The following is a 57,671-nucleotide window of genomic DNA, read 5'->3' on the forward strand; positions in this document are numbered from 1 at the left end:
TTTATTACAACCTCTCGCCAGTATTCACAAAACATAAATTTGTTCTGTGATGTGGGTACACAAAAACACCAATCCTTCCGATAAATTTATTAACTAACTGCATCTGCACGCTGTCGATGAGAGCAAAGAATGTCAACTTAAGTCCATTTTTGCTCCTAGCACGACGAAAGCGCAATACACCATTCGATTAAACTACACTATTATATGCATATAGTTGAATTTAAAATTCATGTTTTTCCAGTCTTTGTCAACACTCCATTAACAAACGTAAATAAATTTCGGCAGTTATTGAAAAAGAGATTCCAATCACATTTAGATTGGTTATAATTCGCGCCCATTGCGATTTATGTTGATAAACGCAAACTTAATTTGAATGTATTGACTATTAACCAAGCCTCATATCAGAGGATAACTGGGAACAAAAATGAGCAAGATTGATAAAGCGATGCGCATCCTTCTAGCAGGATTCTGTATCAACCTTTGTCTTGGCATCCTGTATGCTTGGAGCGTGTTTAACAAAGCACTAGTAACTGAATCTGGCTGGAGCGCAGCTGAAGCATCAGCACCTTACGCGACTGCAACTATCACATTCTCAATCTGTCTTCTTGTTGCAGGTATCCTACAAGACCGTATGGGTCCACGTATGATCCTAATTCTAGGCACTGTACTGACTGGCCTAGGCATGATCGCATCTGGCTTTGTTGATACTCCACTGATGCTAAATATCACGTTTGGTGTGATCACAGGTGCAGGTATCGGTTTTGGTTACGCTTGCCTTTCTCCATCAGCGATGAAATGGTTCCACCCTTCGAAGAAAGGTATGGTTAACGGTCTAATCGCTGCTGGCTTTGGTCTTGCCGCTATTTACCTAGCGCCAGTAACGTCTGCGCTTATCGATAGCATGGGTATCCAAACCAGCTTTATGGTTCTAGGTATTGGTATTCTTGCCATCGCGGTTCCTCTAGCAGCAACCATCAGCAACCCACCAGCGGGCTACACACCAGCAGAACCAAAAGTGAAAGCAGGTCAAGCGCCTAAAGCGGTTAAGACTTCTGAAGATCTAAGCTGGAAAGCGATGCTGAAAACGCCACAGTTTTACTCTCTATGGATCATGTACGCACTGGCGGCATCGGTTGGTCTAATGATCATCGGCAACATCACGACAATCGCAAGTGTACAAGCTAACCTACCAAACGCGGTATACCTAGCGTCTATCCTAGCGGTATTCAACTCTGGCGGTCGTGTTGCAGCGGGTATGCTAGCAGACAAGATCGGCGGCGTGCGCACTCTACTTCTTGCGTTTGTTCTACAAGGCGCAAACATGGTTCTTTTCGCAACGTTCGACACAGAGTTTACGCTAATCATCGGTACTGCAATCGCAGCGATTGGTTACGGTACCCTACTGGCGGTATTCCCGACTCTAACCGCAGAGTTCTACGGTCTTAAGAACTACGGCACAAACTACGGCGTGCTATACACAGCATGGGGTATTGGCGGTGCAATCGGGGCAGCAGTTGTTGGTTTCTCAATGACAAACGGCAGCGGCTACACACTCGCGTACACGGTATCTGCAGTAATGATGGCAGTATGTATCGCGCTCGCAATCATTACTAAGCCAGTGTCTGAAGCGAAAATCGCTCAGTTGAAAACGGCGTAATAGACGCTTCGATAAAAAAAGCACACACAGTTTGCACTGTGTGTGCTTTTTTAATGCCTGTACAAACTCTCTAAACCAAACGATTCAGCATTACTTTTGTTTGTCGACTAACTCTTTTATTGGCGTACCGTTTTCTGGCAACTCTGCAGAAAAATACGCGCAAACAGTCGCCCCCACATCCGACAACGTTTTTCTCTGGCCAATATTAAGTGAGTGTACCTCTGTGCTGTAAGCCAGAACTGGCACTTGTTCTCTAGTGTGCTTTGTATGTCCAATGAATGGATCATTGCCATGGTCTGCCATCACGATTAACACGTCTTCTTCGTTTAGCATTTCAATGATGCTCGCTAACCCTTTGTCAGCTTTTTCCAAAACACGCCAAAATTGCTTAGGGTCTTGTTGGTGTCCAGATAAGTCCGTTTCTTGCACGTTTGCACAGAAGAAACCGTGTTGGTGTTCATGCAGATCTTGGTTAAGCAATCGAAATACTTCATCAGTATCCACGACAGATAAATACGAGCGACCAAATGGGTTTTGTACAATATCAGCGACTTTACCATACAACCAAGTTGCCACTCCGCGCTGGTGTAGCAACCAAGGTACTTGGGTCTTTGCATCGACACCATAACCTAAATGCATCACCTGAAACCCGTTCTCGTAAGCACCACTATCCGGTGCATTGACGCCAATAAACTGAGGCGTTCCATCTGCACCATTCTTTATTTCGATGGCGTCAAAAATACGCTGCATACTCAGAGGGTCACTTTGCGATTCAATGTTCCCACCAAACGCAATATTACGGCTGACAGGATTTGCTTCTCGCACCACATCTGCAATGTCACGCAGCTTGTCGAAAGAAACCACATTGAAGTTACAAGTCAGGTTATACACTTGCCCAAGGTCCGCTTCTAGGTTGTCGCCAATAACCACGCCATCTTCAACCAACAAAAGAACTAGGCTTTGCTTATAGATACGTTCTACTTTGTAGCCCTTAGCTTGCAATACTCGCTCTATCTCAGCAAAAGCCTGTTGAAAAGGCTGGATAAGCGGAGGCTTGGGGCAAGTTCCCATGATTTCTTGGTGACCCATAAAGGTATCACCACCTTGGTGAGCGAGCTCTGCGATACCCACATTAGCGTCTGGATTACACTTCATTACCGTATCTGGGTTCTGAACCACATTTTGCAGACCTAATGCTTCTAGCATTGGCAATCGCTTTAACGGAAAGTGACTGAAGAGTTTACTGGCGGTATTGGCGCCACAATCTTGAGACCTCACTTCAGCGACATCAGGCATTTCACCGACACCAAACCCATCCAGTACCACAACGATAAATCTAGCCATAGTTCTCCCCTTCATAACCAAAAACTTGGTTCCCCAAGGAATCATAAACTTCGAGAACTTGTGGTTGTTTCGATTTCACGCCCGTAACTAACGCTACATCACTACGAGTGACAAACACTTGTGTTCGATACGCCATAATCACTGGCGCACCAATCGGGTGCAGACCTTCAACACGCAGGTGATAGTCAATACTATCGTGGTCATCGTTATAAACACGAACTCGATGGCTATCGCCATTGGAATGGACTAAGCCATGCTCAAGTGAGCCACGACGGTAATAGCCGCCAGCGAAACAGTAACTATTTTCCCCGAAGTGATGTGAAATCTCGCTTAAATAAAGCATCGAGATTTTTTCCGGTTGTGAGCCATTCACATTAGCAGGCATCGTTCCAGTCAATGAGTGACCAGGCTCACCGTGTGTACAACCGTAGCCTGCTAACAACGGAATGGTTTCGATACTCGTCGCCGACGGGGCGTTAATCTGCTCGCATTCTACGCCTTGTGCGTTTAGGCGTTCTTTGGCTTGAAGTAAGGTGGTGAGGTTTTCCGTCGCAAGTGTCTTTTGGGTTTGTTGATCAAACATAAAACATGGGAAATGGGTCACGCCAGCAATAAACACATTCGGCATGGCTTGTACTTCGGCAACCACTTGCTCAAGTTCATTGATAGCAAAACCCGACTCTTGATTGGTGTACAGTTGGTCACGAGGATGATAAAACTTGAGCAATACCCCTTGTTCTCGCCCAGCTTGTACCGCAGCATCCGAGATTTGCTTCACTTTGTCTAAGCTGTAAACCGTAACCACTTGAGGCTTAATCTCAGCGATCAACTGAGGAATCATATTTGTTGGCGGCTGTACTAAATGCCCTACATTAGCAATCGGTAAACCATGTGCAGCCATCAATCTGGCTTCTTTAAAATCAACACAGACAATTCCGTCAAAGCCACATCCTTCTATCAATATTTTGGCGAGCTTAGGGTTACGGCCAAATTGCTTGGTCATCGCAAATAACTTAATACCGTAGTCATTTGCCACCTGACGCATTAGCTGCGCATTTTCAATGAGTTGGTCGACATCAATTACCGTTGTATCCGGTAGTAAATACCCCTGTTTAAATAAGCTAAGCGCGGCTTTGATTAAGTCGGGATTTTGCTTTTCTAAGGCTTCTAAAAACATTTTCACCCCTTATTAGGCACGAGCTGATCCTGTACTGGCATTTCTGCAGCACACACTAAATAACAATCCACAATGTTGATTTATCTGAAAGGTATTTTGCTGACGATCAGCTCTGTTATTTTATCAATTAAGTAACCTGACTAATTAAATAGCGAATAATCCAAACACGTAGAGAATATTCAAAATTACGCCTGTTAAGATGGCAGCGACAGCAGGTGCGGCAATCTTAAGCACCGGGCGCCCCATAACTTCGTTGAGGTAGAACAGCATTGCGAAGATCGTGAAACCCGTGGTTGAACCCATCTTCATAACGGCCAATACACCACCGATAAGCAAAGCAAATTCCATCAGGGTATTCATTGAGTTGCGAATATTATCTGAAGCGTTACGAATAGATGGGAATTGTTCCAAAAATCGACCAATGCCACGTAGCAAATACACTTCCAGACAAATGGTGACTGCACCGAGTGCTGCGGCTACCGGAATATTCGGTGAAAGGTAACCGACGACAAACACAAATGTCATTCCCACGACACCATAAACACCTGTCGCCAAAGCTGTGGTCGCAATTAGCGGAATAAAACCAAGACCACGCATAAATTCAGATAGCGCAACTTGCTTCATCGCAGCATCTTGCGCTGCTGGGTCGGTCATTTTGAGTGCATCGGCAAGCGAGTAAATTGAGACTTCTGAACCTGCGAAAATGCCACCATTTGATACTGCCGCAATTAATGCTCCGGTTACCGCTAGAAAAGGTAAGTGTTTGACGATGCGTTTGGTTCTTTCATCGAAAATACTGTGCATACCAGACATATCTGGCGCCGCCACACCCGCTTTGCGGTCATTGAGGTCTTTGCGAACTGCAAAAGCGACCAGCATCAGCATGCCGACAAAAATCTGAATCGACTCTGGGTAAATCCCCGTAAATTTCATGATCATTAGACGTGATATCAAGATCACGCCAGCCGCAATCGCTCCGGCTTTCCAACCAAACTGATAGAACACCGCTAACAGTGGGAAGAGCGCGAACGCAGACATCACAGGCGTACCTAGCTCACCTAGAGCACCAAGCGCATCAATCGGTAAACCCGTTAGCACAGCATTCACAGCTGCCAGAGAAGTCACCACCAATACGCCCCATAGACCACCAGCAAGCGCTGCAAGAATACGGCTACCGATCATCACGCCAAGAATATCGGTTGGTAAGAAAAGTAGCCAAGGGTTCAACAACCCAGTAGATAATGTGAAAGAAATACCAACTGAAGCAACGAAACCAATCGACAGACCGAAAGCGACTGAGCCCGCATCTCGCCTTGTCATATTGCCTTCAAACAACTGCGGTAGTACCGGACGAATTCCGTCGTGGAAAACCGCCGCGCTCATATTGGCAATTAATGCTGTCATTGCGCAAAGCATCGCAACGAGTCCTATATGCATAATATCCATGTTTACTACTCCTTACTTCGCTGCAAGTAACTTAACAAGCATGGGGACCGCGTGTTCAACATGTTCAAGCGACAGGCCAAACGCGACACAGCCACTGTCTACAAACTGCTGAACTTCCTCTTGTTTCGCCTGTATAGAAGGCTTAGCAATGGTACAGCACTGACCAAAACCGATAATGGCGATCGCCATAGCAAGCGCGCCACCAGCTCCGGTGTTACAGCAACCAATAAAGAAGTCCATCTCTCCTGCTTTGACTTTCATCGCGGCATCCATGTCGGTGAGAATATGGCATTCAAAAGTACCCGGCAGCGTTGACTCAATCTGCTGTTGGATTTGTTCTCGCTGCAAACCAGCAATTGCAATTTTTTTCATGTTCTATCCTTAATTGTTTCGAGCGTACGCTCTTAACCAAACAAACGCGTTGGATTAACTCTTAACAATGTGTTTATTTGGTCGTGACTAATTCCGTGCTGCACCAGCAAAGGAACGAATTCATCCATTAGGTAACTAAAGCCAAGTCCACCATTGGCTTTCAAATGAGAGCGACGGGTTATATCCATCGACAGCATTAGCTGATTCTCATAGCCGCGTTGGCACAACAACGCCAAGGTCTCTGCTCGTTTTTGGTCTGGGTAGTAGCTGTTTTTACCTATTGTGTCGAACTGTACATAGCAACCTTGGTCGAGCATCCAAAGTATGTGGTCTAAATTGTCGCGTAAATCGCAATGACCAACGGTTACCTGATCCATCGCTACACCACTCTTTTGCAACAATTGCAGTTGACTGCACCCCATGGTGCTCATCGATTGATGTGTAGAAATAGGACGGCCCGTTTCCAGATGAGCGATGGCAGCCGCCTGAAAAACAGTTTTCTCAGTCTCGGAAAAACTATCTTTACTACTGCCTATCTCACCGATGACGCTTGCCTTTAAGCTTGAACCGTCAATACCGGTTTCAATCTCATCAATCATACCTTGCGCTATTTGCTTCACACTCATTTGATATAGGTGCTCAGGGAAGAAACCTTCAATGTAATAACCTGTCGAAAGAAGAACGTTAATTCCCGTATCGTTAATTAAATTTTCAATAAATTGAGGATTTCTTCCCATAAAAGAGTTGGTCACTTCTACGATGTTACGTACCCCACGCTTTTGCACTTCACGCATTTCATCACATAGCAACTCATACTGATCTAAACGACAGTCGAGCGTGTGCTTTTGCGCAGAGAGGTCAATGTGCAAATGTTCATGACAATAGGTGTAACCTGTCGGGTCTATCATTGCTGTTGTCCTTCTTCCGCCACGTGAAACAGAGCGTAGATGTTGGCTAATAAAAAGCTCTCTTCTTCTTTGGGAACAGAGCTGAGTTCCATCGCGTCAAGCACGCGTTGATGAAGCGCCAATACCGCTGAATAATTGGGATCGTCGAGAATCTCATCAAGAACATCTTGGTCTAATCCCTCTTCTACCGCTTCATTCTGTCTGACTCTATCGGCAGCACGAGCCAAGTGAGTCAGCGCCATTTGATATTGTTCACTGCTGTGATCAATCGACAACTGCTGGTCAATGATCGCGAGTGCTTTAACACACCCACTGTGTGCTTGCTGAGTGATGACGTTTGCTCTCAGCAGCAAATCGAGCCTTTCTTCCATGTTTCACCTTTAGTAACTTGGTGTTAATTCACCTCTCACCACCGCTTGTTGATGCTCGATAAGCGGTGACAACTTGAGTAATTTGCGCAGTAGAATCGTGATATGTTGCTCTTTGCCATTCACTAGCATCACCGCCTCTGAAGCTTCCTTACACGCTGGTAAATGAGACAACGATTGTTGCGCTAAACCGTACTTTTCCATATCGATCGCTTCTGGTAACCACACCACTGCATCGATATCATCATTCATCAGGTGGTTTAAACTCTCACCGTAATGAATCTCAACGATTTCAATGTCTTTATCTTCAAACGCTTGGCTGGTTAAGATCTTTTGATCGGGTGAATCCGGGTCAACACCAACACGTTTAATTTGTTCGAACATCCCTTGTTTAAATATCAAGCGGTGCTCATGTGAATACGAGCGAGGACCAAGTTCAATAGCGGTAACTAATCCTGTAGCCAGTTGCTTTGCTGCAAGCTTGGACATGATCGCCAAGTCATATGTGCCATTTCTTAAACATTCAGCGCGAACACTTGCGCCTCTCATATGAGCAAAATAGATAGGCAAACTTCCCAATTGCTCTTTTAGCCCACTCGCTAAGCCTTCGTAATGTCGGGTGTAAGGCAATGGCATCGCGCAAACTACGTTGCTAATGCCCGCACAAGACACCAACTCTCTGTAATCTAACTTGCTGATGAATGTGCCATTACGGCCTTGCTTAGATAGCGTCACCGCACCGCGTTGCTCGATAGTCGTCAACGCTTTTTGAATAAAACCTACCGATACGTTGAATTCCTCTGAAAGTGAATCAATAGTGCGCAAGCGATCCCCTTCAGTGGTAGTCATCAAATACTGTGCGACATTCATGATCGCCGCACCTTCTTTACTAATGTATTGAACTGACATAGCCATTAATCTTCATTATTTTGAAGAAATAATATACTAAATAACGTGTGATGCTATTTTAATCAGAGAAATTTGTGATGAATGGCACTAAAAGTGAACAAGATAGCACCAAAAACCGCCTGTAAGTTCTCGACCTTATGTACGCTGACTAAGCCACCAAGCTTCAAACAAACGGGCTTAGCGGTATTCCCAGCGAATCACTTCCATTACACTAACCCACATGACGTATTTTAGCGCCCAAGTTTATGGATAACCCGATTACACTCGCCCCAGATTACTATCTCGACAACTTCTTTAAGTTGATTGAGCACGCACAAACTTGGTACGCCGATTTACTCACTCCATCTGAGCATCAATGGCTAGCGGAGTTTGCTCAGTTGGATAAACAAAGCCAATGCTTGCTCGTTCGCTTTTATAGCCGCCGCGGTGAGTGGTTTCGTAGTGATAAGCTGAGTTATCGCGAAATTCCTAATATTGACCAATGCCTAAAAACGTTGGCGAAGTGTGGCTTTATCTCACTCAATCCGCCTTTATCTAGTCAGCAACTAGCGACTCACCTACTCACCAAACCTGAGATTTTGTCGCTTTACCCGAATTTGGCAAAAACGCTGAAAAAAGAGCAGTTAATTGCATCGATGCCCATCGAAGAGATCGCAGAGCCAACGTTGCTCGGCTTTGATGTGATTCAACTTGAATCCGCGCATATTATCGAGCTTTTGCTCACGCTGTTCTTCGCCAATACCCACCAAGATTTGAGTCAGTTTGTTTTAGATGACCTAGGCTTGCATCAATTTGAAAAGTATCAACTGAGCAAAGAGCGACGTTTTTTCGACTGCCGTGAGCAAATCGAACAACTGCTTCAACTGAGCCAGATTACGCAGTTGTACAGTGACGCCGACCGAAAACAACTGGCGGTGTTAGAGCAGTGCTATCAGCTGATCCCATCTGCCATCGAACACAGCTATATCGAGCGTAAGCGCCAGCACCTAATTAATGATATAGCCCGTGACTTAGAACGGATTGGCGAGTACGCCCGCGCACTGGAACTGTTTAGAACCACGCATTTGCCTCCAACGCGTGAACGTCAAGCGCGCATCTTAGACAAGTTAGATAATGACGATGCGTTTTGTGACATTGTCACAGAAATATTGATTCATCCGGTCGATTTAGCGGAATACGAAGTCGCGATGAAACTAGAGCAGCGAGTAAGACGAAAGCGAGGAGAAAAAATCACTCGCAACGCCAAACCCAAATGTCACGAATATCGACTTGAACTCGACCTCTCAACCCTACGGGTAGAATTAGCCACCAAAGACTATTTTGAACAACAGGGCTGGCAGGTGTTTTATGCCGAGAACAGTTTCCTCAATGGTTTGTTTGGCCTAGCCTTTTGGGACGTCATTTTCGCCCCAGTAGAAGGAGCGTTTCTTAACGCGTACCAATACAAGCCGCACGATCTATACCACTCAGATTTTCAGGAGAAACGGCAAGACGTAATTAACGCTGTCTTTTCCAAGATAGAAAGCGATGGATTAGTGCATCTTAAAACCCGTTACCGAGAAAAATTCAACATCAGTAATCCGTTTGTCCACTGGGCTGGGTTTGAGTTTGATTTACTCGAAGCGGCGCTAGAAACGATCCCTACCCCGACTTTGATTGAACTATTCAAAGTACAACTGAGCGGTTTAGCGCTTTATCGCAATGGTATGCCTGACCTGATCGCTTTCAAAGAGGGCCAATATCGCTGGATTGAAGTTAAAGGACCAGGTGATAAGTTACAAGACAACCAATGGCGATGGATTCGCGAGTTTGAGCGCTTAGAACTGCCTTTTTCAGTCTGTTATGTAAACCAATAACCAAAAATCTCAGCCTGATTCTCGATTTTGAATGGTGTTTGATTTGCCAAACCCTTATTCTTTTGCTGCAATCATACTCATTCATAAGCAAAACAAATATCCAGATGAAATTACGTACTTTTTTTATGCTTGCCGTCGTCACACTGTTTGCTGGTTGTGCGACTTACGCAGGACTAAATTACGATCAGTTGTTTGGCGAACAACAAGTCAGAGAACGTCGCGTCGACACCCTTACCCGTGAAGGTGAGTTTTTCCTCTCTGAAGTCAAACCGATTATCGATAAGCGTTGCGTAGTGTGTCACGCGTGCTATGACGCGCCTTGCCAGCTAAAAATGTCTTCTGTCGAAGGCATTGAACGCGGCGGTAGCAAAGAGTTGGTTTACGAGGGTACACGCCTGACTGCCGCAAAACCAACGCGCTTATTTGAAGACGCGCAAACCACTCAGCAATGGCGCGACTTAGGCTTTCACCCAGTGCTCAATGAGCGTATGCAAAACCCGACCGCCAATATCGAAGCGGGTCTTGTGGCACGCATGATAATGCAGAAAGAGTCTCATCCGCTACCCAAGCAAGAGCAATTAGAAGGGTTTGATTTTGCAATCGACCGAACGCAAGTATGCCCGACGATCGAAGAATACGATCAGTACCAGAAAGACTACCCGACGTGGGGGATGCCATATGGGATGCCAAACCTAGAATCTGGCGAATACACCACTTTGGTTGACTGGCTACGTGATGGCGCGATCATGAATGCGCCTGTCCCTTTGACTCTAGAGCAACAAGCGTTGGTTGATGAGTACGAGTTAGTGCTTAACAACAGCTCACGAAAAGTTCAGCTCGCCGCACGTTACATCTACGAGCACCTGTTCTTATCACACTTGTACTTTTCCGATTTAAACGAGCAGCAACCTCGCTTCTTCTCGTTGGTGCGTTCTTCTACTCCGCCGGGCCAACCTGTTAAACGCATCGCTACCCGCCGCCCGTACGATGATCCGGGCGTAGAGCGTGTTTACTATCGCCTAATTCCAGAGCAAGGCTCGATTGTTGATAAAACTCATATGCCGTTTGCATTGAACCAACAGCGTTTGTCGAACTGGAAAGAGTGGTTTATTGACGCTGACTACACGGTGTCTGAGCTACCAGGTTATGAACCTAAAGTAGCAGCTAACCCAATGACAGCGTTTATTTCCATGCCGGTTAAGGCTCGATTTAAGTTCATGCTCGACAACGCACAAAACACGATTAATGCCTTTATCAAAGGCCCTGTGTGCCGTGGTCAACTTGCACTGAACGTCATTAACGACCGTTTCTGGGTATTCTTGATTGATCCAGAGAAATCGGATATTCCTGAAATCAACGAGTTTTACCGCTCACAAGCAGAAAACCTCAAGCTGCCCGCAGAACAAGAAAGTAACGCATTGCCGATCACTAACTGGGTTGCGTACGCAGCGCAACAAGGTCGTTACCTTGAGGCGAAATCTGAGTTCATCAATGGGTGGTTTAAAGAAGGTCGCTATCTGACGACCGACATTATCTGGACAGGCGACGGAACCAACCCGAATGCAGCACTCACGGTCTTCCGTCATTTTGATAGTGCTTCGGTGGTTCAAGGCTTAGTCGGCGAGCAGCCAAAAACGGCATGGGTCATGGACTACGCTTTGATTGAACGTATCCACTACCTACTTGTTGCTGGCTTCGATGTTTATGGTAACTTTGGTCACCAGCTGATTACTCGCATGTTTATGGACTTCTTACGTCTTGAAGGGGAAAGTAACTTTGTTGCCCTACTTCCACGAGACATTCGCCACAAAGAGCAATCAAGCTGGTACTTAAACCAAAGCACCCAGTTTAGTGACTTCCTGCAGGGCAACGTGAAGCCGTTCGACCAACCAACGCAGGTTCCTTATCAAACCGACAATCCGAAAGCCGAGCTGTTTGATATTCTCAAAACTCAGCTCGATCCTGTGCTCAGTCACCGCTATGCGATTGAGCAGACAGGGTTTAGTGCGAAAAATGAAGATTTATTGCGTTCGGTCGATAAAATCAAAGGCAAAGGGCTTGTTCATCTGCCGCAAATCATGATGATGATGATCGAATCCGAATCTGGCGAAGAGCAATTGTTTACGCTTTTACACAACAATGCTCACACCAATATTTCGAGTTTGTTTGATGAAGAAAGCAACCGCGATCCAGCCAATGATGATTTGACTTTAGTACGTGGAGTGATCGGCAGTTATCCATCTGCGTACCTATCATTGAAAGAAACGCAAATTCCTCAATTGGTTGAGATGCTAAGAAATGTTCAAACCGAACAAGACTACGTTAAGTTGCTGGATACATTCGCAATTCGTCGTAGCTCTGATAAGTTTTGGCCATTCAGCGACCGAGTTCATAACTGGTACAAGCAGTCTCAGCCTATTGAATTTGGATTGCTAGACTATAATCGTTTTGAAAACAGGTAAAACCTTTCAACCGCTTTTGCTCGTGCAGGGAGGTAATCATGGGAATTCAAGACAACATCCGTACACTGGAGCAGCAAATCTATGTGGCGTGCTCAGAAGGTGATTATGACACCGTTACAATGCTTGAGCATCAGCTAGATAGATTGAGAACCAAAGCGGATCATCCGTTCGATGAAGATCCGTATGCTCCGGAGGGAAAGCTCTTCCCAGAAGACGATTGGTACTAATGAAAACACCCCACGAAATTGTGGGGTGTTTTTTTATCGGCTCTTAAACGAGACTTTATCAATGCCATGCTTACGCATTCTTAAATAGAGTTTCTTGCGCGGCACTTGAAGATAAGCTGCAGCATCGGTGACTCGGCCTGAATGCAGGAATAACGCGTCTTCTATCACGCCTTTTTCATAATCATCAACCAGCTCATCCAGCGGAAGTTGCAGTTCCGCTTGAGTATAAAGCTTTTCTTTGCCGGTGAGTTTTACAATTCCCACCGCGTAAAGTTCTGCGACATTTCTCAGCTCACGCACGTTGCCCGGCCAATGGTGAGCGCGCAGCACCGACAAGTAACTCGACTCTACTTTCGGTACTGTTTTACCCAGTTTCTTACAACTCAATTTCAAAAAATGGTGAAATAAAACGGCGACGTCGTCTGGGCGCTGACGCAACCCAGGGACTTCAATGACCCCTTGGTTGAGGATGTAATACAGCTCAGGCGTGAGACTGGCTTGGGCGATCAATTGCTCTGGTTCGTGGTTGAAAACCGCAATCACGCGGATCGGGTGATTGCTACGTTCTTGTTCGATCAACCATTGTGCTAACAGACGTTGGCATGGTTCACTCAAACGCTCGACATGGTCAAGGATTAACGTACCTGCCGCTATATTATCCAGCTCAGCCGTGAGCTGTTCTGGTGTCGTATCCTGCTCAGAACTCAGCAACTCACAGCGCGTCTCGCCTTCTTCCGACATATCATGGATAAGATGCGCTACTAGGTGACGACCACTGCCAGACTCACCCCACACCACCACGTGGTTTTTCAGCAGCGCAAACTGAGATACGCAATGACGAATTTGATCAAGTTGTGCGGAGTTGCCGATCAGCGTTTTATCTATCGTAGAGACCATCGCGCGCTTTTGCTCAACGAATGCAGAACGAATATCTAAGTGCGATTTGACCATCTCAAGCAGTTGCGCCGGATTAATTGGTTTTTCAACAAACTCACACGCGCCTTTTTTCACCGCATCCACCGCCATCGGGATGTCGCCGTGGCCAGTAATCACAATCACCGGAATACGCTCATCAATCTGTTTAATCTTTTCCAGAAGCTGCAAGCCGTGGATTTGAGGCATGTACATATCAAGCAGCACCACACCCGGCCAATCGGTCGACAAATGCTGACATGCCTGAGTAGGGTCAGAAATGGCTTTCGCTGTTAAACCCGCAATGTCCATTAAGTGTTTATACGAGTCCAACACATCTTGGTCATCATCCACCAAGAGCACGGAAAATTTATGATTTTGCATACGGCAATTCCAAAATAACTAAAGCACCTTTTTCCAAACTGGACGCAAGGTAGATATGTCCAGCGTACTTCTCCATTAATGATTGGCTAATGGTCAAACCCAGCCCTAACCCGACCTCTTTGGTTGTTGTGAATGGAGTAAACAACTTTTCTACAATATGAGTATCAAACCCAGTTCCGCTGTCTTCAATCGCCACCACATGGTGTGTGTCGCTGGAATACAGCGGTAAAATGGTAATCTTACGTTCGCTAGCATTGAGCTCGCTAATCGCGTCGCAACTGTTCACCAACAAGTTGATCAGCACTTGTTCAATCGCCAGTTCATTACCAAACACATCCATGTTGTCATCAATTTGATTATCGATTTCAATCATTTGTCGTTTGGCTTTGGTATTTACAATCGTAATCGCTTGCTCAACCACATCCTTTAATATCAGTTGACGGGCAGGCTGCTCAGCATCGGGTTTTTTCGCAAAACTGCGCAAACTGCTGATGATTTTGCTCATTCGGTGCGACAAGCTTTCGACTTGATCAATCGACTTGTTCACCGCTGCAACATTTCCACTCTCACATGAAAGTTTAGCGCTATATAGGTAAGTCGACATCGCGTTGAGTGGTTGATTAAGTTCATGCGCAAGACTGGTCATGGTTTGCCCAACCACCGCCATTTTCGCTGCTTGGATCAACTCACCCTGAGTTTTCTTCAGATGCATTTCGGTGCGCTCACGCTCGTTGATTTCTTCACACAGCATTTCGTTCTTTTCAACCAAATCGCGGGTTTTCTCTGCGACGCGGCGTTCCAGTTCTTTTGCGGTCAAGGCTTGTTCCGTGATGTCCGTAATTGTCACGATCACTTTATTCAACTGGCCATGAGAAAAGAGGTGGAAGTCGAAATGCAGGTAACAGTGGGTCAAACCAACTACACAAAGGGTGATTTCATCACGTCCTTCTTTGAACAGGGTACCACCGCGTTTGAACACACGCGCCAAAATCAGCTGGTTGTCACCTTCAAACGATTGCCAAATCAGCTTCTGCTCGATTTCTCCTTGCATCGTCAGCAATCGGCGTGCACTTAGGTTGGCAGACTCTACGTAACCGGCTAAATCACAAGTCAGTAAACTTGCTGAGGTATTATTGATTAAGCTGACCGCGTTGGTTCGTTGCATCTCTTTGACACTTTCACCGTACTCGATCAGTTTTTCGCTTAAGCGGCCGATTTCGTCGTCGCCATCGACCAATATCGGGTGACTTAAGTCACCTTTAGTGATCGCATCAATGCTGTTACTGATAGCGGTCAAACGCGCCACAATGCGTCGGTTGATAAAATAGTACGTCAAAAACAGTGACATCAAAATCGAAACGCTGAAACACACGATCAGGATGTGGTTACCGTAAGAAACCAACGTCGCGGTCTGTTTCTTTACGTCGACAAATGTTTTGTCAGCGCGCTTTACCACTTGAGCGATCTGTTTGTGTATTTCACCAAGCTGGGTATCAATCTGCTCCTGCAGGCTGGCAATTCGATGATTCAGTGCGACTTTATCCAACGCCTGTAGATAAAACACGCCTTGCGGCAGTAGTAATACTTCCAGCTCTTGAATCAACTGCTGATAAGAGATCGATGAGCGCAACGAGAGAATTGGTTGGCTACTTTTGATCAGTTCATCCAGCTTGTATTGGATTACTTTTATTGCGTTATGCACTTGCGCCAGTTGCTCGGCTTCCATCACATCGCTGGTCATGGAGAACACGTCCGACTCCACATCCAACACGTGCTGAATCGTACGCAACTGCTCTAACGCAATCGTACGCTCTTCACCGTCTTCACCACGGCTGATCAGCCAGTGCAGTTCTTGACGAATCGGCGTAAGTTCAGAGCGAATATCCTGATGTAGCCAGCTGATTTGCTCTTTGAGTTTGTTGATTTGGCGTGTTTGCTCAACGCGTTGCTGCACCAAATGGCTGTAGTTTGATAACGTTTGTTCTAGCTCTAGGTACAACTCCGACAATATCGCGGCTTCTTCATCGTCGAGCGGGTTGGTTTGCACATCGGTTAACGCGGCTTTGACAGCGGCGAGCTGTTCAGAGAGCTCTACTACTAAGCTGTCGATCTCGACGCGATTAGTGAGTGTCGGCAGTAGCTGCACGCGGTGACGAATTTCACTGCTTCGGCTTTCAAGCAGATAGCTGGTGTTGTATTTGGGTACGCTGTTTTCGAGCAGTTCGCTAACTTGGCCGTCCAATCGGCTCCAGGTCAACCAAGCCACGGCACTCACCACGGTGAGAAGCGCGGTTGTGCCTGTAAACGCTAGGATCAGCTTCGCACCGATGGTACTCCACTTTTTCATTTGCCTAGCTCTTTCTGTAGTTTACGAAACTCGATTTCGACTTCTTGCAGGTTAGTATCAAACTCCACACCGAATCGGTAACTAAACTCGGCCAACATCGCGACTTCTAATCCTTCGGCGTCTGCGTTGCCTTCAGTCGCTTGCGCGACACTTACGCCCAACTGATCAACTTGTTCTTCACTAAATGGAATGGCAAACAGTTTGCTGATCAGCGCATCGATTCGTTTTAACTGTTCCGGCTTGTCCTGATACTTGGTTTTGAAGCGTGACAAGCTCAACCAAACATCTTGTAGCTCCGGTAAGCGCTTGGTGATCGCTTCATCAAAAATCAGGTTAACCAACTTCTCACGCTTCATCAGTTTGTCTAAGTCCAACGAAGGAACTTGCTCACTGAGCAGTGAGTTATCTGAAATCGAGTGCTTAGCAAAGTTTGATTCCAACATTTCGCTTTGAATTTTGTCTGACAGTAGCAGCTTAATAAACTGATGGGCGATTTCGTTAACGCCCGGTTTATTGAGGATCGCAACATAGGTTGGCATCAGTGTGAAGTCTTGGTCGTAACTAAAACCAACGTGTTGGTATCGCTTTGGCAACACCAACGCGTAGCTATCAATCGTTGGACCGATACCAAATTGCCCTTTCGCTACGTAGTCACTCACGCCAAAGCTGCGTGAAGAAATGGTTCCTAAGTTGGCGCCAACGTTTAGGAGAATCGACCAGCCTTGGTCCCAACCGTATCGCGCTAAGATGCTCTCAACCATCATCTGAGTCGTACCCGAGCGGCTCGGAGTGCTCATGGTGATATGGCCATAATATGCGGGTGAGGTTAAATCGATGAACTTTTCTGGCTTCTCAAGACCGTTGGCTTTGAGGTAATCCCTATTCCACACCAAACCAGCACCTGAATAGCCAACACTAACTACTTTATCTTGATTCGGCAGCACAAACGGACTTAACCAATCCGGCATCTCTGCACCAAACGATGCTGTAGATAGTAATTCGTGCTGGTCGAGGTCTTTCATAACAAAAGGAGAAGAACTCAGTACAAGGTCGATATCTTGTATATAGCTTTTATTCAGCAAGTGGCTGGCAGACTGAGTACGGCGGTAAATCAGAGAAGTATCCACCGTTGGGTATTGTGTTTTGTATTCTGAAATTAGCTCGGCCAAAGGCTCTCCAGAAAAAGTGGTTAGGATGACTAACCCATCTTTTTCTGCCTTTACTGGCGCGGCAATGCTCGCTAAGAAAGCGGCGAATGCAGTTAACTTTGTTCCGGTGCTCTTAGTGTTCAAATCACAAAATCCCTTAAAAATGTGCGTCAATTCAAAATCTCATAATCAGACACAAAATTTGTGTTTGTCCGGTTTGTGTCATTGCTGACGCAAATCGTCATTTCGTTAGACATAATTTTATCAATTTCACCCCGGCTTGGATGGTGAAACGTGGCAATTTTAACTCATGCTTTTTACTTGTTTGAGTCAGTTTTGTCTCAAATCCCCATTTTTGAAGTTCTACCGCTTCGTTTGCATGATGCTCCCGACAACTCATTTACCGTCACAATCCACGGAGTGAAACAATTATGTTCAATTTCTTCAAAACGCGTCCGGACTTACCTTTGTCCGACAGCAACAAAGAGGCTATGCAAGCCAGATTCAAAAGCTACCAATGGCAAGTATTCTTAGGTCTTGTTTTTGGTTACGCCGTGTTCTACGTCGTTCGTATGAGCTTAGGTGTAGTAAAAAAACCAATGCTAGATGCCGGCATCGTAAGCATCGAAGAACTGGGTATCATGGGCTCTGCGTTCTTCTTCACTTACGCAATTGGTAAATTCTCAAACGGCTTCCTTTCTGACTATGCCAACATCGGCCGCTTTATGTCGTTCTCGCTGCTACTTTCGGGTGCAACAGCGATTTTCATGGGTCTTAACACAACAGCGTTCTTCTTTATCCTTCTTTGGGGTTTGAACGGTTGGTTCCAATCTGTTGGTTCTGCACCTTCTTGTGTATCACTATTCCAGTGGTTCTCACCAAAGCAACGTGGTAGCCGTTACTCTATCTGGGGTGGTTCTCGTAACATCGGTGAAGGTATCACTTGGATCCTAACGGCAACTCTAGTGAGCTACCTAGGTTGGCAAGCTGGTTTCATCGGTGCAGGTATTGCGGCAATTATCGCAGCACTATGTATGTTCTTCATCCTTAAAGACCGCCCACAAACTTACGGTCTACCAGATGCAGCAACAGCATTTGACGAAGAACCTGAAATCAAGAAAAAGAACGATCCAAAAGAAACGCGCCGTGCGCAAATGTTCATCCTTAAGCAACCTACAGTTTGGCTAATTGCTGCTGCATGTGCTGCGATGTACGTATCTCGCTACGCGATGTCTTCTTGGGCGGTACTTTACCTACAAGAGTCTAAAGGTTATTCACTGATTGACGCTGGTTTCGCAATGTCTACTTACCCAATCGCGGGTCTAGCGGGTGCGATTCTATCAGGCATCATCTCTGACAAAGTATTTAACGCTAACCGTCACATCCCAACACTACTTTACGGTATCGCAAACATCGCTGGTATGTGTCTGATGTTCTTCGGTCCAGACAACCGTGTAATCGACGCTGTTGCTCTAGGTCTAATCGGTTTCGCAATTGGTGGTCTGGTTGTATTCCTAGCGGGTCTAACGGCTTGTGACCTAATGCCTAAGAACGCAGTCGGTGCGGTAAAAGGCTTCATCGGTCTGTTCTCTTACATGGCGGCATCTGCTCAGGAAGTGATTTCAGCATCGCTTATCAAGATCACTGAAGTTGATGGCGTATCAAAATATGACTTCTCTCAAGCACAGTACTTCTGGCTAGCGGCAGGCGTTGTATCTCTACTTCTTGCTCTAACAGTATGGAACGCGAAGAAAGTTGTTGATATCGACGAACCACAAGCTGAGCTAAAAGAAAGCACTGCTAACTAACGAAATACAAGGGGGCCTCGGCCCCCTTAGGCTGGTGAAAGCCTAGCGTTTGTAGATGACACAGTCACTTGCACGATGGCTCAAAACAAGTGGCAACAACTATAAATAACGGCATAACCAGCCACCCCACTTTTTATTTACTCATTTTAATCGTGTAGTTACAGGTAAGTTATGAATAAAACTAAAATCGTCGCAACTTTAGGCCCGGCGAGCCAAGATGTAGAAACTCTTTCACAAATGATTCTCGCTGGCGTTAACGTCGTCCGCCTGAACTTTTCACACGGTAAACAGGAAGACCATGTTGCAACAGCGCTAAAAGTCCGTTCTATCGCTAAGCAACTCGGCAAACACGTTGGTATTCTCGTTGACCTACAAGGTCCAAAAATTCGTATCTCTGGCTTCGAGTCAGACATGATCACTCTTAAGCAAGACGACATTTTCTACCTAGACGGCACATTAGACCCACAAGCAGGCAATCAAGAATCGGTTGGTCTTGACTACCCAGAACTGATCAACGACTTAGAAGTTGGCCATATCCTGCTACTGGATGACGGCCGAATTCAACTAGAAACACTCGAAGTCGACAAAGCGAAGCAACTGGTTAAAACACGTGCGATGAACGGTGGCAAACTATCAAACCGTAAAGGCATTAACCTCTTAGGTGGTGGCCTATCTGCACCAGCGCTAACAGAGAAAGATAAACAAGACATTGCAACCGCAGCCGTCATTGACGCGGATTTTCTCGCGGTTTCTTTCCCACGTAACGCAGACGATCTTCATTACGCACGTTCCATTGCTCGCCAAGCGGGTTGTAGCGCTCAAATCGTCGCTAAAGTAGAGCGTGCTGAAATCGTGACTGACGAAGAGTCAATGGACAAAGTTATCGAAGCGTCTGACGTCATCATGGTTGCACGTGGCGACTTAGGCGTTGAAATCGGTGATGCTCGCCTACCAGTCGTACAAAAAGCGTTGATTTCACGCTCTAAACACCTCGGTAAACCAGTTATCACTGCAACGCAGATGATGGAATCAATGATTGAAAACCCGCTACCAACGCGTGCAGAAGTGATGGATGTTGCCAACGCTATCATTGATGGTACTGACGCTGTGATGCTGTCTGCTGAATCCGCAATGGGCGCTTACCCAGTTGAAGCAGTGAAAGCTATGGCGCGTATCGCAGAAGGTGTTGAAGCGGATACATCATGCTCTGGCACGTGTTGGGAGCAGATCCAGCAGCTATGCAGCGACAGCAGCAAGAGCTTTGCGGTCTCTTCAATGATTTCCGCAACTCGCTCAGAAGACCGCTTGGGCGTGGCAGTATTTACCGAAAGTGGCGAAACCCCGCTATTGATGTCTCGTTGCCACAGCCGCGCGACCATCTGGGCATTAAGCAGCGACGAAAAGCTACTGGCAAAACTGTCTATCCTACGTGGTGTTGAGCCGGTCTACGCGCAACCAGTACCAAACAACTCAGAAGTGACGACTACCGTTTTGCCGCTAATCAACGGCGAGTTAGAAAAACGAAACATTTCTTCGCTACTGATTTCACGTTTTGAATCAGTAGAAGGCGTTGGCGACATTAACATCAGCCGTCTTGTGCAGCTCAAGAAGAAGGAATGTGTCGCCGCTTAGTTTGTTCTCCAAACGTTAATCACCCTCCCCCACACCCTTGCTCCACAAGGAAACTTTAGGGATTTTGGCCTACCTTCGGGTAGGTCCTTTTTTTACTCTTTTCTCGTTTAATCGCTACCCGTTTTAAGTTAAAGTCGACAGCAAGCTAGAATTAGCTCTTTACAAAGGACTTTTAAACGCTATTATTCCAGCGCAAACGATTGCCCCACTATTTGTGTGTCTATTTTGAGGATTTTATGCTGTCCGATATTGAAATTTGTCGCGTTTCTAAATTGCTGCCAATTACCGAGGTTGCTCAACGAGCAGGCTTACTCGATTCTGAGTTCCACAGTCAAGGGCTGCATAAAGCCAAAGTCTCGCTCAACAGCTTAAAACGATTAGCACCGAAGCCGACTGGCAAACTCGTGCTCGTTACCGCGATTACTCCAACGCCTCTCGGTGAGGGAAAAACTGTTACCACTATCGGATTAGCTCAAGGCCTGGCTAAACTTAACCATTCTGTAATGGCGTGCATTCGACAACCTTCTATGGGCCCAGTATTCGGCGTAAAAGGTGGCGCGGCCGGTGGCGGCTATTCGCAAGTCGCGCCAATGGAAGAGTTAAACCTGCACCTGACTGGTGATATTCACGCCGTCACCGCGGCACACAACCTAGCTGCGGCAGCCATTGATGCGCGAATTTACCACGAGCAGCGTAATGGTTATCAAGATTTCGAGCAGCGTAGCGGGCTCAAAGCGCTGCGTATCGACATCAAACGTGTGGTCTGGAAACGTGTAATGGACCACAACGACCGCGCACTGCGTATGGTGACGATTGGTCGAAACGAAGCAGATAAAACCATTAATGGCTTTGAACGTGAAGACGGTTTTGATATCTCAGCGGCATCGGAACTAATGGCGATCCTAGCGCTGGCAACTGACTTAAAAGACCTCAGAACTAGAATTGGTAAAATTGTCGTCGCTTACGACCTTGATGGTAATCCGGTCACAACCGAAGATCTGCAAGTTGCTGGTGCAATGGCTGTTAGCATGAAAGAAGCCATCGAACCGACGCTAATGCAGACTTTAGAAGGCGTTCCCACCCTGATCCATGCGGGTCCTTTTGCCAATATCGCCCACGGCAACTCTTCAATCATTGCGGACAATATCGCAACCAAACTCAGCGAGTACACTGTAACAGAAGGCGGCTTTGGTTCAGACATGGGGTTTGAAAAGGCGTGTAACATCAAAGCGCAAATGTCAGGTAAAGCACCAGATTGCGCCGTGATTGTCGCAACATTGCGTGGTCTCAAAGCTAACTCAGGGCTTTACGATCTCAAACCTGGCCAATCGATTCCTGAATCCTTGTTTGAATGCGACCAAAACGCGCTCGAAGCGGGATTTGAAAACCTCAAATGGCACATCAACAACGTCAACAAATATGGCGTTCCAGCCGTTGTGGCAATTAACCGCTTCCCACAAGATTCTGAGCAAGAGTTATTCGCCCTCAAAGCGATGATCGAAGCGCTACCACACGACGTTGAAGTAGCGATCAGTGAAGGATTTGCCAAAGGTGGCGAAGGTACGGTTGAATTGGCGCAAAAAGTTGTGCAACAGACCAAGAAACACGTTGAGTTCACGCCGCTTTATCAATTTGACCAACCGACCGAAGAAAAGCTGATGGCGGTTGCGGAGCTTGGTTATGGTGCCTGCAGCATTACATTGAGCGACAAAGCCAAAGCCCAGCTAAAAGAGTTTAAGACCCACGGCTACGACAATTTAGCGGTGTGTTTAGCGAAAACGCCGTTGTCTATCTCCACCATAGGTTCGGTCAAAGGTGCGCCAAGCCATTTTGATGTGCCAGTACGCGAACTCAAACTCTGTGCTGGCGCAGGGTTTATCTACGCTTTGTGTGGCAACGTAATGACCATGCCGGGTTTACCTGATAAGCCCGCTTTTATGAACCTCGACTTAGACGAAAACGGTGATATCGTCGGCCTAAGCTAGTAACTAAACACGTTCAATTCTGATGACAAAGGCTTAGATCGTAATCTAAGCCTTTATTTTTTAAGCTTAAGACAGCCACTAACCACGAAATTGCGGCTAAGATCATGTACCATTGAAAGACACTCAGCTAACAATGGAACTCTTCATGGAAGCAGAACTACTGGAAATCAAAAATTTCCTCGCCCAACACCCACCATTCGACGAGCTAGAAGACGATGTGTTGAATTTTATCACTCAGCACGTCGAGATATCCTATTTCCGTGAAGACACCCCAGTCATCCACTTTGGTGACGAAATCCACGATCTGTATATGGTGAGAAGCGGTGAAGTAGAAATTTACCGTCGTAAAGGTGAGCTATACAACCGCCTAGACGAAGGCGCGTTGTTTGGTCAGATGGGACTGCTCACCAACAACAAGGTGCGTTTCCCTGCTAAAGCGACTAAAGATACCCTGCTCTACTGTATCCCAGAGTCAGTATTCCAAGAACTCTACGATAACCACGAGTCATTCGCTGATTTTGTCGAAGTACAAGATAACGCGCGCCTTCGCCAAGCGGTGTCCAGCACTCAAGACCAAAATGACCTCACTTCTTCGAAAGTCAGCACGCTGCTGACGCGTGACGCGCCGTTCGTGTACAACAATGAAACCATCCAAAACGCTGCAATTAAGATGGCAGAAGAAGCGGTGTCTGCGTTATTGGTCATCGACCCAAATATCCACGAAGACAACGAAGATGATATTTCGCCATTGGTTGGCATTATCACCGATAGGGATTTATGCACCCGCGTTGTTGCGCAAGGTCTCGATCCAAACGAAGACGTCTCTAGCGTGATGACCACCGAGCTGATTTCACTTGACCACAATGCTTACGTTCACGAAGTAATGCTAACCATGCTGCGCTGCAACGTTCATCACTTACCTGTGCTTAAAGACAATAAGCCGATTGGTATTATTGAAGCCACGGACATTGTTCGTTACGAATCACAAAACTCACTGCTGTTAGTAAGCAGCATTTTCCAGCAGCAATCTATCGATGACCTCGCGGCGGTATCAGAACAAGTGAAAAGCAGTTTTGTGCGTATGGTAAACGAAGACGCTAATTCACACATGGTGGGCAGCGCAATGTCGGTGATTGGCCGTAGCTTTAAACAACGTATTATTGAACTAGTAGAAGAAGAACTTGGTGAACCGCCGGTTCCTTATTGTTTTCTAGCTCTCGGCTCAATGGGACGTGACGAGCAGTTGCTGGTTACTGACCAAGACAACGCGATCATTCTCGACAACACCTTTGTTAAAGAAGAGCACGACGCTTACTTTGCCGAGTTGGCCAAGCGCGTTTGTGATGGTCTGGACAAGTGTGGCTACTGCTACTGTACTGGCGACATTATGGCAACCAACCCGATGTGGCGTATGACTCGCAGCGAGTGGGAAGAGTGTTTTGCCGACTGGATTGACGATCCAAACCCGAAAGCCCTGCTTAATGCATCAATCTTCTTTGATTTGGATGGCGTGTACGGACGATTAAAGTGGGCTGAGCAGCTCAACGGTTTTATTGTTCGTCGTGCACGTAAGAACAATCGCTTCTTAGCGTGTCTTGCCCGTAACGCGATGAACCGTACGCCACCTTTAGGCTTCTTTAAAGACTTCGTGATGGAGAAAGATGGTCAACACAAAAACTCCATCAACCTCAAACGCCGCGGAACGGCACCGCTAGCGGATTTGATTCGTGTTCACGCTCTCGCGGTTGGCTCACGTTCTAAGAACTCATTTGAGCGCCTCGACGATATCCACGAAGCGGGCATTTTACCGAAAGGTAAAGCACGTGACCTGCGCGATGCACTTGAATTTATCTCTATGGTGCGTATTCGCCACCAAGCGTTTGACGTAGAGAATGAGATTGAGCCGGATAACAACATCGAGCCAGAAAGCTTGTCGGACTTTGAACGCCGTAATCTTAAAGATGCGTTCCAGATCCTCAGCAACGGGCAGAACTTCCTCAAGTTCCGCTATCAAGCTAGCCAAAAGTTCAAGTGAGGCACGCATGATTAAAAAACTGATGAGTCCACCGAGCATCGACTGGCCGACCAAATTCAAACGTAAACTGGAAGCGGTACGCGATGAGCGCCTGAAACACTATTACGAGTGCGCATTGCCAGAACCAAACACTCCTTTAGAAGAGGTCGTGTTTTTGGCGATGGACTTCGAAACGACGGGTTTGGATTCTGATCTAGACGACATCATCACCATCGGTACGGTGCCGTTTACACTTAATCGTATCTTCGTGAATCAAGCACGGCACTGGACTGTAAGACCCCAAAAACAACTGGCAGAAGAGTCTGTGGTGATTCACGGGATCACCCATTCAGACGTATTGGACGCACCAGACTTAGAAGAGGTATTTGATCAGGTACTTGAGCAAATGGCTGGCAAGATCATGGTTGTGCATTATGAGCGCATTGAACGGGAGTTCTTTAATCGCGCCCTACTCACTCGCATTGAGGAAGGGATTGAGTTTCCAGTGGTGGATACCATGCATATTGAAACCCACATTCAGCAAAGACTCAGCGGCGGCATTATCAATAAAATCCGCGGCAAGAAGCCTGAATCAGTAAGGCTGGGCGCAAGCAGGACGCGTTATGGTCTGCCTCAGTACACACCTCACCACGCGTTGACTGATGCCGTTGCAACCGCCGAGTTACTACAGGCTCAAATTGCTTATCATTACAATCGTCAGCAGCCAATTAGCCAGCTTTGGTTATAGGTGAACAGTCTGTCGCTACTTAGGTGACTTAAACGAAAAAAGGGAGCGATTATTCGCTCCCTTTTAATACTTACGATAACTTATCGTTTGTAGTCTTCTGTACGCATACCCATGATCAGGCTGACACACATCAGCAACAGAACAATCGTAAACGGCAACGCAGTCGAAATCGCACCCGCTTGCAATGCTTGAATCGCTTCAGTACCACCGATCCAAAGTAGCGCGACTGCAATCGCACCTTCCATTAATGCCCAGAAGATACGCTGTAGAACTGGCGCGTCCACTTTACCACCAGCAGTGATGCTATCGATAACCAGTGAACCTGAATCCGAAGAAGTAATAAAGAACACCAATACCAGCACAACAGCGATGAACGACAACACTGAGCCCATTGGCAGCACGTCAAACATTTCAAACATCGCTAGTGATACATCTGTTAGACCTTTCGCACCAAGCTGACCAACATTGTTAACCACTTGGTCGATAGCCATACCGCCAAATACCGACATCCAGATCAGTGTTACTGCTGTTGGTACTAGAAGTACTGCGGTGATGAACTCACGTACTGTACGACCTTTCGATACACGTGCGATAAACATACCTACGAATGGTGACCATGAAATCCACCAAGCCCAGTAGAATACAGTCCAGCCTTGGAACCAAGCCACGTCATCACGACCATGTGGGTTACTTAGCGGGATGATGTTTTCAACGTACGCCATTAGCGTCGTACCAATATTGCCTAACGTAATTGCATAACCGATTAGCGCAACCAGAATCAGTAGCAAAAATGCCACGATCATGTTGATGTTACTGATGACTTTTACACCGCCATCGATACCACGGATTACTGAAACTACTGCGAGTAGCGTAACCACTGTGATCACGACAATCTGCAGACCAAGTCCCGCTTCAATACCGAATACGTGGTGGATACCACTTGCCGCTTGCTGTGCACCTAAACCTAGTGACGTCGCAAGACCAAACAACGTCGCCAATACCGCTAGGATATCTACAACGTGACCAGCCCAACCCCAAGCACGGTCGCCCAACAGCGGGTAGAAGATCGAACGAATCGAAAGTGGTAAACCCTTGTTGTACGCAAAGAATGCCAATGATAACGCTACGACACCGTAGATCGCCCATGGATGTAGACCCCAGTGGAACATGGTCGCACCTAGTGCTAGTTTTGCCGCCTCTGGAGTATTTGCTTCAACGCCAAGTGGTGTTTCATACCAGCCCGTGAAGTAAGCAACTGGCTCAGCCACACTCCAGAACATCAGACCGATACCCATACCTGCAGCAAACAGCATCGATAGCCATGAAATAAACGAGTAGTCCGCAGTCGCATCATGACCACCTAGGCGGATTTTACCCAGTGGAGAAACTATTAACGCTAAGCAGAAAACAACGAAGATGTTACCCGACCAAATGAACAACCAGTCAAAGCTGCCAATGATCTGCCACTTCAACCCGTCAAGTGCCGACTTGGCTGTTTCTGCATCCATAACCAGCGCAGCAACCAAGAACAGAGCAATCAGACCAGCACTCCATCCGAATACAGGATTATGTACATCAAAGCCCCATTTCTGCACATTATCTTGACCGATCGTATAATCGGTACTGTCGATACTGTACTTATCTATACCTTTCGTCATCTTTCCTCTCTTGATGAAATTCAATCCTTAATCAAATCTTAAGATAGAAAAATCATTAGTGATGAAAATAATTTTCTCTATATAAAGACTTGATTGACTACCTATTATTGTACGCACTCCATCAATTCATGCCACTAAATTGCTCTTAAACGGACGGTTTTTAATCAAAAATTAATACGATAGTAGATTTTTTACTCTATGCAGAGTTCCATCAATAGTTGAACACACTTCGAATACTAAACATTTTAACTAGATGTTTTTGATGATTTAGCGATCGACAAACTAATATTATAGTTAGTAAACACGATTCTTATCGTTTTTGACTCTTCAATTAGACGACGTTTTGAGGTATTTTCACGCCCTTAACTCTCTGTTGACTAAGGATGAACATTGGAAAAGCACGAAGAAGTTTTAATTTCGATCCGCCAAATCATTCGCGCTATCGATTTGCACTCTAAACGCCTAAGCAAAGAGACTGGTTTAACCGGCCCTCAATTGATTCTTATGCGTTCTATTAGGGAGCTCGGTGAAGTAACAATTCGAGAATTATCGAAACATACCAATATGAGTCAAGCAACAGCGACGACGATTCTCGATCGCCTTGAAAAGCACGAGTTAGTGAAACGCGTACGTAGCGAAAAAGACAAGCGAAAAGTGCACGCGCACTTAACTGAAAAAGGCATGGAAAAACTTGGCCAAGCGCCGATGCCACTGCAACAGAACTTCATCAATAAGTTTCAACAGTTAGAAGAGTGGGAACAATCTTTGCTGCTTTCTTCTGTTCAGCGCATCTCATCAATGATGAATGCGGAAGATATTGATGTTGCTCCGGTACTGGAAATTGGCAGCATTACTTACCATCCAGAATAATCTGTTTGTCGTCTCAACTTAGCCCGCAACTTGTGGGCTAAGTGAAAATAACTAGCAACCGACGCTAGGTTGTTAGGTAAATACGGGTAGTTCACTAAACTCTTTCACCTGACGAATCGCCAGATGAGTATGGATATCTTTCACGTTGTCGTGACGCTGTAATTTACGCGTAAACGATTCGTAACCCGTCAAGTCATGGCTGACCACCTCTAACAAGTAATCGTAAGCGCCAGAGACAACGTGACAACTGGTCACCTCTTCCATTTCTTTGATTGCCAACTCAAATGCCTCGATGGAACTGGCTTGGTGATTATTCAAGCTGACTTCAACAAACACCGTCATCCCAACCCCTACTTTCTTTTTGCTTAGCTTGGCTTGATAGCCCGAAATCACACCATCATCTTCCAACTTCTTTATCCGGCGCGCGCAAGGAGATGGCGACAAACCAACTTTATCAGCGATATCAGCCGTTGATTGGCGTGCGTCTTTTTGTAGTAGCGAAAGAATGTGACGATCGATTCTATCCATAGGGGTATAGCCTTTTTATAGCGCAATTTAGTTATTTATTAATGGAATGATGCAAATTTTACGACTTCATTGATTCACTTTGCCATATTTCACCGCTTTATACGACTCATAATAACTATCAAACACAACAAACTCGTAACATCATTATGATCTCAGGATACTTGGCAATGTTTACCACGCTGCTGCTTTGGTCTGGATTCTTCCTTTCCTTGCGTAGCGGAGCGCATTCCGACCTTACAACCGCAGACATCGCAATTACCCGTTTTTTAATCCCTTGTATGATTCTGCTGCCGCTGGTCCTTCGCTCAGCAGAGAAAATCATCGTTGTACCGAAACGTTACTGGCTTGGGATGTTTATTGGTTGTGGACTCCCCTACCTACTGGTTGCGGGTACTGGGATGCAATACGCGCCCGTTTCAGACGGTAGCGCGCTGGTGCCTGGGACGTTACCGCTATTTGTTTCCGGCATTGCGGTGATTCTGTTTAAGCAGCCGCTCAGTCAACATCGAATTGCCGGCTTGGTCTTAGTTATCACAGGTATCGTTGCGTTTCTCTACCAAAGCTTGACTCATCTGGATGGCAATTTACTCCAAGGGCATATGCTGTTTTTAATCGGCAGCTGTATGTGGGCGACGTTCACAATTTGTGCTCGAGTATCGAACTTAAGCCCACTGGTGGTAGCAGGATTCATCTCTTTGCTCTCAAGTATTGTGTTATTTACCTTGATTGCCACTGGTACGCTACCTAGCTACTTGGCCAGCACGCCGCCGTCTTATTGGCCTTGGCAAGAACTACTCGGGCATATTGTGCTGCAAGGCATCGGAGCGGGTGTGATTGCGTCATTCACTTACTTAAGAGCCATTTCGATCTTAGGTGCAGAGAGAACCGCTGCGTTTGGCGCAGCAACCCCAGCGATCGCGACATTATTAGCCATTCCAGTGTTCAATGAAGAACCTTCGCTGCTTGGCTGGGTTGCGCTGAGCTTAGTCTGTGTCGGTAGCTTAGTAGCAAGTAACATCTTTATGAAACAAGATACTTCTCTGCTCTATCAGCCGCCAAAGTTCAAGTAAGCCTGAAGCAAAACCGGAACAACAAAGCCCGCACGCATGATATTTTGCGCGACGGGCCTTGTTCGCATACGGACAACAAAAGGCGCAAGGCAAAACAGCGCAATCAATATTTTTAGCGCGCTACCTGCAACGCTGAACTCAGCGATAAGGATATAGCCGAACCAAGCCAGAATCTCTTGATTCATAAAATGCATTTTCTTAGCTAGCACCACGGCAAAAAGTTCGGCAGCAAGTATAGGGATCATCAACGTCATAAATCGCAATTAATAATTATTCTCACTAAATATTAATGAGAATCACTCTCAAATGCAAACAAAGAAACGCTCCTCGCATAACGAAAGATAGTGCCGCGTTACGTTTCGTATTATAGTCGCGGCTAAAGAAACAAACGAGACACTTCCATTTTGAAAACTCCCTGCGTCGCCGCATGCAAAAACAACGACGGCATTTGTGGCGGTTTTCACCGTACCATGGACGAGAGCATCAAATGGCGCGAAATGAGCAGCTCTGATCGTGATGCTGTAATGAATGCGTTATCGGGTATTGAATCCACACATCAATGCCCTTCATGCAATAAGCCTGCAGTATGTGATATTAGCTTGGGTAAAGAGACTTGCTGGTGTTTTTCAGTCGAAAAACGCGATACTTCCTCACTTGATACGCACAATACCTGCCTGTGTCGTAAGTGTTTAAGCGCGCTTCCTTGCGCATAAATATCCAAAGTAGACGTCATTAAAATTTGGATTAGTTTTTCTAATCCAAATCATAGATTTTTATCTTGCTCAACTTCACACTTTTTGATTGCTACTACGCGCAAGTCACTCTAATATCTCGCGCCTGAAAGTACCCCTTTTCAAATTTATTTATTAGCTTTGCTACGGCAAAGTTACGGTTTCTTACGCTTTGGATTTAGGTGTAGTTGAAAATGTCTGCTTCACATCAAGTTATTAAATTGACATTCTTAATCGCTATTTTGACCGCTGTAGGTCAAATGACTCAAACCATGTATGTGCCTTCAATGGGACACATGGCGAGTGATTTTTTGGTTACACCAGCAGCTCTACAAGCTGTCATGGCGTGCTATCTGATCCCTTACGGATTATCGCAGTTCGTGTATGGTCCGTTGTCGGATCGCCTTGGTCGTAAACCAATCATCATCGTTGGCTTATTGATCTACATTGTCGGTGCCATCATTGCGCTATTCGCTCACGACTATGAGTGGTTCTTAGCAGGTAGCTTTATCCAAGGGCTTGGTATCGGTTGTGGCGGTGCGATGTCACGTACGCTAACTCGCGATGTATTCTCGGGCGCTGAGTTACATAAGGTGAACAGCCTAATCAGCATGTGCGTGATTTTTTCACCACTGCTTGCTCCTGTTCTAGGTGGCTACTTAACCGAATCGTTTGGTTGGCGCTCTAGCTATATGTTCTTAGCACTATTTGGTATCGCAGTCGTCATCACTATGATGACTAGCTTTGACGAAACACTGCCAGTAGAAAAACGCCGTTATGAGCGAGTGACCGATAGCTACCGTTACGTACTGTCGGATCGCCGCTTCCAAGGCTACTTGATCTGTCTGGTTGCGACTTTCTCAGGCGTTGCGATATTTGAAGCGGCTGCTGGTGTATTACTAGGTGGCGTATTGGCTCTGCCAGCAACGACTGTTAGCTTGCTGTTTGTCCTGCCAATTCCAGGCTACTTGTTTGGTGCTGCGCTATCGAGTGTTATCGCGTCAAAACGCAACGAAAAAAGTGCTCTGAAGTTTGGCCTGATTTCGATTATGTTTGGTTCGTTGGTGGTACTTATTCCGGGTCTGTTTGATAAGACCACAGCACTAACTCTGATTGGCGGTGCAACGATTTACTTCCTAGGTGCGGGTATCCTATTCCCTGCTGCGACAACTGGCGCGTTATCTCCGTTGCCATACCACGCAGGTACTGGTGGCGCTGTACTCGGCGGGATGCAAAACCTAGGAGCAGGTCTTGCAACGTTGGGCGCGTCAGCGATCCCGACCACCAACCAGATGCCACTGGGAGCGTTAATGCTGCTGATGTCGCTGCTGGCGTTAATCGGCTTAATTCGAGTGTACCGAAAACAAGATCCTTCTCAGGAAATGCCATTGGCTATATAAAACGAAAAAGGAGCTCTAAGAGCTCCTTTTTGCTGTCTGGCTTACCATTTTTTCATGATCCGACCGACTAGGTTCGGATGATAAGACCAACAATGGTCAAACATTGTCATCAACTCTGGGTTACCATATTTAGACAAGCTGATTGCATGGAAACGGTTCTTGTGCGCTTTCAGTTGCTCGACACGTTTTGCCATTTCTTCCGATTGTTTGGGTGCGATAAAGTCTGAAATCACGACCATGTCTGCATTTCTATACTTATCGCCTGTCATCAAGTCGATAGACTTCATCAGTACCGGCTCTAAATCTGTGCCACCATGGAAACTATAAGTCAGGAAGTCGCTCGCTTCGCGCAGGCCGTCTTGTCTAGTCAACTCATAAGTAATCTGTTCAGTGGAGAACAAAATTACATAACAATCACGGTCTTCCGCCAAGGCAATTTGCATCAACGCATACGCCATCGCTTTCGCACACTGCTCTGGGAATCCACTCATTGAACCAGAAGCATCAACACAAACAATAAACGGCCCTTTCTCGACATCGACCGATTTGTTATCCGGTTTTTGCGCTCTCACTTTACGTAACGTACGCGACTTACCTTGCATCTTGTAGTTCATCAACCGCTTGTCGACCAAGTGCTTGTAGAACACCACTTCCAGCTCTGGGTAAGCAAGGAACATGGTCTCATTCGGCAGCAATTTGTTTAAGTCGTCGCTCTCGTGAATACCTACGATGTCGTCTGTCGCTTCATCTGACTTCTCTTCCACCATTTGCAGATCTTCTGCTGGAGCACGATTCAATTCTGGTTCATCGACTTGACCCGCCATACGACCAAGCTTTTCAGCAATATCTTGCAGACCTTTGTTTTTCTTTAAAAACTCAGCGTGACGCTTCATGACCGTGAGATCAGATTTACTCAGTTTTGCCGATGCCATATCCCACAAACGACCCACACTGCCCTCATCGCCCTCTTCCGTCACTTTATCCATGTTTTTCATGGTTTCCATGCGTTGGTAGAGATCTTTAAGAACTTTTTCTTTGTTCGCTTCCAGTTCCGTTAACTGCGCTTGTTTGATTGCATCAGATAGGCTTTGATACCACTGGTCACAGAAGTAGTGCGGGAACATCGGATTGTGTAGCCCTTTATTCTTCTCCAGCAAGCGACGCGCTTGTAGATAGAAAGCGGAGTGCCACTCAAGCTTTCTGACGATGTTGGGGATCTCAGCAAAGAACTGTTCTTCATCCCAATGAATCACTTCTTGATACAGTGCCAATTCTTGTTGGAAACGTTCCGTCTCGCATACCTTGGTAATACGCTTTTTTACGCTACCACGCCATTTCAGTAGATGATTCTTAACCGAAGTTTTGACACCACGATTCTCCGTCATCGCCATCACTTGGGAGCGTGCAAGCAGGTCATTCACCGCTGAATCGATGATTCCTGAGTCAGCCACCATCAGTGCAAGGTTTAATCCGTCTGCTCCTAACATTCACGACTCCTCATGAGAAGAACTGATTGAGGTTCTTAAAGCGGAAAACAGTACGCTCACATTCAGCCTTCGTCGACTCTAATACTTGCTGAATGTTTTGCAGGCTCGCTTCCATGGTACGAGGCAGTTCAGGGTCAACAAAGTTATGCGGTAACGCGCCATGGAAATTAGAGCGAACTTGACGCAAATGATGTTCTGCTTCGTTAAGCTGCGTCATTGCCTGCTCAGACTTACTCAACCATTCTTGGTAAAGTGACTCATCCAAACCTTTGTTGGTCACAATCGCAACCATCACTGCGCGATTGGCAATATCTTTGATCACTAGGTGATTTGCCGCGTCAAGGTCAAAACGCAAACGACACATGTTGGTGTTTTGGTTTACGTAGCCGTAGACATCGCCACTGCCTTCTTTAATCACGCGCTCAAGGTCACTCTTAGGTACGTAGACCCAGCGACTGTCTCCTTTTTCGGATTCAGACACCGACATGTTGCTCTGCAGCAATACCAGCTTAACCAAATCAAATGCATTACCGACTTTGTAGCTTTTCGCATCAGAAATGTCGTAGCTGTTCACTTGCTTCTTCAGAATACCTGTGGTCGATTCTGTAGAGAGAAGAATGCCGAACTTATCTTCTAGCTCTTCTTGAATATCGCCCAACGCTTCGCGGCAAGATGCAATCTGTTGGTCCACTTCCTGTTGGTCAAACGCGTGTTGCAACGCAAACTCTTTCACTACTTTCAGCACCACTTCGCGTGATTCAGGGCTGTTCCACAAGCAGTCTTGAAGCAGTAATAAATCCAAAGGGTTAATTGAGTTGCGACCATTAAAGAATGCGCTGGCTTTTAGCAGTTTCACTGCCTTCTTCCAACGACGGTCAGAGACATACATATCGGTGTCTGCGATATCCACACCTGTGGTCTCTTTAGCCGCATTCTCCAACATGCTTTTTAGCTCAAACAGCTTCTCAAATACCGCATCGGATAACTCAAGTTTGTCGAGTTCTACTTGCCATTGGTGATATTCGGCGTCCGTAATCGCCAAACCTTTAGGGATTTTTGCCTCTTGCGGTGTGCCGACAGTCAGCATTGACTTGAAGTTTTGTTTGTTCTGAATGCGATTGACGAACACACGCACTAGCATACGGTCGTACAAGGCTTCTAAGCCGCTATCTTCATCGGGTAATTCGTTGGAAGCAGAAACCAACAGGCGCATCGGAACACGTTCAATGTCGCTGCCGTTTTTAAACGTCTTTTCGTTTACTACTGTCAGTAGCGTGTTCAAAATCGCAGGGCCGGCTTTCCAAATCTCATCAAGAAAGACCACTTGTGCGGTTGGCAAGTAACCTTCGGTCAAACGTAAGTAACGACCGTTGTCTTTTAACTCTTGAATACTAAGCGGGCCAAACACCTCTTCTGGCGTCGAAAAACGCGTCATCAAGTATTCAAAGTAAGAAGAGTTATCGAACGCCTGAATCAATCGTTTTGCAATCAAGCTTTTCGCGATACCCGGAGGCCCAAGCAAGAAAACACTCTCCCCCGCTAAAGCAGCGAGTAAGCAGAGTTTGATCGTATCTTCGCGCTCATAAACGCCATCAGAAAGAGCGTGCGCTAACTTATTAATGCGTTCAGAGAGTAACGCTTTTTGGGCGTGACCGACCTGAGTAGGGTTTATCATTTTCGCGCTCCTCTGATAGCCATCAGAATGTGTGTATGTATAATTTTATACATTTGTTATCACTTTGTTACAAGTGCAATTTTTTAGAATAGACTGACGGTTATACCAAATGGTAATGAGCGAAACTTAATGAAATCAATGATTGCATAATTGCGATTTACATCACTTTATGTAGTTCGAATCACTTTCTAGCCAATTGAGACAAAAGTGAACAAATGGGATTTGTTCTTTCCTTGCTGGGGATTAGCGGATAAGGTAAACGCAGCGTTAGTTGTACAGTAATTAAAATATGACCTTATCCTCTTCTAGAAAAACCATCCACACGTGGAAAAATATCTCTTTGGTCGAAGAGCCAGTGACCTTACCCAACGGCAAAGAGATCATGCATACCACCATCGTGCACCCAGGCGCCTCAGTTATTTTGCCGATCGACACCGATGGCAACATCATTATGGTGAATCAATTTCGTCCTTCGTTAAATAAATGGCTGTTAGAACTGCCTGCGGGGACACTTGAAGACGCAGAAGCCATTGAAGAGTGCGCAAAACGCGAATTAGAGGAAGAGACCGGCTACAGCGCTGAGCAGTTTTTCTCATTGGGGCAAGTCACTCCCCTTGCGGGCTTTTGTGACGAAATACAGTATTTGTATGTAGCGAAAGGCCTGAATAAAACCTGTCGCTACCAATGCGATGACGACGAGGTCATCGAAGTCGTCTCACTTTCACTTCAAGAACTCGAACAAAAGATGATCAGTGGTGAAATTACCGATGCAAAGACCATCGCTTGTCTAAGTAAAGCGAAGTTATGTGGCTACATTTAGGAGTAAATAGAAATGGACTTTCGATCAGACACGGTAACCAAACCGACAGAAGCCATGCGCAAAGCGATGGCAGAAGCCATTGTCGGTGATGATGTTTACGGTGATGACCCAACAGTCAATGATTTAGAACAATGGGCAGCACAAAGGCACGGCTTTGAAGCCGCACTGTTTACGACCTCTGGTACACAAGCTAACTTACTTGGCCTGATGGCACACTGTGAACGAGGTGACGAGTATCTTTGTGGCCAGCAAGCGCATAACTATAAATTTGAAGCTGGCGGTGCGGCGGTTCTGGGATCTATCCAACCTCAACCGATTGAAAATAACCCAGACGGCACGATCGATTTTGGTAAACTTAAAGCAGCGATTAAGCCTGACGACTGTCACTTTGCTCGCACTAAGCTGCTCAGTCTTGAAAACACCATTAACGGTAAAGTCCTACCGCTTAGTTACCTCGCACAGGCTCGCGAGTTTGTTGACACGAACAGTCTATCTCTACATTTAGACGGGGCGCGCGTTTACAATGCGGCCGTCGCACTCGATATCGACGTTAAAGAAATCGCGCAATACTTTGATTCGATGACGATCTGTCTTTCGAAAGGACTGGCAGCCCCTATTGGGTCTCTCTTGCTTGGCAATCGTGAGTTCATCGCTAAAGCGCGCCGCTTACGTAAAATGGTGGGTGGCGGTATGCGTCAAGCTGGCATTTTAGCGGCGGCGGGTAAACTAGCGCTGACTGAACAGGTCGAACAGCTCAAAATTGACCATAGCAACGCGAAGCTGCTGGCAAACCAACTTACAGAGTTACCGGGATTTAGCGTAAACCCTGAGTTTGTTCAAACCAATATTGTGTTTGCTAAACTCGATGCTTCAGTCGAAATCCATGCAATCGCTGAAAAGCTACAGCAAGAAGGCATTATTATTTCAGCGGGTAATCCGGTGCGTTTTGTTACCCATAAAGACATCTCAGAACAAGATATCCTTACGTTTACTGAAAAGCTAAAAACACTTCTCTAGCTCGCATTTCAACCAATTATTGATCTCAGTACATTGAGCTTCCCCTAAGGGGAAGCTTTATGCTACCAGCATAGTAACTAACTGAGTTCCAATATGAAAAAGCTATCCATCGCCTTGACCATTTTCTCTGCTCTTGTTTCATTACACAGTCATGCTACTGAGTTTGGTAATGCAGAACTCGGCAGAGTGAAAGCGCCAAGCTGCGTATTCTGTCATGGCGCGACTGGCGAAGCGGTTAACGCTAGCTACCCCAATCTAAAAAATCAGAACGCCCAGTACCTCTATCAATCAATGAAAGATTACCAACAAGGAAACCGAACTGGTGCTCTCGCCGAAATGATGCAAGCGCAACTGTCCAAATTAAACGACCAAGACCTACGCGATATCGCGGCTTACTATTCAAGCCAAGAGTAAATGCGCTTGTTAATGTAAATGACGGAATACTGACAGAACCATTTACCTACGCTGATATCCAAGCACGAACAATAATCTACGCTAATGCCATTGAAGTACTAGTTTAGGAATTGAACGATGAAAGTCCGTGCTTTGGTTTTGGCTATGGTAGCAACGACTGCTCTATCTGCTTGTAAAGAAGAATCGCCAAAAGTAGCAAACATTACTATGGTGGAATCTGTCACTAAAACTGTAAAAACACCTTACCAAGAGTGTCTGAACGTGGTTGTCACTAAGAAAGCGGCACCAACAGATGAAAACCGTATCCTCGGTACTGTAGGTGGCGCAGCAGCAGGTGCAGCGCTAGGCAACCAGATTGGTGGTGGTTCAGGTAAAGTGATCGCGACCGCAGCAGGCACGATTGCAGGCGCACTAGCAGGCCGTGAGATTCAAGGCAACATCCAAGACAACAACGTGGTGAGCACAACAGAAAAGCAGTGTCACACTGAATACAAAACTTCAACCTCAGTGATCGGTTACGACGTGACGTACGAAATCAAAGGGGTTCCAACCACGGTTCGCTTGGATAAGAAGCCAGCAGGCAAAACGTTCCCAATCCAAGATGGCAAAGTTGTTCTACCACAATAACCACCAGCAAAAACAATAAAACTAACAACGTCATAAGCACAAGTCCCTCCGCATGCGGAGGGACTTTTTTATATCCAAGCTTTCTTTTTGCTGAGTATGCTCTTAATGCAACCTTGTGTTTAACTTGGATTAGAAAAACAAAGCTCATCGAATAAGAAAGGCTGTGCAATTATCTATTTAACCAGTATTGACCAAACTTAAAAGTAGAAAAACAGCTTAACGTTACATTAAGCTGTGTAAAAAGTGAGGCTGGTTAGCGACGCAAGGAAGGAGATTCGAACCTTGCAATTTTTCTTGGGCGGACGGATAAATTGCTAACCAGCCATGTTTATAAACTAACAGGCTAACCTGTCATCTAACTGACAAAATAAAAATTAACTCATCATCCAAAGCGGAATTTTAGCGCGAGTGAGCAGCTTTTTAGTCACGCCACCAAAGACTTTTTGATGAAGCTTTTGGTGAGCAAAAGCACCCGAAACAAGAACATCAGCATTGATCTCCGAAGCAACTTCAATTAGCTGAGAGCCTGTATTCCTAGTTTTGTGAGTAAATGCGATACACTCAACATCTATATCGTGCCATGCCAGATAGCGAGCAAGATCTTCCTGTGTTGGCTTGTTGTATAAGTATTTATCACTCGTGACCACGACAACTTGTTTTGCCTTCCTAAGCAAAGGGAGCGCGCTATTGACTGCATTTGCAGCAGGTTTATCGCCGTTCCATGCAATCACGACCGTCTTGGGTGAGAAGTGAGTTTGTCGCCTTGGCATGATCAATATGGGTTTTCCCCCGTGGGTTATTGCCGCCTCAAAACTGACACTGGTTTGCCCATTAAGAGATTGGGGAATAATGATTAGATCTGAAACCTTTCCTCTTTCCGCGACAATTTCCCCACGATAACCAAAGATATCATGCCATTTGGCGCTCGTTTGTTGAGAATCGGACGGAGATTCATCAATCCCAAACTTTTGACATAAATGCTCAAAACTTTGCTTATCTTGGGACATATCATCATTCACATAATCACGAACAATTTTGTCTATTTGGTCATAAAATTTTCTGGAAATCAGGCGCTTTTCACTCGGCATCAGCTTCTCTGCCCCCACTTGCGCGTGTAACACATCAAGGTGAGCGCTAAAGAATTGAGCCACGTTTAATGCCCCTTCAAGTCGGCACTTACCGTCTTCCTGAGACGCAAATGGCATGATAATCGTTTTTATTGACATAACGCTCTCCTTTTAGCCCAGCGGCCAAGGTAAAGAAACAGTTTCTTGCAACAGACCAATAGGCAAATCAAGCAACATTATGTGGGTTAGGCCAAGCAAGAAACCTGAAGCTGCTACCGTCGTTGCAAGTGATCGCCACAAACTCATTCCGGCCTTGTTCATTAAGAATGCACAGAAAAAGATCGCAATAGAGATCACATAACCCACTAAGTAACTACCAATTACTAGCCCAGCAATCCAATAAACATAATGCATGATGGACTCTGTATTACTGTCGTGTGCGTATCCTTGTTCATACTCATTGTCAAAGTAGATAGGGGAACCTTCGGGACGTGTTAATAGCTGTACAACAACGATGGTAGACAACAGCCACATGCCACTTGCTACGGCAATGGGGAATATTCCACCTAAGAAACTTTGTTGATAGCCGTCATAAATACCATAGGCAAAAGCAAAGTTAACCAAAACAGCAAAGATCACTTGAGGTCGACGAGTTGGCACTTTTGCTGTGGTTTCAACTTCATTACTTTTCTTCATATTTTGACGAATCATTAATATCAGAGAAAGCAACGTAATCGCACCAATGACCATCACCCCTGGACGAAGTAAAAACCCGATACCATCAAACTGTATCGCTTGGTATAAGTAGGTTTCCATCCCAGCGGAAAGCACAAAGCCGATTAGAAATGCGGGTCTTGGCCAATCAAACCGCTTCATTAGAACCCCAAGTACACCAATTGCAAGCAAGGAAACTAGATCGGCCAAGTCTCGCGTAGCTTGGAATGCTGCAAAGCAGATAACCATGACCATAAAAGGAGCTAACAAGGCGTAACGTACTGTGGTTAACTTCGCTACCCAAGGAGAAATCAGCATACACGCTGCAGCACCAAACACATTAGCAAGCGCCAGTGACCAAATAATTGTGTAGGTAACATCAAGGTCGGTACTCACCATCGCAGGACCTGGTTCTAAACCAACCAACACCATCCCACCAAGAAACACCGCCATACCACCCGAGCCCGGAATACCAAACAGCAATGTTGGGACTAACCCTCCCCCTTCTTTCGCATTGTTGGAAGACTCTGGTGCAATAACACCTCTGACATCACCATGACCAAAATTTGGCTTGTCTTTAGTCGTTTGCACCGCGTGGCCATAGGCAATCCAATCCACAACACTCCCACCTAAACCAGGCAGAGCTCCGATAATACAACCAATAGCGCTGCAGCGGACGGCAAGCCATTTGTTGGCAAGGAAGTCCTTAACTCCCATGAGCCAGCCAGAGCCTAACTTACTCGCACTCGAAATCGGTTTGTTCTGGCGTAATAGATCGATAATCTCTGGTAAAGCAAAAATCCCCAGCCCCACGACCACCAATGGGATCCCATCCATCAGGTAGAAGTTGCCAAATGTCATTCGATACTCACCAGTCGCTGGGGCACTGCCGACACTGCCTAACAACACACCTAATCCGCAGGCAGACAATCCTTTAACTAAGCTTTTTCCGGCAAGTGAGCCCACCATGGTTAAACCAAGTAAGGTGAGCATGAAGAGTTCACCTGACCCAAAAGCAAGAATTACTGGACGAGCAATCAGAACAAAGCCCGTCAGAACCACTGCTCCAAATAACCCTCCGAATAACGAAGAGGCAAAAGCAGCAGACAGGGCGCGAGCCGCTTGCCCATTTTTGGCCATTGGGAAACCATCTAGAACCGTCGCTTGCGAGCCACTCGAGCCTGGGATCCCCATTAATACGGAGGTAAACGTATCCGAGGTAGGAATAACGGCGACTAAACCTATTAGCATCGCAAGAGCGGAAACAGGGTCCATGCCGTATAAAAATGGTAGTAACAAAGATAAGCCGGCAATACCTCCCAATCCAGGGAAGATACCGATTGCAAGACCTAATAACACGCCACCAAGCATATAGCTTAGATGGTGCAAAGTTAAAATTGTCTGCAAAGCGGCAAGTAATTCACTAAACATAATAGAATCCTTGTGAGTTCACAGTGCACGATAGACGGTACATACTTGCAATTGATGTGACCGGGGGTGCTTAGAGAGGAAAACAGCACGTCACACTGTTTCCCCTCGTTTATATCTTGTTAAGGGGTGGAATTCTGGAAGAAATTAAAGCCTGGTGTTGTATTTCTGTTTCAGCCAGTTAGCGACCCATGTTTTGCTCTCTTCATCCAAAGAGAGAATGGCCTCAACCGCTTGTTCAGCCTCCAAACCTGTAAGCTGCTTATAATTCCCTAACATATCTTCAGCTCGTTGCTGAAAATCAGGGTTTGCCACCAGTTTAGCCATTGATTCACCCCAAGCTTGCTGGATATCTTCCGGAGTCGAGTTAGGTAAGAAGAAAACTTTCTGCGCGACAAATCCTGCGATAAAAAACGATCGCCAAACTTGAAACCCTTTCGAGCTGTCTATATCACCTTTGGCTAGCTGATATACTTCTCCAAAATGAGGAATATCGGGGAAATTTGGATCTCGTTGAAGCTTGCCTTGCTCATCAATAACACCAAAGCTGAATAGTGGAATCGCTTTGCCCTCTTCAACCAGTGGAACGACTTTCTTCAAGTATGCAGAGCTCGTTTGTGAATCTAAATTCACTTCACCTCGTTCAAATGCTAAACGTCCAGCCCCACGTCCTTTCATACCAAATACGGCTTGTACATCAGCGCCAAGTAAATCAAGTGCCAACAGAGGGACTAGATCAATAGTCGTGGCACCTTGGCTGGCATATTTAAATTTCAGCTTGTCCAAATTTTCGACAAACTGCTCCGCATTTGTTATGCCTTCATCCGGACTAATGTATACCACTCCTCCAGTCGGAGTAGCGAGTACCGCTTTCCAGTCGTTATAGTCATATTTTACGCGTCGGTCATTCAGCAGATAGGTGTACTGTGTCGATGCAGAGCTTGCCAACACATCCAAACCATTGTCTTTTGCACGTCGTGCAAACTGGTTTGCTCCTTTGGTCGAGCCGCCACCCGGTACATTCTTAATTACAACGACTGGCTCACCAGGAAGATATTGAGTGAAATAAGGGCCAAAAAATCGAGCCCAAGTATCCGTACCTCCACCTTCTTTATAAGGTACTGTCATTTGAATACGTTCACCTTCAAAACTCACTGAGTTTGCATTCACTGGTGACGTAACACAAAATGTCATTAACGCAGCGGATGCTAGCTGACCGCTGACGCGTAACATCGTTTTATTAAAGTAGTTGTTAAGCAGCATAGCGCCTCCTCAAATCCTTTATGGCAGTATTTACTTTGAATCGCATCATTGCGATATGCCCACCGTAAATACTCAAACTGTCACCAGACTGACACCAATACATTTTTTTAACAAAAGTGATACATATTTCTCGAATTTGGCTTAAGTATAAAGCAGGGGGCGAGACGTCATCGCTAAGCGATGTAAACATTCCCTTTGAATAATGGTCTTGCGGTTCTTACCAGCGCAGCTTGGGCGATAACAGGTTCATGTTCGCCTTCAAGCAAAACCATTTTTACATCTATTTTTCCGCTAGGGTGTTCAATCCTCACCGTTTCAGAAGAACCGCTGGCTTGCTGATGCGTAACCGTTCCTTCGATCAAACTCGCGGCTCCTACACAAATAGCCCCCGTGACCGCGTGACTGGCATGGCAATTATGCGGCACGAGGTAGCGAGACGTGATGGTGCCGCCATGATGGGGAGGAGAAACAATGGACACCTTAGGGATCACACTTGCGCGCACATCACCTAATCCCATTTTTTCACCTGCGATAATACGAATAGCTTCTATCTTATCGAGCAATGCCTGATTACTATCGATAACTGATTTCGTTTCATTGCCAATTAGCCCAAGGGATTGAGCCGGAATGTGGACCATAGGGACAGCGGCATCAATACACGTTACGTCGATATTATTAATCGTCTCTCGAACTGAGCCCGTAGGGAATAATTTGCCGGTTTTTGAGCCCCCCACATCAAGAAAGTTGAGAAGGACGGGAGAACCTGTTCCCTGAACCCCATCGATGGCAGTGTCACCGTCAAACTTTAGCGACTTGTTAGGCGTTTCGGCTGTCACTTCAATAATGGTGTTGGTATTAACGTTCTTAACGCGTACCGTCGTCGTGCCATCAGCTAGTTCGATTAGACCTTTTTCAGACGCGAAAGCGATAACACCAGATAAAATATTGCCACAAGAGGGTTTGGTATCGACTATTTTCTCTTCAACACCAACTTGTGCAAAAAGGTAATCCAACTCAGCATCTTCTGAATCAGAGCGAGAAACAATACCCACCTTACTCGTTAAAGTGGTACCGCCACCAATACCGTTAATTTGTTGGACATCCCCCGAACCCATAATCTGAATCAGAAGTTGATCTCTTAGTTCTGGAGATTGAGGAAGATCGCTGGCGAGAAAATAAGCACCCTTGGACGTGCCACCACGGATAAGCATGCAAGGGATAAACTGGGATTGTGTCATTTTGTGCTCCTTACCATTATTGCCACTTTCAAGTCCGAAAAGTGGTGGTATCAAGCTACAAAATGAACCTGTCAAATCGCTGACTCACGACACCATAGGAGCTGGTAATGTCATGTCAGTCATAATTTTTTAACGCATTTTCCCATTCCGTAATCACAATCTGCCGTTTACTTTCGTCGGCAAATACAAGCAAACGTACGTCAAGAGGCAAAGGTTTTAGCTGTTCAGCATACTGCTGGCGCATATATGAAGCCGAGTTAACACTATTAATATCTGTGCGTATCGGCGGCATATTCGTCTGCTCAGACATCACCCACTGCCCAGAAGACGAAAGTAGATAATCAATAAATTTCTGAGCACCTTGGACATTTTTGGTTGTTCGATTAATAAGTGCGGTTCGAATGATCACTGGGGTGTAATCACTCATTGATATGATCGTCACATCGTCGTTAAGCTGTTGCCAACTCTGTGCATATGAACCCAGAATGTTATAAGCCATCACAATCTCACCGGAACTTAAGGCACCTAACATATCTCGTGAGCTGTCAAAAGTACGAGCGTAGTGAAGATTAAATAGCTCAAGAAATTGCCCATAATTACGAGCTTGCTGGCGCTCAAAGGACCAAAGCAAATATCCAATGCCCACTTTACGAACATCATAAACCCCGATCTTGCCCATAAATTCATCACTGTAGCGGCGAATAAACGACATAAGTTCAATCCGATTCGTAGGGATTTGTTTTCCCTCCAAAAACGACTTATTAAACACAATGACCGCCGGCTCAAAACTAAAGCCAAACAGTTCATCACGCCACTGGCTCCAATCGGGCAGTAATTCAGATACCTCCGTATTACTGCTGTGATTACGTTCATATTCAAGCGCATAGCCATCGTTGACCAACCGCAATTGCAGATGCATCACCGAGCTTATGGTCACATCCGGTTGTGGCTGTTGTTGTTCACGAATATAACGATCAAGGTCTTCGCTGCTCATCCATCTATATTGGATTTCAATATTCGGATTGCGATCAGAAAAGTCATCGAGAAGTGGTTTCATCTCAGACAAATAAGCCGCCCCAAACACTCTAATGAGCTGAGGTTGAGTTTCACTAGCCAAAGCACTCGACAAACACATCCCACATAATGTCGTAAAAAAGAGAAAGCGTTGAAACATAGTTAAATCTCCTCCCATCGACGATATGGGAATTGAATTTCGACCGTTAAGCCCTGCGGGGCAGTATCATGTAAGAGCAATTGTGCATGGGATTTCTCTGCAACATCGGCAGCAATACTCATTCCTAATCCTGTACCAGACTGGCTGTTTTCCGAGATTCGATAGAACCGCTCGAATACATGTGGTTTATCAACATCCCGGATGCCGACACCATAATCTCGGATCAGAATAATAGCTTTCGTGCCACGTTGAGCAATTTCAACCTCTACCACACTCGAATCAGGAGAGTATTTAATCGCGTTTTCGATTAAGTTGAGCAACATCTGCCTCACAGAAAACTCATCACCCGTTATTTTAAATTGGAAACTCTGCTGGAAGCTAAGCTCGATATTTCGTTTGAGCGCATTAATGGCAAGGTCTCGACAAACCGATTGCACGAGATGATTTATATTTACGCTTTGTGGTTCCATACTGCGAAAACGGTGTTTGATCGTCGCGTGGTTCAAGAGCTGTTCTATCGTTCTTTCTAAAACGCCACACGCCTCTAAGATGCGAATCAGTGACTGAGTTGACTGCGTTGAGGTCTCTCGGCTTAGCATCAGCTCAACTTGAGCTCTCATACCCGCAAGCGGTGTTTTTAACTGATGCGCAGCCTCGCTTGTAAAATTTTTTAAGTTTGTTAGCGTTTCATCTAGTTGAAACATAAAGCTATTTATCGTTCTCACTAAATGCATAACTTCTTCCGGACCCTGTATCTCTATCGGGGTTAGGTCTACATTTGAACGCTGTGATATTTTTCTATTAATAACTTTAAGTGGTTTGAGTACTTGGGCAATCAAGATGACAATGACGATGATCGTACAAAATACAACGCCCAAGATAAGTTTGGATGCGACGCTAGAGAGTTGGTGTTCCCAATCCGTACGGGCTTCCGTCGTTTGTCCAACTAACACATACACATGATGCGGCCCTTTACGGGTATTGATCACTCGACCCACTAATGCAAAGCGCACATGCTGCTTTTTAAACATCAAATCAAAATAATGCGGAACCACTTCCAACTGAATTGGATTGGCATCGATTTGGGAAACGACCATCTTTTCTGACAATAACGCGCTATATCCCGTTACGAACTCTTTCTGTTTCGTCGCCACTAAATAGTACACTTTGTCACGCGGCGAATCCGCAAGCCCACTAAATGCAGAGAACGGCAAATCAACACTTAACTCATCAGCCTCCAAACGGACTTCTTCCAGAATTTGTAGTGCTGCATTTGCCAGTGGGCGGTCAAAGGTGTGTTGCGCGGTTTCATAGGCATATCGCTTAACGCCTAACATGGATATGAGGCCAATAAAAAATAAGGTACAGGCCGAATAGGCGAGCAGTTGGAATCGAAGTGAACGCGTTGAAATAGAGAGCATTATGATTGCACGGACAGTACATAGCCTAAACCGCGTAGAGTTTTAATCTCCACATTACTGTCCCCCAAAGCTTTTCGCAGTCGCCCAACATAAGTCTCAATGGCATTGTGATTAGGGGGATTATCATAGCCATACAAGTGGTCAATTATTTCCTCTTTGCTCATCACACGATTAGGGTGGCCGACAAAAACTTCTAACAGACGGTACTCGCGTTGCTTGAGTGTGATGGTTTCACCCTTCACTTTTACCGTTGCCGTCACTGAATCAAAACTCAAGTTGCCCAGCTCGACCACGTTATTATCATTACCTTGGCTTCGGCGAACAATGCTTCGACAGCGAGCTTCTAACTCCCCCAAATCAAATGGCTTACTTAAGAAATCATCGGCGCCTAAGTCCAGCAAATTGATTCTGTCGTACACTTCGTTCCGGGCGGTTAAAATCAATATCGGTGTATTTGATATTTGTCTGATTTTTTTGGTGATTTCTTCCCCTGTTCGATTGGGAAGGTTGAGGTCTAAAATAATTAAATCGTACTGAGTATGAGAAACGAGTGAATACGCCACACCACCATCATAGGCACAGTCCACACCATGACCAAGATCGTTAAAGCGCTGTTCCAGTGATTCACTGATTAGTCGATCATCTTCTACAATTAAAACTCGCATTACCCGCTTTACTTCCTTGAAAAACAACTTCCTGTGTTGACACACACCCAATTAAATCGGTGCACTGCCTTTTAAAAAGCTTAGGCAATCCACTCGTTATATGTAGAAATAAGTGAACGGTATGAAGAACTTTGTTAAAGACATAGCAAACTATCGTTCTTTCTAAATTATCAATTAAGCTTTGCGATCGGATAAATTACATCAACTTACGATACGCCGCCTCTAATGTTGATTACTTTCGAACTTCAGTCACGCTTGTGAATAAAATGTTAATTATAGCCCATCAAGTCAGCTAGATGACAGGTTCATTACGTAGACGTGGCTTGTCTAGGAAAGTGGTGGTATTTCTACATAGTCGAAGGTTTGTTTAGCAACACAATGGTGGTAATCATTCGCCCATCCTAGTGGGTTAGGGTTTATCATCTTGATGAGAAGCTGGCAGGAAAAACAATGAATACTAACAACGTCATAAACACAAGTCCCTCCGAATTCGGAGGGACTTTTTTGATCGCTTTTTATAAGAACTGGTTGTTTCGAAACCCTGACAAGTATTATGCGTAATATTTGCGTTTCATCCTTAAAGCCACATTAACTAATGCAATTAAGACGGGTACTTCGACTAGCGGTCCAATAACACCTGCAAATGCCTGATCTGAATTGAGACCAAATACTGCGATAGAGACCGCAATCGCTAGCTCGAAGTTATTGCCTGATGAAGTAAACGCGATGGAAGCGTTTTGATCGTAAGGTAGCCCCATACGTTTACCAATGTAAAAGCTGGCAAAAAACATCACCATAAAATAGATCACTAACGGGATTGCCACGCGTAAAACGTCCATTGGCAACTCAATGATCATCTCGCCTTTCAGGCTAAACATCAGCACGATAGTCGCTAACAAAGCAATGAGCGTGATTGGCGAAATCTTTGGTATAAACACTTCGTTGTACCATTGCTCACCTTTCGCTGCCACCAGCCATTTACGACTCAGAAAACCAGCTAAAAATGGAATACCTAAGTAAATCAGCACGCTTTCTGCGATGTCCATAATGGTGATATCAACAACGAAGCTTTCTAAGCCAAAGTAAGGCGGTAAAACGGTGATGAATAACCACGCCATAAAACTGTATGTGACAATCTGAAATGCACTATTCAGTGCCACCAATGTTGCGCCGTACTCTTTATTGCCGCCACTGATGTCATTCCAGACAAGCACCATAGCGATACAGCGCGCTAAGCCAATCAGAATCAGGCCTACCATGTAACCGGGTTGGTCTCGTAAGAAGATGATGGCGAGCACAAACATTAAAATAGGCCCAATCACCCAGTTCATAATCAGTGAAAGCGTGATAGCCCTTTTGTCACGTGTCACCTCCCCCAACAAGCTGTAATTCACTTTAGCGAGTGGTGGATACATCATCAAAATCAGGCCAATGGCCAAAGGGATATTGGTAGAGCCAACCGACATAGACTCATTCCATTGCGCTACTTGGGGAAACACCACTCCAATACCAACGCCGACGGCCATAGCGAGGAAAATCCAAACCGTTAGATAACGATCTAGAAAACCCATTTTTTGCGACGCTGTTGTTTCAGCGCAACTCTCAATATTGCTCATACAAACCTCAAAATTATGTTCGGCAAGAAGATGACTCAGCGCCAATCGCGACCAGCAATGGCGAAATCAGCTCTAAATTGCTTTCCAAAGTAATTTTCAACACTTGTTTCATCCAGTCAGGCAAATCTGGATTGATTCGGTAATACATCCATTTTCCGCGACGCTCGCCAATGACAAGCTCTTGTTTTCTTAACTCAGCGAGATGGCGTGACACTTTAGGTTGACTCAATTCCAACGCGTTCATTAAGTCACACACACAAAGTTCACCTTGGCTCTGCAGTAGAAGTAAAGACTTCAAACGAGTCTCTTCCGCAAGCGCTTTATAAAACAGTAGTGGCGCAGTCATAACTATCGTTTACTGATACGTGGTAGGTTTAAGAATAACACATATGGAAAACCATATATGTTAATTTTTGAACTCTTTAGAATTGTTTAGGTGTGTAGGCTAAGAAAGGGATTAAGATTGTGCTCGAACAAGGCCGAACGTCATATTTACTCAGCGCTAAATACGATATCACCATAGTACGACTCTGCGACTAAGCCACTGTTGTCAGTGTCGGTCATCATCGCCACCGCATCAATGTATCGATACACCTCTAAGTTGGCAGCAGGCGATCCTTTATCACCAAAAAACCGAATCATATCTTGGTAGACGTTGCGCTTTTCGCTATACCATTGATGAGTACTCGCACTTTGTCCCTGAATGGCCAGCATCTTTACGTTTTCACCCACGTAAGCATTGTCCCAGACACTGCCTTGCCTTTGAGAACCGGACCAAACGTAATTGAGGGCTTTTGTCTTTAGCCCCATAAAACCGTCTTCAATGACAAGATAGATTCGCGCGGCGTAGTCATCTCCGCTTTTGGTTTGTTCCTTTAGATTGGGTAGTTGCTTTGAAATCCGCCAACTCCATTGAATGAAAGGCGTTTTTTGTAAATCGATACGCTTTTTCAGAACTAATCCAGATGCACTCGCATCGCTCAGTGCTCTAAGTGCAGGTTTTCCTTCCAGCGTTACTTGCTCGTAGACCGTCTCGCCTGAAAAGACTTCTTTGTCCCATTGCTTGATGTTATCTGTGCCAAATGAAGTCAGATTATCTTGAGCATGGGCGTAAGAGGTAATAAGTGCGAGTAACAACAGTGCGTAGCGTTTCATTCAATCACCATAAGCGTGTTTGTTTAATTTTAGCCTTTATTGAGCAATATCTTTAGTCATGTTGAAGAAGCGATCATCTTCAGCAATCACCTCAAAACCAAACCGTTTGTATAATCCGTAAGCTGGACTTATATTCATCAAACTGTAAACGAATTGCGCCAACGACTTCGCCGTCAAATAGTATGACCGCATATTGGCGTAAGTAATTTCTGCTGATTTCAACAAATCAGTCGTAGCTTGAAATGAAATCACAATCAATCTCTTCCTTGATGATGTTACAGCGCTAAGCGAAGATAACGCTGGAGCTGCTGATAAACCTAAATCCTCTTGCAAATCTAGCGTTGAAATGGCGTTAAATCGATGCCCTCAAACTCGCAAACCTCTTTAATGATTGGGTGTTGCGCTAGTCGTGTTAAGTAATCAGAGAGATGGGCAAATGTGAGCGGCGACTGCTTGGCCGGCAACGACCACTCTGCCAACATAAACAGGAAGTAATCACACGCAGACAACTTATCTCCTAACAAGTATTTATTGTTGGAGAGTTGGTCGTTGATTATCGACAACGCGTCAGCAATACGCTCATCTTGGGCAACAATAACATTGGGTATCGTTGCTTCGTCGTTAGTATGACGCTGCGGGTAGTAACGGACCATAAGTTCTGCCTGAAGGGTATTATTCAGAAAAGCCAACCACTGAAAGAACAAAGGACGTTTTGCATCCCCTATTGCTGGGATGAGCTCGTACTCAGGAAACAGCTCGCAAATGTGAATGCAGATCGCTGGGCTTTCAAATATTGGTTGGTCATCAACAACAAGCGTTGGAATGCGACCCGCTGGATTGAGCTTTAAATAGTCCGCGGATTTTTGCGAGTTAGATTTTTTGTCTACGAGTAGAAGCTCATAGTTAGCATTGACGTGACGAAGCAAAAAGTGCGGTGCCAGACTGGCATTGTTTGGATAGTAATAAAGCTTGAACAAAATAGGCTCCTTTCTCTCGTTTCGCGGCTGCTAGAACGATTCCAACACGATTGACTGATTTGACCTTCATTCAGACTGTCACAGTCATTATGATTTGCCAAATCAAAATGTTACGTCTTCATCTTAATTGAGCAGTAAAACTTTGTAACATTCCCCGCGTTGTGGCTTTTACACTCAACGGACAATTCACCGCATCAATATAAGTAACCTTAGCGGGATTATTTTGGCCACGCCTATAACGACACTAGCGAGCAAAGGCCAAGCATTTTGAATGAGTAGAGATAAGGCAGAGTAGTGAAAGCTTTAATTCGAAGAATCAAACGTCGAACAAAGTCAGTGATCGTTACTGGTTTAACCGTGTTATTGGGCGCACCGATCGTTTTGGTTCTGTTGCTGAAGTTTGTAAACCCGCCGTTATGGGGCTGGCAGTTATCACGCACATTCTTTCCGCCACAAGGCTACCCTCAAAGTTCACAGCATCAGTGGGTGCCTTTATCGTCGATCTCCTCTTCGCTGCCGCTTGCGATTATGGCATCAGAAGATCAACGCTTTCCAGAACACTGGGGCTTGGACCTCAATGCCTTGCTTTCGGTGATTCAGCAAAGTGGACCAAACGGACCTGCTCGCGGTGCCAGTACCATTACCCAGCAAACCGCTAAGAATGTGTTTCTTTTCCCAAGCCACAGTTATGTACGCAAAGCCTACGAACTGTACATCGCACTACTTATGGAAGTAATTTGGGGCAAAGAGCGCATTATGGAAATGTACCTAAACGTCGTTGAGTTTGGGCCGGGCATATACGGCGTCGAAGCTGCCAGCAAACACTATTTTGGTGTTTCCGCCAACCAACTAAGCCGATACCAAGCGGCACAATTGGCGGTGGTGCTACCCAACCCATACAAAATTCAACCCTTTCCTATGACCAACTATGTGCAAAACCGCGTAAGTTGGGTACTAGGACAAATGCAAAACCTTGGGCAGGTTACTTTGTAAGTTCGATCCCGATGACCGGCAGTTCCAAAGCAATAGGTAATCTTCAAACACGAGTTTCCGCCTCGAGTTCATTTTGCTGCTTGGGCACAAATGCTGCCAGTAAAATGAACGATGCAAACAGCACACATAGGTAAATTGGATAACTTGGCGAAAGCGTTGCTGTGAATGCAAATAAAGACGCCAAACCATAACCAATTGTGTGAGACATCGAGATATAACCCGCCACCGCACCAGGCGCATCTGCATATTGCGCCGTCGCAGCAGAGGTGTAAGCAGGAACGAGCAACGCCGCACCACAAGCTGTAAGCACCATCGCTAATGTTAGCAACCACATTTGGCTCACCAAGAACATCGCGAGTCCAAACAACAGCAATAACGAACCCAGACGGTACATTTGTTCGGGCGTGATGCGTTTTTTCTTAATCACCATGACTTGAGTAACGAACGTACACGCTGCGCTGATCGTCAATAGAACACCAATCGCGTCACTAATTCGATCGGTCGGCCAATCGGTCAAAGCGCGAATCAATGGAGAAAAGCTGTATTGGAGCAAGGCAATCGCCGCGCACAACAGCAATCCACTGCTCAAAAAGCGCCACAAACGACGGCTTGGCAACCAAGGTAGCTCGGGCTTAATCTTATCACTTTGGTTAATAAGCTGTGGTGCTGGCAGTAGCAGAGCACCGCACAAAGCAACAATAGGCAAAATAACCATAATCATTAGAGGCGCAAAGGGAGAGACTTTAAGCGCGAATATAGAAATCACCGGTCCGAGCAAACGTCCTACACTCAATCCGATACTCACTGAAGTGACCGCTTGTAGACGGTTCTGCTCACCGCACAGCATGATTGCCCAGTGTTGACTGGCTGGCACCATACCTGACACCGTACAACCGTAGATGACCCGCGCAACAACCAACCCACTCAAACACCAGACATACCAAAGGCTAGAGTCACGGCTGACAATCGCAAATAACGCCAGCAAGCTAAAGCTCACCGCCATTCCGGCCAAGGCTTGGATGACCACTCGTTTCGGTCCATGTCTGTCACTCATTCTCCCCCAAAATGGCGCAGAAGGGAGAAATAGAAAGCTACCTATTGCGATAAGAATCGACCACGTCGGCAAATCAAACGCCGACTGCTCAACCAAAAACGGCAGAGAGACTAATAAGCCATTTTGACCGATGCCCATAAGAGCCGCGGCTAGGCCGATAACAGCCAATTGAGAAGATTGTTTTTTAATTCCAGACATACTGACCGTCGCGGCTATTGAACTGACCATCACCCCTATTGATGATGGATTTAATAACAGAAATATTGATAATGAAAACAATTATCATTGTTATTTTGTTATGCTAACATTAACGACTCGTAACCCATAACTCAAATTTGTATTGCATTATGTTTCGACTCGTCGACACCTCATTTGCTATTGATGATAAACAGATTCTCTCCGCTACTAACCTCGCCTTTGCAGAGGGAAAAATCACTACGTTGCTCGGCCATAACGGCTGCGGAAAGTCGACGCTCATCAAACTGCTCAGCAGACAAAACCGCCCAACAAGCGGCGGCGTGCTCTATAAAGAACAGCCAGTAGAAGCACTCAGTAACATTGAGTTTGCCCACCAAGTTGCCTACTTACCCCAGCACCCGCCACTAACGGACGGCGTTACCGTTCGTGAACTCGTCTGCTTTGGCCGTTATCCATGGAAAGGCGCATTTGGTCGCTACAACGATCAGGACTATGCAATTGTCGACGATGCCATTGCCAAGGTGGGTTTAAGCGAATTTACCGAACGTTTTGTCGCCACGCTTTCTGGTGGAGAGAGACAACGCGCTTGGGTTGCAATGTTGCTCGCTCAGCAAAGCCGAACCATTTTGCTCGATGAGCCGACTTCCGCTCTTGATGTCGCGCACCAACACGAGTTACTCACCCTAATACGCGAACTAAACCAGAGTTTAAATTTAACCGTGATCATGGTGCTACACGACGTCAACATGGCGGCCAAATTTAGTGACCATCTGGTCGCGCTGCACTCTGGTCAAGTCATTGCTAGCGGTGCTCCAGAACAACTAATGAACCGCGATACCTTGCAAAAAATTTACGGTATGGAGCTGGCACTTTTCCCCCACCCTCAAACGGGCCAGCCCATTAGCTATATCCCCTAAACAACATGTAAAAAGGATTCTGTTGTGAAAAGACTTCTCTTCATTCTGATGTCACTATTCTCGTTGCAAGCGTACGCGCTGGATATTAAGCACGAGATGGGCGTCGCCTCATTTGAGACAACACCGAAGAAAGTGGTCGCACTCGATTGGGTGTTGACCGAAACGGTATTGAGCCTAGACGTCGAACTACTAGGTATTGCTGATGTAAAAGGCTATCAACAATGGGTAGTTGAGCCCGATCTTAACCAGGCTGTGACTGACGTTGGCTCAAGACGCGAGCCAAACATTGAGCTATTAAGTGACTTAAAGCCCGATGTCATTTTGATCAGCAACCATATGGCAGCCGCCTATCAACAACTGAACAAAATTGCCCCCGTATTGGTCTTTACTATCTACAATGAGCAGAAACAGCCACTGCAATCGGCAGAAGCCATTACTCGTGCACTGGGAGTACTATTCAACAAACAGCAGCGCGCTGAACAAGTGATCACTGAAACCCAGCAAATATTGCGTGTTAATGGAGAGCATGTGCGCGCTAAGAGCAATTCGACAAAAAGCCTACTCTTTGCCCGCTTTATCAACGACAAAACACTACGCATTCACAGCCAAGGATCTCTTGCTGATGCAACCATCAAGATGATGGGTCTTGAAAATGACTGGAGAGAGCCAACCAACTTGTGGGGATTTACCACCGCGGGTATAGAAAAACTGGCCGAACACCAACAAAGCAAAGTGATGATTTTTGGCCCACTCAAGCCAGAAGAGCGCAAAGCGCTACAAACATCACCTCTCTGGCAAGCGATGGCGTTTACCCGCAGTGACTCAGTGTATGAACTGCCTGCAATCTGGACGTTCGGCGGACTCATTGCGGCGCAGCGTTTTAGCCACAGCATCACTGAGCAGTTAATCGGGCAATAATGAACAGCGTCAATCTCACCTGGTCCCCAAAACGCACATTTCCCGCGACGGCTTGGCTTCTCTCCGCACTGACAGTATCGGTGATTATCTCGCTAGTCCATCTCACCGCTCCCTACTCACAGGGAGTGGCATTGGTGTGGGATACCCTTTGGCATTTCGACCAAAACAATTATCAGCACTTAATCACTCATCTCACCTATCTACCTCGCCTTAGTGTGGCTCTCCTGTGCGGCTTTGCCCTTGCGGTAGCTGGTTGCGTGATGCAATTTGTATTGCGCAACCCTATCGCCTCACCGACAACACTAGGTGTTGCGGCGGGCGCCGAGTTGGGTATGGTGCTGGGGTTACTGCTGATCCCATCCGGATTTGTACTGCCTTCATTTATCCCAGCGTTTATCGGTGGTTGCTTAGCCACCGCACTGGTGTTTTTGTTAAGTGCTAGTCGTGGCTTTGCGCCCCTACATATGATCTTAGCGGGTATGGTGGTGAGCCTCTTTTTGGGCTCTCTCAATACCATGTTATTGATGATGCACGAACAAAAGCTGACAAGCATTTTTGTTTGGGGTGCAGGTGCATTAAACCAGAATGGCTGGGATAGCGCCCAGCTGCTACTTCCTCTAATTACTCTACCTACTGTGCTGCTATATCTATTGCAACGACCTCTTTCGGCACTACAGTTTGGTGACAACGTCGCGTCGTCTCTCGGCGTCAATATCAAACAAGTTAAAATGATATGTCTTGGTTTGGCGATATTCATTACCGCTGCGGTGGTGAGTGAAGTCGGACTAATTGGTTTTATTGGTATCGTCGCACCCGCTATCGTGCGACTGTTCGGAGTCAGGCAACTACAGCTGCAGATCATCAGCAGCGGAATGATTGGCGCACTGATGCTGCTGATGGTTGATCTGATCATTCAGCCCTTTTCGGGTGTCGGTGGTGAATTACTCCCCACGGGTGCGATGACCGCACTGATTGGCTCGCCATTTTTGTTATGGCTACTTCGACGTACTAAGCTTCAGTCTGAGCACCGTGCCCGAGACGAACACATCGAACGCTACGTGCATGTGAACCCTCGTTTGGTCCTGAGTGCGATGGTAAGTCTACTCACGCTTGTCACTCTATTCGCGTTGGTAGTCGGTCAAAGTCAGAGCGGGTGGCGCTTAACACTCGATCCACAACTTTTGGAACTTCGCCTACCCCGGGTACTGACTGCATTGTTGGCAGGTGTGGGCTTAGCGTTTGCGGGCACGATTATTCAACGTGTTTCCAATAATCCAATGGCGAGTCCAGAAGTCCTCGGCCTAAGCTCTGGCGCCGCGTTAGCTTTAGTTTTAGGCAGTATGTTGGGCATTGCTGTCGAGCGCGAGCAGCAGATGTTGCTGGGGACGGTTGGCGCCCTAACGGTTACCTTGTTGCTGTGGTTTATTGGACGGAAGCATAACTTTGCACCGAGCCAAACTTTATTAACGGGCATTGCACTCAGCGCCGGACTTGACGCGCTGCTGCGTATAGCGATGAGCTCAGGGCACGACAATGCTACTTCTCTACTCACTTGGCTCTCAGGTTCAACTTACCTAGTCGCCAGCTCAGATATTTTGTTGCTGGCAATCGGTGTCGGTTTCGTCGCCGTAGCCGCTTTGTTATTGCAGCGCTGGATTGCGATTATCGAGTTGGGGGAAGTCACCGCGACTAGTGTTGGCATCAATGCAACACAAGTTCGCTTGGTACTGTTACTTCTTGTTGCCGCATTGACCACGCTTTGTACTATCGTAATAGGGCCATTGAGCTTTATCGGACTGCTTGCACCGCATATGGCCCGCTCACTACACCAGTATCGTCCTGTAGCACAAATGCTGACTGCCGCACTGCTTGGCGCGATTGTCATGGTGTTAGCGGATTGGTTGGGTAGAAACCTCTGGTTCCCGTGGCAATTTCCCGCAGGTTTACTCGCATCACTGATTGGTGGAGGTTATTTCCTTTATCTTATGCGCCGATAAGTGCCTCATATCGCGAGAGAGTGCATTCAACACTCTTTCGCCAATCCCACACATAAGTTATTGATTTATCCGTTAAATCGTAATCCTGACAATAAATTTTCTTAAATCGTTAAAAATAAGTTGATCATACGAATGATAATAATTAGCATTCTCTTGTCAGTTTAGTTAATAAAATAACGAGAAAGAAAATGAATCGTAACAACGATCGGCTCAACCTTGAGAACTCAGAAAATTTGGTTAACAAAAACCAACCCTCTATTGCTTGTTTTCTCAACTCATTAGCCCGAGAAAGTCAGTCAGTACAACTGCTTCGTAACCAAGATGGTAGTCATACATACCAACTACCGCTATCTCACTCACGAACCATTCAGATCCCTCTCAGTTACTATTCCACTTTGGGTAGTCACGAATATCGCTTACCAGCACAACTGCTGACCGAACAAGGCGCCGAGGAACTTACAGCCGAACAACTCATTGAACATGTCGTCAACGAACCCGCTCTAGTTGGCGTTGTGAGTGAAGAGCAAAAATCCATCTTCACCAAACGAGTGTTTGAAAGCCACAGTAATATTCAACAAGCCGTTGAACATTCGCCATACCAACAACAGCTCTTTAACGACCAACTTGATTTTAAAACCGCAGAACAAGGCCTGCTGATTGGTCACTCATTCCACCCAGCGCCAAAAAGCCGCGAACAATTTAGCCCCAGTGATGCCAAGCGTTATTCACCGGAACTTGGTGGCAGATTCAAATTGGTTTGGTTGGCCATCAATCAAGAAATTATTACCACCGGAAGCTCTGCAGGTATTGATTTTAGTAAGCGTCTAGAAGCGCTTGTTGCTCACGACCCTACCCTAGCCAACGCACTACACAAC

At 45.9% G+C, this 57,671-nt stretch carries 51 protein-coding genes (1 of these 51 running past the window's edge); 23 read left to right on the top strand and 28 right to left on the bottom strand.

Going from position 1 to position 57,671, the window contains the following annotated elements; all coding sequences use genetic code 11:
• The first annotated feature begins 424 nt into the window (after nucleotides 1–424).
• Nucleotides 425–1,657 (top strand): L-lactate MFS transporter, encoded by a 1,233-nt coding sequence (locus HCZ42_RS14950; RefSeq protein ID WP_167421449.1) that lies wholly within the window; start codon nucleotides 425–427, stop codon nucleotides 1,655–1,657.
• A 90-nt stretch (nucleotides 1,658–1,747) separates the two neighbouring features.
• Here HCZ42_RS14950 and HCZ42_RS14955 read toward each other — a convergent pair whose 3' ends face one another.
• The 7 genes from HCZ42_RS14955 to yhfZ form a co-directional block, all read right to left on the bottom strand.
• Nucleotides 1,748–3,001, bottom strand: a complete 1,254-nt coding sequence (locus tag HCZ42_RS14955; RefSeq protein WP_167421450.1) for a phosphopentomutase — start codon at nucleotides 2,999–3,001, stop codon at nucleotides 1,748–1,750.
• Nucleotides 2,994–4,178: a YhfX family PLP-dependent enzyme gene (locus HCZ42_RS14960; RefSeq protein WP_167421451.1), complete on the bottom strand. Its 1,185-nt coding sequence runs from the start codon at nucleotides 4,176–4,178 to the stop codon at nucleotides 2,994–2,996. Before HCZ42_RS14960 ends, HCZ42_RS14955 begins: the two co-directional genes overlap by 8 nt.
• A 144-nt stretch (nucleotides 4,179–4,322) precedes the next feature.
• A complete protein-coding gene (locus tag HCZ42_RS14965; protein WP_167421452.1) occupies nucleotides 4,323–5,624 on the bottom strand; it encodes a YhfT family protein in 1,302 nt (433 codons plus the stop codon).
• Between the two features lie 12 nt (nucleotides 5,625–5,636).
• Nucleotides 5,637–5,996 carry a DUF2620 domain-containing protein gene (locus HCZ42_RS14970; protein WP_167421453.1) on the bottom strand — a complete coding sequence of 120 codons (360 nt, stop codon included), beginning with the start codon at nucleotides 5,994–5,996 and terminating at the stop codon, nucleotides 5,637–5,639.
• A gap of 32 nt (nucleotides 5,997–6,028) precedes the next feature.
• The gene (locus HCZ42_RS14975) at nucleotides 6,029–6,904 is read right to left on the bottom strand and encodes a phosphotriesterase-related protein (protein WP_167421454.1); all 876 of its coding nucleotides are present in this window, start codon (nucleotides 6,902–6,904) and stop codon (nucleotides 6,029–6,031) included.
• Nucleotides 6,901–7,275: a hypothetical protein gene (locus HCZ42_RS14980; RefSeq protein WP_167421455.1), complete on the bottom strand. Its 375-nt coding sequence runs from the start codon at nucleotides 7,273–7,275 to the stop codon at nucleotides 6,901–6,903. Before HCZ42_RS14980 ends, HCZ42_RS14975 begins: the two co-directional genes overlap by 4 nt.
• A 9-nt stretch (nucleotides 7,276–7,284) precedes the next feature.
• Nucleotides 7,285–8,181 carry a GntR family transcriptional regulator YhfZ gene (yhfZ, locus tag HCZ42_RS14985; RefSeq protein ID WP_167421519.1) on the bottom strand — a complete coding sequence of 299 codons (897 nt, stop codon included), beginning with the start codon at nucleotides 8,179–8,181 and terminating at the stop codon, nucleotides 7,285–7,287.
• A gap of 93 nt (nucleotides 8,182–8,274) precedes the next feature.
• On the opposite strand from yhfZ, the gene HCZ42_RS14990 reads away from it, so the two are divergent.
• The 4 genes from HCZ42_RS14990 (at nucleotide 8,275) to HCZ42_RS15005 (ending at nucleotide 12,726) form a co-directional block, all read left to right on the top strand.
• Nucleotides 8,275–8,415: a hypothetical protein gene (locus tag HCZ42_RS14990; protein ID WP_167421456.1), complete on the top strand. Its 141-nt coding sequence runs from the start codon at nucleotides 8,275–8,277 to the stop codon at nucleotides 8,413–8,415.
• Between the two features lie 11 nt (nucleotides 8,416–8,426).
• Nucleotides 8,427–10,037 carry a VRR-NUC domain-containing protein gene (locus HCZ42_RS14995; protein WP_167421457.1) on the top strand — a complete coding sequence of 537 codons (1,611 nt, stop codon included), beginning with the start codon at nucleotides 8,427–8,429 and terminating at the stop codon, nucleotides 10,035–10,037.
• A 104-nt stretch (nucleotides 10,038–10,141) separates the two neighbouring features.
• Nucleotides 10,142–12,499 carry a fatty acid cis/trans isomerase gene (locus HCZ42_RS15000; RefSeq protein WP_167421458.1) on the top strand — a complete coding sequence of 786 codons (2,358 nt, stop codon included), beginning with the start codon at nucleotides 10,142–10,144 and terminating at the stop codon, nucleotides 12,497–12,499.
• A gap of 38 nt (nucleotides 12,500–12,537) precedes the next feature.
• Nucleotides 12,538–12,726, top strand: coding sequence for a hypothetical protein (locus tag HCZ42_RS15005; RefSeq protein ID WP_167421459.1), 189 nt, complete (start codon nucleotides 12,538–12,540; stop codon nucleotides 12,724–12,726).
• Nucleotides 12,727–12,759: 33 nt separating this feature from the next.
• On the opposite strand, the gene HCZ42_RS15010 is transcribed toward HCZ42_RS15005, so the two are convergent.
• From HCZ42_RS15010 to HCZ42_RS15020, 3 genes are read right to left on the bottom strand one after another with little or no spacing between them, the layout of a single operon-like run.
• On the bottom strand, nucleotides 12,760–14,022 hold the full coding sequence (locus HCZ42_RS15010) for a sigma-54-dependent transcriptional regulator (protein WP_167421460.1): 1,263 nt from the start codon (nucleotides 14,020–14,022) through the stop codon (nucleotides 12,760–12,762).
• Nucleotides 14,009–16,369, bottom strand: a complete 2,361-nt coding sequence (locus HCZ42_RS15015) for an ATP-binding protein (protein ID WP_167421461.1) — start codon at nucleotides 16,367–16,369, stop codon at nucleotides 14,009–14,011. The genes HCZ42_RS15010 and HCZ42_RS15015 overlap by 14 nt, the downstream gene beginning before the upstream one ends.
• Nucleotides 16,366–17,661, bottom strand: a complete 1,296-nt coding sequence (locus HCZ42_RS15020) for an ABC transporter substrate-binding protein (protein ID WP_167421462.1) — start codon at nucleotides 17,659–17,661, stop codon at nucleotides 16,366–16,368. The genes HCZ42_RS15015 and HCZ42_RS15020 overlap by 4 nt, the downstream gene beginning before the upstream one ends.
• Before the next feature lie 287 nt (nucleotides 17,662–17,948).
• On the opposite strand from HCZ42_RS15020, the gene HCZ42_RS15025 reads away from it, so the two are divergent.
• The 5 genes from HCZ42_RS15025 (at nucleotide 17,949) to HCZ42_RS15045 (ending at nucleotide 25,704) form a co-directional block, all read left to right on the top strand.
• Nucleotides 17,949–19,325 carry an MFS transporter gene (locus HCZ42_RS15025; RefSeq protein ID WP_167421463.1) on the top strand — a complete coding sequence of 459 codons (1,377 nt, stop codon included), beginning with the start codon at nucleotides 17,949–17,951 and terminating at the stop codon, nucleotides 19,323–19,325.
• 171 nt (nucleotides 19,326–19,496) lie between these two features.
• Nucleotides 19,497–20,957, top strand: coding sequence for a pyruvate kinase (gene pyk / locus HCZ42_RS15030; protein ID WP_167421464.1), 1,461 nt, complete (start codon nucleotides 19,497–19,499; stop codon nucleotides 20,955–20,957).
• Between the two features lie 236 nt (nucleotides 20,958–21,193).
• Nucleotides 21,194–22,942: a formate--tetrahydrofolate ligase gene (locus tag HCZ42_RS15035; protein ID WP_167421465.1), complete on the top strand. Its 1,749-nt coding sequence runs from the start codon at nucleotides 21,194–21,196 to the stop codon at nucleotides 22,940–22,942.
• Between the two features lie 145 nt (nucleotides 22,943–23,087).
• Nucleotides 23,088–24,977, top strand: coding sequence for a DUF294 nucleotidyltransferase-like domain-containing protein (locus tag HCZ42_RS15040; RefSeq protein WP_167421466.1), 1,890 nt, complete (start codon nucleotides 23,088–23,090; stop codon nucleotides 24,975–24,977).
• A 7-nt stretch (nucleotides 24,978–24,984) separates the two neighbouring features.
• Nucleotides 24,985–25,704 carry a 3'-5' exonuclease gene (locus tag HCZ42_RS15045; RefSeq protein WP_167421467.1) on the top strand — a complete coding sequence of 240 codons (720 nt, stop codon included), beginning with the start codon at nucleotides 24,985–24,987 and terminating at the stop codon, nucleotides 25,702–25,704.
• Nucleotides 25,705–25,784: 80 nt separating this feature from the next.
• Here the strand turns inward: HCZ42_RS15045 and HCZ42_RS15050 are convergent, their stop codons facing one another.
• Nucleotides 25,785–27,362 (bottom strand): BCCT family transporter, encoded by a 1,578-nt coding sequence (locus HCZ42_RS15050; RefSeq protein ID WP_167421468.1) that lies wholly within the window; start codon nucleotides 27,360–27,362, stop codon nucleotides 25,785–25,787.
• A gap of 390 nt (nucleotides 27,363–27,752) precedes the next feature.
• Here HCZ42_RS15050 and HCZ42_RS15055 point away from each other — a divergent pair, with 390 nt between their 5' ends.
• Nucleotides 27,753–28,232, top strand: a complete 480-nt coding sequence (locus HCZ42_RS15055) for a MarR family winged helix-turn-helix transcriptional regulator (RefSeq protein WP_167421469.1) — start codon at nucleotides 27,753–27,755, stop codon at nucleotides 28,230–28,232.
• A gap of 72 nt (nucleotides 28,233–28,304) precedes the next feature.
• Here HCZ42_RS15055 and HCZ42_RS15060 read toward each other — a convergent pair whose 3' ends face one another.
• Complete coding sequence (locus HCZ42_RS15060) at nucleotides 28,305–28,760, bottom strand: Lrp/AsnC family transcriptional regulator (RefSeq protein ID WP_167421470.1); 456 nt, start codon at nucleotides 28,758–28,760, stop codon at nucleotides 28,305–28,307.
• 146 nt (nucleotides 28,761–28,906) lie between these two features.
• Between HCZ42_RS15060 and HCZ42_RS15065 the strand changes: the two genes are divergently transcribed.
• Nucleotides 28,907–29,830 (top strand): DMT family transporter, encoded by a 924-nt coding sequence (locus HCZ42_RS15065; RefSeq protein WP_175579524.1) that lies wholly within the window; start codon nucleotides 28,907–28,909, stop codon nucleotides 29,828–29,830.
• Here the strand turns inward: HCZ42_RS15065 and HCZ42_RS15070 are convergent.
• Nucleotides 29,809–30,015 (bottom strand): hypothetical protein, encoded by a 207-nt coding sequence (locus HCZ42_RS15070; RefSeq protein WP_167421472.1) that lies wholly within the window; start codon nucleotides 30,013–30,015, stop codon nucleotides 29,809–29,811. The genes HCZ42_RS15065 and HCZ42_RS15070 overlap by 22 nt on opposite strands.
• Nucleotides 30,016–30,234: 219 nt before the next feature.
• Here HCZ42_RS15070 and HCZ42_RS15075 point away from each other — a divergent pair, with 219 nt between their 5' ends.
• The gene (locus HCZ42_RS15075) at nucleotides 30,235–30,543 is read left to right on the top strand and encodes a DUF1289 domain-containing protein (protein WP_167421473.1); all 309 of its coding nucleotides are present in this window, start codon (nucleotides 30,235–30,237) and stop codon (nucleotides 30,541–30,543) included.
• A gap of 212 nt (nucleotides 30,544–30,755) precedes the next feature.
• Nucleotides 30,756–31,961: a multidrug efflux MFS transporter EmrD gene (gene emrD, locus HCZ42_RS15080; protein WP_167421474.1), complete on the top strand. Its 1,206-nt coding sequence runs from the start codon at nucleotides 30,756–30,758 to the stop codon at nucleotides 31,959–31,961.
• A gap of 41 nt (nucleotides 31,962–32,002) precedes the next feature.
• Here the strand turns inward: emrD and viaA are convergent, their stop codons facing one another.
• Both viaA and HCZ42_RS15090 read right to left on the bottom strand, forming a co-directional pair.
• Nucleotides 32,003–33,448 (bottom strand): ATPase RavA stimulator ViaA, encoded by a 1,446-nt coding sequence (viaA, locus tag HCZ42_RS15085; protein WP_167421475.1) that lies wholly within the window; start codon nucleotides 33,446–33,448, stop codon nucleotides 32,003–32,005.
• Between the two features lie 10 nt (nucleotides 33,449–33,458).
• Complete coding sequence (locus tag HCZ42_RS15090; RefSeq protein WP_167421476.1) at nucleotides 33,459–35,123, bottom strand: ATPase RavA domain-containing protein; 1,665 nt, start codon at nucleotides 35,121–35,123, stop codon at nucleotides 33,459–33,461.
• A gap of 289 nt (nucleotides 35,124–35,412) precedes the next feature.
• Here HCZ42_RS15090 and HCZ42_RS15095 point away from each other — a divergent pair, with 289 nt between their 5' ends.
• From HCZ42_RS15095 to HCZ42_RS15110, 4 genes are all read left to right on the top strand, one after another.
• Nucleotides 35,413–35,943 carry an NUDIX hydrolase gene (locus HCZ42_RS15095; RefSeq protein WP_167421477.1) on the top strand — a complete coding sequence of 177 codons (531 nt, stop codon included), beginning with the start codon at nucleotides 35,413–35,415 and terminating at the stop codon, nucleotides 35,941–35,943.
• Nucleotides 35,944–35,955: 12 nt separating this feature from the next.
• Nucleotides 35,956–36,960, top strand: coding sequence for a low-specificity L-threonine aldolase (gene ltaE, locus HCZ42_RS15100; protein WP_167421478.1), 1,005 nt, complete (start codon nucleotides 35,956–35,958; stop codon nucleotides 36,958–36,960).
• A gap of 93 nt (nucleotides 36,961–37,053) precedes the next feature.
• Complete coding sequence (locus HCZ42_RS15105) at nucleotides 37,054–37,374, top strand: c-type cytochrome (RefSeq protein ID WP_167421479.1); 321 nt, start codon at nucleotides 37,054–37,056, stop codon at nucleotides 37,372–37,374.
• Between the two features lie 117 nt (nucleotides 37,375–37,491).
• A complete protein-coding gene (locus HCZ42_RS15110) occupies nucleotides 37,492–38,001 on the top strand; it encodes a glycine zipper 2TM domain-containing protein (RefSeq protein ID WP_167421480.1) in 510 nt (169 codons plus the stop codon).
• A gap of 374 nt (nucleotides 38,002–38,375) precedes the next feature.
• Here HCZ42_RS15110 and HCZ42_RS15115 read toward each other — a convergent pair whose 3' ends face one another.
• From HCZ42_RS15115 to HCZ42_RS15170, 12 genes are all read right to left on the bottom strand, one after another.
• Entirely contained in the window at nucleotides 38,376–39,227 is an 852-nt protein-coding gene (locus HCZ42_RS15115; protein ID WP_167421481.1) for a universal stress protein, read from the bottom strand.
• A gap of 12 nt (nucleotides 39,228–39,239) precedes the next feature.
• A complete protein-coding gene (locus HCZ42_RS15120; protein WP_167421482.1) occupies nucleotides 39,240–41,213 on the bottom strand; it encodes a tripartite tricarboxylate transporter permease in 1,974 nt (657 codons plus the stop codon).
• A gap of 144 nt (nucleotides 41,214–41,357) precedes the next feature.
• Complete coding sequence (locus tag HCZ42_RS15125; RefSeq protein WP_167421483.1) at nucleotides 41,358–42,473, bottom strand: Bug family tripartite tricarboxylate transporter substrate binding protein; 1,116 nt, start codon at nucleotides 42,471–42,473, stop codon at nucleotides 41,358–41,360.
• A gap of 173 nt (nucleotides 42,474–42,646) precedes the next feature.
• Entirely contained in the window at nucleotides 42,647–43,711 is a 1,065-nt protein-coding gene (locus tag HCZ42_RS15130; protein WP_167421484.1) for a 4-oxalomesaconate tautomerase, read from the bottom strand.
• 115 nt (nucleotides 43,712–43,826) lie between these two features.
• Complete coding sequence (locus HCZ42_RS15135) at nucleotides 43,827–44,885, bottom strand: ABC transporter substrate-binding protein (RefSeq protein WP_167421485.1); 1,059 nt, start codon at nucleotides 44,883–44,885, stop codon at nucleotides 43,827–43,829.
• A 2-nt stretch (nucleotides 44,886–44,887) separates the two neighbouring features.
• Entirely contained in the window at nucleotides 44,888–46,306 is a 1,419-nt protein-coding gene (locus HCZ42_RS15140) for a sensor histidine kinase (protein WP_167421486.1), read from the bottom strand.
• Nucleotides 46,306–46,971 (bottom strand): response regulator transcription factor, encoded by a 666-nt coding sequence (locus tag HCZ42_RS15145; protein ID WP_167421487.1) that lies wholly within the window; start codon nucleotides 46,969–46,971, stop codon nucleotides 46,306–46,308. The genes HCZ42_RS15140 and HCZ42_RS15145 overlap by 1 nt, the downstream gene beginning before the upstream one ends.
• 551 nt (nucleotides 46,972–47,522) lie before the next feature.
• A complete protein-coding gene (gene arsB, locus HCZ42_RS15150) occupies nucleotides 47,523–48,587 on the bottom strand; it encodes an ACR3 family arsenite efflux transporter (protein ID WP_167421488.1) in 1,065 nt (354 codons plus the stop codon).
• A 13-nt stretch (nucleotides 48,588–48,600) separates the two neighbouring features.
• Complete coding sequence (locus tag HCZ42_RS15155; protein WP_167421489.1) at nucleotides 48,601–48,933, bottom strand: metalloregulator ArsR/SmtB family transcription factor; 333 nt, start codon at nucleotides 48,931–48,933, stop codon at nucleotides 48,601–48,603.
• 146 nt (nucleotides 48,934–49,079) lie between these two features.
• On the bottom strand, nucleotides 49,080–49,742 hold the full coding sequence (locus HCZ42_RS15160; protein ID WP_167421490.1) for a DUF3047 domain-containing protein: 663 nt from the start codon (nucleotides 49,740–49,742) through the stop codon (nucleotides 49,080–49,082).
• A gap of 36 nt (nucleotides 49,743–49,778) precedes the next feature.
• Nucleotides 49,779–50,075, bottom strand: coding sequence for a hypothetical protein (locus HCZ42_RS15165; protein ID WP_175579523.1), 297 nt, complete (start codon nucleotides 50,073–50,075; stop codon nucleotides 49,779–49,781).
• Nucleotides 50,076–50,077: 2 nt separating this feature from the next.
• A complete protein-coding gene (locus HCZ42_RS15170; RefSeq protein WP_167421491.1) occupies nucleotides 50,078–50,719 on the bottom strand; it encodes a glutathione S-transferase family protein in 642 nt (213 codons plus the stop codon).
• Between the two features lie 315 nt (nucleotides 50,720–51,034).
• Between HCZ42_RS15170 and mtgA the strand changes: the two genes are divergently transcribed.
• Nucleotides 51,035–51,712 (top strand): monofunctional biosynthetic peptidoglycan transglycosylase, encoded by a 678-nt coding sequence (mtgA, locus tag HCZ42_RS15175; RefSeq protein WP_167421521.1) that lies wholly within the window; start codon nucleotides 51,035–51,037, stop codon nucleotides 51,710–51,712.
• 43 nt (nucleotides 51,713–51,755) lie between these two features.
• On the opposite strand, the gene HCZ42_RS15180 is transcribed toward mtgA, so the two are convergent.
• A complete protein-coding gene (locus HCZ42_RS15180; RefSeq protein ID WP_167421492.1) occupies nucleotides 51,756–52,964 on the bottom strand; it encodes an MFS transporter in 1,209 nt (402 codons plus the stop codon).
• A 149-nt stretch (nucleotides 52,965–53,113) separates the two neighbouring features.
• Between HCZ42_RS15180 and HCZ42_RS15185 the strand changes: the two genes are divergently transcribed.
• The 4 genes from HCZ42_RS15185 to HCZ42_RS15200 all read left to right on the top strand — a co-directional run.
• Nucleotides 53,114–53,881, top strand: a complete 768-nt coding sequence (locus HCZ42_RS15185) for an ABC transporter ATP-binding protein (protein WP_167421493.1) — start codon at nucleotides 53,114–53,116, stop codon at nucleotides 53,879–53,881.
• Nucleotides 53,882–53,929: 48 nt separating this feature from the next.
• Nucleotides 53,930–54,799 (top strand): iron-siderophore ABC transporter substrate-binding protein, encoded by an 870-nt coding sequence (locus HCZ42_RS15190; protein ID WP_175579527.1) that lies wholly within the window; start codon nucleotides 53,930–53,932, stop codon nucleotides 54,797–54,799.
• A complete protein-coding gene (gene fhuB / locus HCZ42_RS15195; protein WP_167421495.1) occupies nucleotides 54,799–56,796 on the top strand; it encodes a Fe(3+)-hydroxamate ABC transporter permease FhuB in 1,998 nt (665 codons plus the stop codon). Before HCZ42_RS15190 ends, fhuB begins: the two co-directional genes overlap by 1 nt.
• A 188-nt stretch (nucleotides 56,797–56,984) precedes the next feature.
• Nucleotides 56,985–57,671: the start of an IucA/IucC family protein gene (locus HCZ42_RS15200; RefSeq protein ID WP_167421496.1), read on the top strand. It continues 1,110 nt past the right edge of the window; only the first 687 of its 1,797 coding nucleotides appear in the window; its start codon is at nucleotides 56,985–56,987; its stop codon lies off the right edge, out of view.

This window comes from Vibrio hepatarius, assembly GCF_011806575.1.
GTDB lineage: Bacteria > Pseudomonadota > Gammaproteobacteria > Enterobacterales > Vibrionaceae > Vibrio > Vibrio hepatarius_A.

What these genes read in the sequence shown, in the direction of transcription:
- HCZ42_RS15115 (WP_167421481.1), bottom strand. Translation starts at nt 39,227, where the DNA reads ATGTCAATAAAAACGATTATCATGCCATTTGCGTCTCAGGAAGACGGT.
- HCZ42_RS15070 (WP_167421472.1), bottom strand. Translation starts at nt 30,015, where the DNA reads ATGAATCAAGAGATTCTGGCTTGGTTCGGCTATATCCTTATCGCTGAG.
- HCZ42_RS15145 (WP_167421487.1), bottom strand. Translation starts at nt 46,971, where the DNA reads ATGCGAGTTTTAATTGTAGAAGATGATCGACTAATCAGTGAATCACTG.
- HCZ42_RS15025 (WP_167421463.1), top strand. Translation starts at nt 17,949, where the DNA reads ATGTTCAATTTCTTCAAAACGCGTCCGGACTTACCTTTGTCCGACAGC.
- HCZ42_RS15035 (WP_167421465.1), top strand. Translation starts at nt 21,194, where the DNA reads ATGCTGTCCGATATTGAAATTTGTCGCGTTTCTAAATTGCTGCCAATT.
- HCZ42_RS14995 (WP_167421457.1), top strand. Translation starts at nt 8,427, where the DNA reads ATGGATAACCCGATTACACTCGCCCCAGATTACTATCTCGACAACTTC.
- HCZ42_RS15040 (WP_167421466.1), top strand. Translation starts at nt 23,088, where the DNA reads ATGGAAGCAGAACTACTGGAAATCAAAAATTTCCTCGCCCAACACCCA.
- HCZ42_RS15005 (WP_167421459.1), top strand. Translation starts at nt 12,538, where the DNA reads ATGGGAATTCAAGACAACATCCGTACACTGGAGCAGCAAATCTATGTG.
- HCZ42_RS15180 (WP_167421492.1), bottom strand. Translation starts at nt 52,964, where the DNA reads ATGTCTGGAATTAAAAAACAATCTTCTCAATTGGCTGTTATCGGCCTA.
- HCZ42_RS15125 (WP_167421483.1), bottom strand. Translation starts at nt 42,473, where the DNA reads ATGCTGCTTAACAACTACTTTAATAAAACGATGTTACGCGTCAGCGGT.
- arsB (WP_167421488.1), bottom strand. Translation starts at nt 48,587, where the DNA reads ATGAGCAATATTGAGAGTTGCGCTGAAACAACAGCGTCGCAAAAAATG.
- HCZ42_RS15065 (WP_175579524.1), top strand. Translation starts at nt 28,907, where the DNA reads ATGATCTCAGGATACTTGGCAATGTTTACCACGCTGCTGCTTTGGTCT.
- HCZ42_RS14980 (WP_167421455.1), bottom strand. Translation starts at nt 7,275, where the DNA reads ATGGAAGAAAGGCTCGATTTGCTGCTGAGAGCAAACGTCATCACTCAG.
- HCZ42_RS15105 (WP_167421479.1), top strand. Translation starts at nt 37,054, where the DNA reads ATGAAAAAGCTATCCATCGCCTTGACCATTTTCTCTGCTCTTGTTTCA.
- HCZ42_RS14960 (WP_167421451.1), bottom strand. Translation starts at nt 4,178, where the DNA reads ATGTTTTTAGAAGCCTTAGAAAAGCAAAATCCCGACTTAATCAAAGCC.
- HCZ42_RS14965 (WP_167421452.1), bottom strand. Translation starts at nt 5,624, where the DNA reads ATGGATATTATGCATATAGGACTCGTTGCGATGCTTTGCGCAATGACA.
- HCZ42_RS15010 (WP_167421460.1), bottom strand. Translation starts at nt 14,022, where the DNA reads ATGCAAAATCATAAATTTTCCGTGCTCTTGGTGGATGATGACCAAGAT.
- HCZ42_RS15190 (WP_175579527.1), top strand. Translation starts at nt 53,930, where the DNA reads ATGTCACTATTCTCGTTGCAAGCGTACGCGCTGGATATTAAGCACGAG.
- HCZ42_RS15095 (WP_167421477.1), top strand. Translation starts at nt 35,413, where the DNA reads ATGACCTTATCCTCTTCTAGAAAAACCATCCACACGTGGAAAAATATC.
- HCZ42_RS15140 (WP_167421486.1), bottom strand. Translation starts at nt 46,306, where the DNA reads ATGCTCTCTATTTCAACGCGTTCACTTCGATTCCAACTGCTCGCCTAT.
- HCZ42_RS15090 (WP_167421476.1), bottom strand. Translation starts at nt 35,123, where the DNA reads ATGATAAACCCTACTCAGGTCGGTCACGCCCAAAAAGCGTTACTCTCT.
- HCZ42_RS14955 (WP_167421450.1), bottom strand. Translation starts at nt 3,001, where the DNA reads ATGGCTAGATTTATCGTTGTGGTACTGGATGGGTTTGGTGTCGGTGAA.
- HCZ42_RS14950 (WP_167421449.1), top strand. Translation starts at nt 425, where the DNA reads ATGAGCAAGATTGATAAAGCGATGCGCATCCTTCTAGCAGGATTCTGT.
- fhuB (WP_167421495.1), top strand. Translation starts at nt 54,799, where the DNA reads ATGAACAGCGTCAATCTCACCTGGTCCCCAAAACGCACATTTCCCGCG.
- HCZ42_RS15155 (WP_167421489.1), bottom strand. Translation starts at nt 48,933, where the DNA reads ATGACTGCGCCACTACTGTTTTATAAAGCGCTTGCGGAAGAGACTCGT.
- HCZ42_RS15120 (WP_167421482.1), bottom strand. Translation starts at nt 41,213, where the DNA reads ATGTTTAGTGAATTACTTGCCGCTTTGCAGACAATTTTAACTTTGCAC.
- emrD (WP_167421474.1), top strand. Translation starts at nt 30,756, where the DNA reads ATGTCTGCTTCACATCAAGTTATTAAATTGACATTCTTAATCGCTATT.
- HCZ42_RS15050 (WP_167421468.1), bottom strand. Translation starts at nt 27,362, where the DNA reads ATGACGAAAGGTATAGATAAGTACAGTATCGACAGTACCGATTATACG.
- yhfZ (WP_167421519.1), bottom strand. Translation starts at nt 8,181, where the DNA reads ATGTCAGTTCAATACATTAGTAAAGAAGGTGCGGCGATCATGAATGTC.
- viaA (WP_167421475.1), bottom strand. Translation starts at nt 33,448, where the DNA reads ATGTTAGGAGCAGACGGATTAAACCTTGCACTGATGGTGGCTGACTCA.
- HCZ42_RS14975 (WP_167421454.1), bottom strand. Translation starts at nt 6,904, where the DNA reads ATGATAGACCCGACAGGTTACACCTATTGTCATGAACATTTGCACATT.
- pyk (WP_167421464.1), top strand. Translation starts at nt 19,497, where the DNA reads ATGAATAAAACTAAAATCGTCGCAACTTTAGGCCCGGCGAGCCAAGAT.
- HCZ42_RS15000 (WP_167421458.1), top strand. Translation starts at nt 10,142, where the DNA reads ATGAAATTACGTACTTTTTTTATGCTTGCCGTCGTCACACTGTTTGCT.
- HCZ42_RS15110 (WP_167421480.1), top strand. Translation starts at nt 37,492, where the DNA reads ATGAAAGTCCGTGCTTTGGTTTTGGCTATGGTAGCAACGACTGCTCTA.
- HCZ42_RS15015 (WP_167421461.1), bottom strand. Translation starts at nt 16,369, where the DNA reads ATGAAAAAGTGGAGTACCATCGGTGCGAAGCTGATCCTAGCGTTTACA.
- HCZ42_RS15160 (WP_167421490.1), bottom strand. Translation starts at nt 49,742, where the DNA reads ATGAAACGCTACGCACTGTTGTTACTCGCACTTATTACCTCTTACGCC.
- ltaE (WP_167421478.1), top strand. Translation starts at nt 35,956, where the DNA reads ATGGACTTTCGATCAGACACGGTAACCAAACCGACAGAAGCCATGCGC.
- HCZ42_RS15130 (WP_167421484.1), bottom strand. Translation starts at nt 43,711, where the DNA reads ATGACACAATCCCAGTTTATCCCTTGCATGCTTATCCGTGGTGGCACG.
- HCZ42_RS15060 (WP_167421470.1), bottom strand. Translation starts at nt 28,760, where the DNA reads ATGGATAGAATCGATCGTCACATTCTTTCGCTACTACAAAAAGACGCA.
- HCZ42_RS14970 (WP_167421453.1), bottom strand. Translation starts at nt 5,996, where the DNA reads ATGAAAAAAATTGCAATTGCTGGTTTGCAGCGAGAACAAATCCAACAG.
- HCZ42_RS15185 (WP_167421493.1), top strand. Translation starts at nt 53,114, where the DNA reads ATGTTTCGACTCGTCGACACCTCATTTGCTATTGATGATAAACAGATT.
- HCZ42_RS15135 (WP_167421485.1), bottom strand. Translation starts at nt 44,885, where the DNA reads ATGTTTCAACGCTTTCTCTTTTTTACGACATTATGTGGGATGTGTTTG.
- HCZ42_RS15045 (WP_167421467.1), top strand. Translation starts at nt 24,985, where the DNA reads ATGATTAAAAAACTGATGAGTCCACCGAGCATCGACTGGCCGACCAAA.